Annotated in this window: 50 protein-coding genes and 2 pseudogenes; 26 read left to right on the top strand and 26 right to left on the bottom strand. The window is 72.8% G+C overall.

Features of this window, described 5'->3' with window-relative positions; translation table 11 throughout:
- Positions 1 to 165 (top strand): annotated as a pseudogene (locus D6B71_RS14560) (IS256 family transposase); the annotation flags it as partial.
- 434 nt (positions 166 to 599) lie between these two features.
- Complete coding sequence (locus D6B71_RS14555) at positions 600 to 1,337, top strand: transposase (protein ID WP_164519684.1); 738 nt, start codon at positions 600 to 602, stop codon at positions 1,335 to 1,337.
- A 266-nt stretch (positions 1,338 to 1,603) separates the two neighbouring features.
- Here the strand turns inward: D6B71_RS14555 and D6B71_RS14550 are convergent, their stop codons facing one another.
- The 3 genes from D6B71_RS14550 to D6B71_RS14540 all read right to left on the bottom strand — a co-directional run bounded on the left by D6B71_RS14550 (position 1,604) and on the right by D6B71_RS14540 (position 3,531).
- Positions 1,604 to 1,939, bottom strand: coding sequence for a DUF1416 domain-containing protein (locus D6B71_RS14550; RefSeq protein ID WP_121256291.1), 336 nt, complete (start codon positions 1,937 to 1,939; stop codon positions 1,604 to 1,606).
- A 122-nt stretch (positions 1,940 to 2,061) separates the two neighbouring features.
- The gene (locus D6B71_RS14545; protein ID WP_121256289.1) at positions 2,062 to 2,910 is read right to left on the bottom strand and encodes a sulfurtransferase; all 849 of its coding nucleotides are present in this window, start codon (positions 2,908 to 2,910) and stop codon (positions 2,062 to 2,064) included.
- 129 nt (positions 2,911 to 3,039) lie between these two features.
- Entirely contained in the window at positions 3,040 to 3,531 is a 492-nt protein-coding gene (locus tag D6B71_RS14540; RefSeq protein ID WP_121256287.1) for a DUF4395 domain-containing protein, read from the bottom strand.
- A gap of 452 nt (positions 3,532 to 3,983) precedes the next feature.
- Between D6B71_RS14540 and gmd the strand changes: the two genes are divergently transcribed.
- From gmd to D6B71_RS14520, 4 genes are all read left to right on the top strand, one after another.
- The gene (gmd, locus tag D6B71_RS14535) at positions 3,984 to 4,961 is read left to right on the top strand and encodes a GDP-mannose 4,6-dehydratase (protein WP_121256285.1); all 978 of its coding nucleotides are present in this window, start codon (positions 3,984 to 3,986) and stop codon (positions 4,959 to 4,961) included.
- Complete coding sequence (locus tag D6B71_RS14530; protein WP_164519683.1) at positions 4,958 to 5,935, top strand: GDP-mannose 4,6-dehydratase; 978 nt, start codon at positions 4,958 to 4,960, stop codon at positions 5,933 to 5,935. Before gmd ends, D6B71_RS14530 begins: the two co-directional genes overlap by 4 nt.
- A 136-nt stretch (positions 5,936 to 6,071) precedes the next feature.
- On the top strand, positions 6,072 to 8,606 hold the full coding sequence (locus tag D6B71_RS14525; protein ID WP_121256281.1) for a TolB family protein: 2,535 nt from the start codon (positions 6,072 to 6,074) through the stop codon (positions 8,604 to 8,606).
- A 91-nt stretch (positions 8,607 to 8,697) separates the two neighbouring features.
- Entirely contained in the window at positions 8,698 to 9,807 is a 1,110-nt protein-coding gene (locus tag D6B71_RS14520; protein WP_126688285.1) for a hypothetical protein, read from the top strand.
- Positions 9,808 to 9,841: 34 nt separating this feature from the next.
- On the opposite strand, the gene D6B71_RS14515 is transcribed toward D6B71_RS14520, so the two are convergent.
- The 7 genes from D6B71_RS14515 to D6B71_RS14480 all read right to left on the bottom strand — a co-directional run bounded on the left by D6B71_RS14515 (position 9,842) and on the right by D6B71_RS14480 (position 14,606).
- Positions 9,842 to 10,147: a hypothetical protein gene (locus tag D6B71_RS14515; protein ID WP_121256276.1), complete on the bottom strand. Its 306-nt coding sequence runs from the start codon at positions 10,145 to 10,147 to the stop codon at positions 9,842 to 9,844.
- Positions 10,148 to 10,218: 71 nt separating this feature from the next.
- Positions 10,219 to 10,530 carry a DUF4190 domain-containing protein gene (locus D6B71_RS14510; RefSeq protein WP_121256274.1) on the bottom strand — a complete coding sequence of 104 codons (312 nt, stop codon included), beginning with the start codon at positions 10,528 to 10,530 and terminating at the stop codon, positions 10,219 to 10,221.
- On the bottom strand, positions 10,530 to 10,988 hold the full coding sequence (locus D6B71_RS22845; protein ID WP_164519682.1) for a hypothetical protein: 459 nt from the start codon (positions 10,986 to 10,988) through the stop codon (positions 10,530 to 10,532). The genes D6B71_RS14510 and D6B71_RS22845 overlap by 1 nt, the downstream gene beginning before the upstream one ends.
- Positions 10,989 to 11,134: 146 nt before the next feature.
- The gene (locus tag D6B71_RS14495) at positions 11,135 to 12,910 is read right to left on the bottom strand and encodes an alpha/beta hydrolase (RefSeq protein ID WP_121256268.1); all 1,776 of its coding nucleotides are present in this window, start codon (positions 12,908 to 12,910) and stop codon (positions 11,135 to 11,137) included.
- Positions 12,907 to 13,218, bottom strand: coding sequence for a hypothetical protein (locus tag D6B71_RS14490; RefSeq protein ID WP_121256266.1), 312 nt, complete (start codon positions 13,216 to 13,218; stop codon positions 12,907 to 12,909). The genes D6B71_RS14495 and D6B71_RS14490 overlap by 4 nt, the downstream gene beginning before the upstream one ends.
- On the bottom strand, positions 13,215 to 13,778 hold the full coding sequence (locus D6B71_RS14485; RefSeq protein ID WP_121256264.1) for a hypothetical protein: 564 nt from the start codon (positions 13,776 to 13,778) through the stop codon (positions 13,215 to 13,217). The genes D6B71_RS14490 and D6B71_RS14485 overlap by 4 nt, the downstream gene beginning before the upstream one ends.
- 222 nt (positions 13,779 to 14,000) lie before the next feature.
- On the bottom strand, positions 14,001 to 14,606 hold the full coding sequence (locus D6B71_RS14480) for a hypothetical protein (protein ID WP_126688284.1): 606 nt from the start codon (positions 14,604 to 14,606) through the stop codon (positions 14,001 to 14,003).
- 238 nt (positions 14,607 to 14,844) lie between these two features.
- On the opposite strand from D6B71_RS14480, the gene D6B71_RS14475 reads away from it, so the two are divergent.
- Complete coding sequence (locus D6B71_RS14475; RefSeq protein ID WP_164519681.1) at positions 14,845 to 16,242, top strand: double zinc ribbon domain-containing protein; 1,398 nt, start codon at positions 14,845 to 14,847, stop codon at positions 16,240 to 16,242.
- Positions 16,243 to 16,261: 19 nt separating this feature from the next.
- On the opposite strand, the gene D6B71_RS14470 is transcribed toward D6B71_RS14475, so the two are convergent.
- A complete protein-coding gene (locus tag D6B71_RS14470; RefSeq protein WP_121256258.1) occupies positions 16,262 to 17,404 on the bottom strand; it encodes an alkaline phosphatase family protein in 1,143 nt (380 codons plus the stop codon).
- Positions 17,405 to 17,812: 408 nt separating this feature from the next.
- Positions 17,813 to 18,346 carry a thioredoxin family protein gene (locus D6B71_RS14465; protein ID WP_121256256.1) on the bottom strand — a complete coding sequence of 178 codons (534 nt, stop codon included), beginning with the start codon at positions 18,344 to 18,346 and terminating at the stop codon, positions 17,813 to 17,815.
- A gap of 212 nt (positions 18,347 to 18,558) precedes the next feature.
- Between D6B71_RS14465 and D6B71_RS14460 the strand changes: the two genes are divergently transcribed.
- Positions 18,559 to 19,881 (top strand): FAD-binding oxidoreductase, encoded by a 1,323-nt coding sequence (locus D6B71_RS14460; protein WP_121256254.1) that lies wholly within the window; start codon positions 18,559 to 18,561, stop codon positions 19,879 to 19,881.
- A 173-nt stretch (positions 19,882 to 20,054) separates the two neighbouring features.
- Here the strand turns inward: D6B71_RS14460 and D6B71_RS14455 are convergent, their stop codons facing one another.
- The gene (locus tag D6B71_RS14455; protein ID WP_240641423.1) at positions 20,055 to 20,333 is read right to left on the bottom strand and encodes a MerR family transcriptional regulator; all 279 of its coding nucleotides are present in this window, start codon (positions 20,331 to 20,333) and stop codon (positions 20,055 to 20,057) included.
- A gap of 165 nt (positions 20,334 to 20,498) precedes the next feature.
- On the opposite strand from D6B71_RS14455, the gene D6B71_RS14450 reads away from it, so the two are divergent.
- From D6B71_RS14450 to D6B71_RS14440, 3 genes are all read left to right on the top strand, one after another.
- A complete protein-coding gene (locus D6B71_RS14450) occupies positions 20,499 to 20,930 on the top strand; it encodes an Hsp20/alpha crystallin family protein (protein ID WP_121256252.1) in 432 nt (143 codons plus the stop codon).
- Between the two features lie 136 nt (positions 20,931 to 21,066).
- Positions 21,067 to 21,921 carry a helix-turn-helix domain-containing protein gene (locus D6B71_RS14445; protein WP_121256250.1) on the top strand — a complete coding sequence of 285 codons (855 nt, stop codon included), beginning with the start codon at positions 21,067 to 21,069 and terminating at the stop codon, positions 21,919 to 21,921.
- Positions 21,922 to 22,150: 229 nt separating this feature from the next.
- Positions 22,151 to 24,829 carry a phosphoenolpyruvate carboxylase gene (locus tag D6B71_RS14440; RefSeq protein WP_121256248.1) on the top strand — a complete coding sequence of 893 codons (2,679 nt, stop codon included), beginning with the start codon at positions 22,151 to 22,153 and terminating at the stop codon, positions 24,827 to 24,829.
- 51 nt (positions 24,830 to 24,880) lie between these two features.
- Here D6B71_RS14440 and D6B71_RS14435 read toward each other — a convergent pair whose 3' ends face one another.
- Positions 24,881 to 25,159: a MoaD/ThiS family protein gene (locus tag D6B71_RS14435; RefSeq protein WP_240641422.1), complete on the bottom strand. Its 279-nt coding sequence runs from the start codon at positions 25,157 to 25,159 to the stop codon at positions 24,881 to 24,883.
- A 110-nt stretch (positions 25,160 to 25,269) separates the two neighbouring features.
- Between D6B71_RS14435 and D6B71_RS14430 the strand changes: the two genes are divergently transcribed.
- Together D6B71_RS14430 and D6B71_RS14425 are read left to right on the top strand one after the other, a co-directional pair.
- On the top strand, positions 25,270 to 26,010 hold the full coding sequence (locus D6B71_RS14430; protein WP_121256246.1) for a response regulator transcription factor: 741 nt from the start codon (positions 25,270 to 25,272) through the stop codon (positions 26,008 to 26,010).
- A 127-nt stretch (positions 26,011 to 26,137) separates the two neighbouring features.
- The gene (locus D6B71_RS14425) at positions 26,138 to 27,073 is read left to right on the top strand and encodes a type IV toxin-antitoxin system AbiEi family antitoxin domain-containing protein (protein ID WP_121256244.1); all 936 of its coding nucleotides are present in this window, start codon (positions 26,138 to 26,140) and stop codon (positions 27,071 to 27,073) included.
- A 55-nt stretch (positions 27,074 to 27,128) separates the two neighbouring features.
- On the opposite strand, the gene D6B71_RS14420 is transcribed toward D6B71_RS14425, so the two are convergent.
- Both D6B71_RS14420 and D6B71_RS14415 read right to left on the bottom strand, forming a co-directional pair.
- Complete coding sequence (locus D6B71_RS14420; protein WP_121256242.1) at positions 27,129 to 28,595, bottom strand: ABC transporter permease; 1,467 nt, start codon at positions 28,593 to 28,595, stop codon at positions 27,129 to 27,131.
- Positions 28,550 to 29,206: pseudogene (locus D6B71_RS14415) on the bottom strand (ABC transporter ATP-binding protein); the annotation flags it as partial. The pseudogene D6B71_RS14415 and the gene D6B71_RS14420, both read right to left, overlap by 46 nt.
- Before the next feature lie 68 nt (positions 29,207 to 29,274).
- Here D6B71_RS14415 and D6B71_RS14410 point away from each other — a divergent pair.
- Positions 29,275 to 29,928 carry a TetR/AcrR family transcriptional regulator gene (locus tag D6B71_RS14410; protein WP_121256238.1) on the top strand — a complete coding sequence of 218 codons (654 nt, stop codon included), beginning with the start codon at positions 29,275 to 29,277 and terminating at the stop codon, positions 29,926 to 29,928.
- Between the two features lie 135 nt (positions 29,929 to 30,063).
- A complete protein-coding gene (locus D6B71_RS14405) occupies positions 30,064 to 30,609 on the top strand; it encodes a hypothetical protein (RefSeq protein WP_126688283.1) in 546 nt (181 codons plus the stop codon).
- Positions 30,610 to 30,616: 7 nt separating this feature from the next.
- On the opposite strand, the gene D6B71_RS14400 is transcribed toward D6B71_RS14405, so the two are convergent.
- The 3 genes from D6B71_RS14400 to D6B71_RS14390 all read right to left on the bottom strand — a co-directional run bounded on the left by D6B71_RS14400 (position 30,617) and on the right by D6B71_RS14390 (position 34,514).
- A complete protein-coding gene (locus D6B71_RS14400; protein WP_240641421.1) occupies positions 30,617 to 31,471 on the bottom strand; it encodes a beta-keto acid cleavage family enzyme in 855 nt (284 codons plus the stop codon).
- A gap of 143 nt (positions 31,472 to 31,614) precedes the next feature.
- Positions 31,615 to 32,910 (bottom strand): DUF1501 domain-containing protein, encoded by a 1,296-nt coding sequence (locus D6B71_RS14395; protein WP_121256232.1) that lies wholly within the window; start codon positions 32,908 to 32,910, stop codon positions 31,615 to 31,617.
- Positions 32,911 to 32,939: 29 nt separating this feature from the next.
- Complete coding sequence (locus D6B71_RS14390) at positions 32,940 to 34,514, bottom strand: DUF1800 domain-containing protein (RefSeq protein ID WP_121256230.1); 1,575 nt, start codon at positions 34,512 to 34,514, stop codon at positions 32,940 to 32,942.
- 291 nt (positions 34,515 to 34,805) lie between these two features.
- On the opposite strand from D6B71_RS14390, the gene dtd reads away from it, so the two are divergent.
- From dtd to D6B71_RS22840, 4 genes are all read left to right on the top strand, one after another.
- The gene (gene dtd / locus D6B71_RS14385; protein WP_121256228.1) at positions 34,806 to 35,246 is read left to right on the top strand and encodes a D-aminoacyl-tRNA deacylase; all 441 of its coding nucleotides are present in this window, start codon (positions 34,806 to 34,808) and stop codon (positions 35,244 to 35,246) included.
- A gap of 177 nt (positions 35,247 to 35,423) precedes the next feature.
- The gene (gene mshD, locus D6B71_RS14380) at positions 35,424 to 36,350 is read left to right on the top strand and encodes a mycothiol synthase (RefSeq protein WP_121256226.1); all 927 of its coding nucleotides are present in this window, start codon (positions 35,424 to 35,426) and stop codon (positions 36,348 to 36,350) included.
- Between the two features lie 224 nt (positions 36,351 to 36,574).
- Positions 36,575 to 36,991, top strand: coding sequence for a hypothetical protein (locus D6B71_RS14375; protein ID WP_121256224.1), 417 nt, complete (start codon positions 36,575 to 36,577; stop codon positions 36,989 to 36,991).
- 247 nt (positions 36,992 to 37,238) lie between these two features.
- Entirely contained in the window at positions 37,239 to 41,018 is a 3,780-nt protein-coding gene (locus tag D6B71_RS22840; RefSeq protein ID WP_164519680.1) for a coiled-coil domain-containing protein, read from the top strand.
- A 198-nt stretch (positions 41,019 to 41,216) separates the two neighbouring features.
- On the opposite strand, the gene ygfZ is transcribed toward D6B71_RS22840, so the two are convergent.
- Genes ygfZ through D6B71_RS14355 form a run of 3 tightly spaced genes read right to left on the bottom strand, consistent with a single transcriptional unit; the run spans position 41,217 to position 43,149 of the window.
- Positions 41,217 to 42,206 carry a CAF17-like 4Fe-4S cluster assembly/insertion protein YgfZ gene (gene ygfZ / locus D6B71_RS14365; RefSeq protein ID WP_121256222.1) on the bottom strand — a complete coding sequence of 330 codons (990 nt, stop codon included), beginning with the start codon at positions 42,204 to 42,206 and terminating at the stop codon, positions 41,217 to 41,219.
- Positions 42,181 to 42,639: a Fur family transcriptional regulator gene (locus D6B71_RS14360; RefSeq protein WP_121256220.1), complete on the bottom strand. Its 459-nt coding sequence runs from the start codon at positions 42,637 to 42,639 to the stop codon at positions 42,181 to 42,183. The genes ygfZ and D6B71_RS14360 overlap by 26 nt, the downstream gene beginning before the upstream one ends.
- A gap of 15 nt (positions 42,640 to 42,654) precedes the next feature.
- The gene (locus tag D6B71_RS14355) at positions 42,655 to 43,149 is read right to left on the bottom strand and encodes a heme-binding beta-barrel domain-containing protein (RefSeq protein ID WP_121256218.1); all 495 of its coding nucleotides are present in this window, start codon (positions 43,147 to 43,149) and stop codon (positions 42,655 to 42,657) included.
- 47 nt (positions 43,150 to 43,196) lie between these two features.
- Here D6B71_RS14355 and D6B71_RS14350 point away from each other — a divergent pair, with 47 nt between their 5' ends.
- Complete coding sequence (locus D6B71_RS14350; protein ID WP_121256216.1) at positions 43,197 to 43,556, top strand: DsrE family protein; 360 nt, start codon at positions 43,197 to 43,199, stop codon at positions 43,554 to 43,556.
- 65 nt (positions 43,557 to 43,621) lie between these two features.
- On the opposite strand, the gene D6B71_RS14345 is transcribed toward D6B71_RS14350, so the two are convergent.
- Positions 43,622 to 44,698 (bottom strand): alpha/beta hydrolase, encoded by a 1,077-nt coding sequence (locus D6B71_RS14345; protein ID WP_121256214.1) that lies wholly within the window; start codon positions 44,696 to 44,698, stop codon positions 43,622 to 43,624.
- Positions 44,699 to 44,933: 235 nt separating this feature from the next.
- Between D6B71_RS14345 and D6B71_RS14340 the strand changes: the two genes are divergently transcribed.
- The 6 genes from D6B71_RS14340 (at position 44,934) to D6B71_RS14315 (ending at position 51,565) form a co-directional block, all read left to right on the top strand.
- Positions 44,934 to 47,099 carry an RNA degradosome polyphosphate kinase gene (locus D6B71_RS14340; protein ID WP_121256212.1) on the top strand — a complete coding sequence of 722 codons (2,166 nt, stop codon included), beginning with the start codon at positions 44,934 to 44,936 and terminating at the stop codon, positions 47,097 to 47,099.
- A gap of 100 nt (positions 47,100 to 47,199) precedes the next feature.
- Entirely contained in the window at positions 47,200 to 47,817 is a 618-nt protein-coding gene (locus D6B71_RS14335; protein WP_240641420.1) for a DUF47 domain-containing protein, read from the top strand.
- Positions 47,818 to 47,821: 4 nt separating this feature from the next.
- Positions 47,822 to 48,823, top strand: coding sequence for an inorganic phosphate transporter (locus D6B71_RS14330; RefSeq protein WP_121256210.1), 1,002 nt, complete (start codon positions 47,822 to 47,824; stop codon positions 48,821 to 48,823).
- A 366-nt stretch (positions 48,824 to 49,189) separates the two neighbouring features.
- Complete coding sequence (locus tag D6B71_RS14325) at positions 49,190 to 49,819, top strand: TasA family protein (protein ID WP_164519679.1); 630 nt, start codon at positions 49,190 to 49,192, stop codon at positions 49,817 to 49,819.
- A gap of 104 nt (positions 49,820 to 49,923) precedes the next feature.
- Positions 49,924 to 50,988: a signal peptidase I gene (locus tag D6B71_RS23155; RefSeq protein ID WP_206051774.1), complete on the top strand. Its 1,065-nt coding sequence runs from the start codon at positions 49,924 to 49,926 to the stop codon at positions 50,986 to 50,988.
- Between the two features lie 100 nt (positions 50,989 to 51,088).
- Positions 51,089 to 51,565, top strand: coding sequence for a hypothetical protein (locus tag D6B71_RS14315; RefSeq protein WP_121256206.1), 477 nt, complete (start codon positions 51,089 to 51,091; stop codon positions 51,563 to 51,565).
- A gap of 162 nt (positions 51,566 to 51,727) precedes the next feature.
- On the opposite strand, the gene pstB is transcribed toward D6B71_RS14315, so the two are convergent.
- From pstB to pstC, 3 genes are all read right to left on the bottom strand, one after another.
- Complete coding sequence (gene pstB, locus D6B71_RS14310) at positions 51,728 to 52,498, bottom strand: phosphate ABC transporter ATP-binding protein PstB (RefSeq protein ID WP_206051775.1); 771 nt, start codon at positions 52,496 to 52,498, stop codon at positions 51,728 to 51,730.
- A gap of 137 nt (positions 52,499 to 52,635) precedes the next feature.
- Positions 52,636 to 53,550 carry a phosphate ABC transporter permease PstA gene (gene pstA, locus D6B71_RS14305; protein WP_121256203.1) on the bottom strand — a complete coding sequence of 305 codons (915 nt, stop codon included), beginning with the start codon at positions 53,548 to 53,550 and terminating at the stop codon, positions 52,636 to 52,638.
- The coding region (gene pstC, locus D6B71_RS14300) for a phosphate ABC transporter permease subunit PstC (RefSeq protein ID WP_121256201.1) at positions 53,550 to 54,397 on the bottom strand (848 nt) is incomplete at its 5' end. The genes pstA and pstC, both read right to left, overlap by 1 nt.

Genomic DNA, 54,397 nt, shown 5'->3' with positions numbered 1-54,397 from the left:
CGAGCCAGCATCATCCGGCTCGTCGGCGCCGTCCTGGCCGAGCAGCACGACGAATGGGCAGAAGGGCGCCGCTACCTCGGACTCGACGTCCTGACCAGGGCGCAAGCCGTCGACAACCTCGTCGAGGAGGTGACCGAACCCGAGCTCCAGGCCCTCACGGCCTGAGCGACACGCCCAACCGAAGGATCAACCTCGTACACCACGCCCCGGGACTTGACCTGAGGTCGGCAGGTTGGGACACCGTCGACCTGTCTCCGGCCCAGGTCCACGCTGCCCGGACTCAGATGGGCTATCGCCTGCTGAAGTCGGACTCGGGACGCTGCGGCGATGATCGAGCTGCTGATCCGTGGCGCCGGTCGAACGCGCTGCAGTGATGTCGACGCCATCCCAGGGCTGCAGGCATGGGTCGGGGACCGCAACCGCAAGCAGGCTGCGCGGGTCGCGCTGGGCAACCAACTCCTGGCCAACCTCGACCTTGTCTTCGGGTCGCTGCAGGGCTGCTTGAGCGGCCCACTGGACCGCAAGAGCTTCTGGGTCGTCCTGACGTCCCTGGACGCCGACATCGACTGCATGACCAACCTCAGCGTCCCCCACTGCGGATGCTCGCAGCCGAGAACGGCATCCGGCTTGAGGGCCCGAAGGCTGGAGCAATCATCGACGCTGCCCATCGGTCGTTGCGTCTTCCAGAGCCAGAACGCCAGGCCAGGCTGGCGATCCTGCGCAGCGACGCCACCCGACTCAGCGAGCTGTTCGGCGAACTCGCCGCGACCGATGCCACCGTCGCCGGTCTACTCGCCGCCACCCCTGCCGGGATCCTGACCAGCCTTCCTGGCGTGGGTGCCGTGCGGGCAGCCGACTACGCCGCTGCTTTGGGTGACCCGGATCGATATCCGACCGCCGAGCACGCCTATCGGGCTAGCGGGCTCGTCCCCTCCCACTGCCAGTCCGCGGGCACCAACCGCCGGGGCGGGATCGGCCGTGAGGGATCGGCCGCGCTGCGCCACGCGATCATCGAGATGGGGCGCGGGTTGGCCCAGCACGACCCGCACTTCGGTGCCTACCGGCGCAGCCTGCTGGCCCGAGGCAAGCGCCCCAAGGTCGCCAACATCGCGGTCGGACACCGTGCCCACCGGCTCGCGTTCGCCCTGATCCGCACCCAGAGCACCTACGACCCCGAACGCTTCGCGACAGCTGTCGAGACCCGCGGCGAGAGGAGGACGAGGGCGGACAGGCCCGTCATTGGTCGACGAGCGACATTCGAAAGCGACGTGACCTGCCCGCCATATCCCACGGTGACCCAGCCGGCCGCGCGCCGCAACACCCCGGTCGCCAGCTGACCGTGCTTGGTGGCGGGGGCCTGGACCAACGTCGCACTGACTCTGCAGCCCGACAGTCCGGGACCGCGTTCTGAGTAGGACGCCGGGCCCCTCCCATCACGCGAGCGCGCACGCCGTTGCATCAGCCGCCCGGCGAGCTTGAGTCATCAGTGAGCACCGCCGGGACGCCACCAGCGCCGATCAGCCACGACCCCGCCCGAACCGCCCGACGACGAGCGGTCAGCCGCATCTGCCCGCCCGCCCCCTTGACACGAGCAGACCGTTACTCACCTGAGGTCTGGCAGACGCGGGCGTGGTGCAGCAGTCCCAATGGTGATGGTTAGGTCGGAGACCTCGCCAATTGCGGCGCGGACGGCTCGGTCGACAGGCTCGGCCTTAGGCGCGAGCGTGCGCAGTGTCCACTCGCCGTTCTTGGCGAAGAACCGGAAGTGACCCGACGCCGAGGTCGGGACCTCGGCGGTGAACTCGCCGGTGGCGTCAAGCAGACGAACGTAGGCGTTGCCTACGGGCTCGCCGTCGCGCGTCACCTGACCCTGGATGACGGCCTCCTTGGCGACGTTGACGCCGTCGAGGGAGAGGCCGCCTTCAGTTGCTCCGCACATGCTGGTTCCTTGCTGATCGTGGGATTGGGAGGCAGGGCTCGGGTTCAGGCCCTGCCTTGGGTGCGGGGGTCTCGACTCGCATCGCGCGCTAGCGCGCGCTCGCGGCTCGACCAGCGACGGGGTCAGGCGGTCCCGGGCTCGTCGCCGAGCACCACCGGGACGCCGACCAGCGAGCCGTACTCGGTCCAGGAGCCGTCGTAGTTCTTCACGTTCCCCTTGCCGAGCAGCTCGTGCAGCACGAACCAGGTCAGCGACGAGCGCTCCCCGATGCGGCACAGCGCGATCGTGTCCTTGCCCTCGTCGAAGCCCACCTCGTCGTAGAGGGCCTTGAGCTGCTCGTCGGACTTGAAGGTGCCGTCGTCGTTGCAGTTCTTGCTCCACGGCACGTTGCGCGAGGTCGGGATGTGGCCCGCGCGCTGCGACTGCTCCTGCGGCAGGTGCGCCGGGGCGAGCAGCCGGCCGGCGTACTCGTCGGGGCTGCGGACGTCGATCAGGTTCTGCACGCCGATCGCGCCGATCACCTCGTCACGGAACGCGCGGATCGAGGTGTCCTGCTCCGACGCGGTGTAGGAGGTCTTCTCCCGGGTCGGCAGCTCGGCCACCAGCTCGCGCGAGTCGAGCTCCCACTTCTTGCGGCCGCCGTCCATCAGCTTCACGTCAGCGTGGCCGTAGAGCTTGAAGTACCAGTAGGCGTATGCGGCGAACCAGTTGTTGTTGCCGCCGTAGAGCACCACGGTGTCGTCGTTGGCGACGCCGCGGTCCGAGAGCAGCGCCTCGAACTGCTGCTTGTTGACGAAGTCGCGGCGCACCTGGTCCTGCAGGTCGGTCGTCCAGTCGAGCTTGATCGCGCCCCGGATGTGGCCCTTGTCGTAGGCGGAGGTGTCTTCGTCGACCTCGATCAGCACCACCTTCGGGTCGTCGAGGTGGTCCTCGACCCACTGGGTGCTGACGAGTGCGGTGTCGCGGCTCATGGGGATGTTCCTTCGGTGCTTGGTGGGTGGGGGTTGGGGTTGGTTCTTGGGTTGCTGGGTCTCGGCAAGCTCGACCAGCGGTGGGTGCGGTCGGCGTTCGGCTTACGGGGTCTCGACTCGCATCAGGCGCTAGCGCGCCTTCGCGGCTCGACCAGCGGTGGCGCGCTTGATCAGCAGGTACAGCTCGCAGCCCAGGCAGAAGCGGAAGACCGCGTTCAGCAGGGCAGCGACGAGGGCGAAGCCGGTCGCGATCAGGCCGACCAGGTCGGCGCCGGTCAGGAAGCCGGCCAGGCCGACCACGGCGAAGCCGAGGCCGACGGCCTGGGCGAAGCGCGGCGGGGCCGGGTCCTCCAGCTCGGTCGGCGGCGCCAGGCGGGGCCGTACCAGGGTGCGGAAGAGCAGCGAGTACGGGGTGTTCTGCACGCCCCAGGCCGCTCCCAGGCCGAAGATCACGGCCTGGGCGGCGAGCAGCGCGATCGCCACCGGGTGCGGGGCGGTGGCGAGCACCGCGATCAGGACGAGTGAGGTGAGGGCGGCCGCGAACTGCGGGCCGCGGGGGTCGAGGCCCGGGCGGGCCTCGGTGGAGGTGGGGGTGGGCACGTGTGTGCGGGTGGTGGACATGTCGCTCCTGGGCGCCGGGAGGGGGATGGGCTGTTCCGGGCACGGGCGGCCGTGGCGCAGGTCTGCGCGCACCTCACCGGGTCTCGACTCGCATCGCGCGCTAGCGCGCGCTCGCGGCTCGACCAGCGGGAGAACTCCTCGCGGCTCGACCTACGGCGGGTCTCGGCAAGCTCGACCACCGAGGGCGCCGGCTCGACCTACGTGGACCGCCCGTCAGGGCATTCGACACAGCGACGAGCGCACGCGGCAGTGGTCCACTGCGCGGCGCTTCGTGAGCATGGTCGAGGACATGTCGACAACCGTAGGGCAGCGCGCAGCCACCACGTGAACCGACGTACCGACATATGGACGATCGTCTCGTATATCAAGATGGAGCGTCGGCGGACGTGCGCTGGCGGCACAGGCGGTGCAGTCCATTAGACTCGTCGAACCAAGTACTTACGGGGGTATGCGTGACCAAGCGTGCGTTCATCACGGGCATCACCGGCCAGGACGGTTCCTACCTCGCCGAGCTCCTGCTCGGCAAGGGCTACGAGGTGCACGGCCTGGTGCGCCGGGCCTCCACCCTCAACCGCGGCCGGATCGACCACCTGCACCCGAACAGTGAATTGCATCTGCACTACGGCGACCTCACCGACGGCGTCGGCCTGGTCAACCTGATCCGCGAGATCGAGCCGCACGAGGTCTACAACCTCGGCGCCCAGAGCCACGTCAAGGTCTCCTTCGAGATGCCGGAGTACACCGCCTCCACCGACGCCGTCGGCACCTTGCGGCTGCTCGAGGCGATCCGCGCCGCCGACATCGACTGCCGCTACTACCAGGCGTCCACCTCCGAGATGTTCGGCGCCACGCCCCCGCCGCAGAACGAGGCCAGCCCCTTCTACCCCCGCTCCCCCTACGGCGCCGCCAAGCTCTACTCCCACTGGGTGACGGTCAACTACCGCGAGGCCTACGACCTGTTCGCGGTCTCCGGGATCCTGTTCAACCACGAGTCCCCCCGCCGCGGCGAGAGCTTCGTGACCCGCAAGATCACCCTCGGCGTCGCCGCGATCAAGCTCGGCGTCGCCGACGAGCTGCACCTGGGCAACCTCGAGGCGGTCCGCGACTGGGGCTACGCACCGGAGTACGTCGAGGGCATGTGGCGGATGCTGCAGCACGACGTCCCGCAGGACTACGTGCTCGCCACCGGCAAGGGCTTCAGCGTGCGGCAGTTCTGCGAGGCCGCCTTCGCCCAGGCCGGCCTCGACTGGGAGGACTTCGTCGTCTACGACAAGCAGTTCGAGCGGCCCACCGAGGTCGACGCGCTGATCGGCGACCCCAGCAAGGCCCGCGAGGTGCTCGGCTGGGAGGCCCAGACCGACGCGATGGCGCTGGCCCGGCTCATGGTCGAGGCCGACCTCGAGCAGATGGCCCGGCTGATCGGCACGTGACCTCCGCCGTGCGGACCGCGCTGGTCACCGGCGTCGCCGGGCAGGACGGCGTCCTGCTCGCCCGGCACCTGCGCGGGCTCGGGCGACGGGTGGTCGGCACCGTGCGTCCCGGCGCCGGCGAGTTCGCCGCCATGCGCTGCTACCTCGACGGCGTGGTCGGCGTCGACCTCGACGTGCGCGACACCGACGGGTTCGCCGCGGTGCTCGCCGACGTGCGCCCCGACGAGGTCTACAACCTGGCCGGGTTCTCCTCCGTCGGCGCCTCCTGGGACCAGCCCGACCTGGTGATGGAGGTCAACGGCGCCGCGGTCGAGCGGATGCTCTCGGCGATCGTCGCGCACCAGGCCGCCACCGGCCGGGAAGTGCGGTTCTTCCAGGCGTCGTCGGCGGAGGAGCTCGGCAGCGCCGCCGGGTCGCCGTACGCCCGCAGCAAGGCACGGGCCCGCGCCGCCGTCGTCGACGCGCGCGAGCGGCACGGGCTGTTCGCCTGCGCCGCCACCCTGTTCAACCACGAGAGCCCGCTGCGCGCGCCGCGGTTCGTCACCCGCAAGATCACCCGCGCCGCCGCCGAGATCGCCCTCGGCCGCCGTTCGTCGCTGGCGCTGGGCAACCTCGCGGTCACCCGCGACTGGGGTGCCGCCCGGGAGTACGTCGCCGCGATGGCCGCGATGCTGGCGCTCGACGAGCCGGCCGACCTGACCCTGGCCACCGGCGTGCCGCACACGCTCGAGGACCTGCTGGTCTGTGCGTTCGACGCTGCGGGGCTCGGCGACCCGTGGTCGTACGTCTCCCAGGACCCCGCGCTGGTGCGGCCCGCGGACAGCGACGTGCTCGTCGGCGACCCCGAGCCCGCCGCCGAGGTGCTCGGCTGGCGGGCGACGGTCTCGTTCCAGGAACTGGTCGCCGAGATGGTCGCCGTCGACCTGCGGCGGGTGGAGTCCGGCGTCGAGGAGGACGCGGCGTACCTGGGGTAGTGCGCTGGTCGTCGCCGCCGGGGTCGTGTGCCTGAGAACGCGCTGGGGCGCGTCGTGGAGCACACGACTCACCTCCGCCGATAGTGCGCGCGAACTCCTGCGGACGACCCTGACGGCTGCCGATAATCACCGCGGCGTGCCGAAATCCTCGGGTGAGGGTGTCGTCCCGCGTCCCGGCCCCCGCGTCGTCGTCCGCGCCCCCGACGGTCGCCGCCGCACCCTCGCCGCGACCACCACCCTGCGCCGCGCCGCCAGCGGACGCTGGCAGGTCGACGGCCACGGCATCGACCTCGGCGACCAGGGAGTCCTCTGGCCCCGCACGCCAACGCAGGCCGCGCGCATCCGCACCGGCCGCTCGGCCGTCGTCGCGGTCTCCTACGCGGTGACCGTGCCCGCCACCACCCAGGTCGCCAGCGCCGACGACGTGGCCGACGCGCAGACCCAGCCCGACGGCACCGTCATCGTTGAGACCACCGGCAGCGCCCCCACCACGCCGGGCGCGCCCGACGGCTCGCGCCGCTACGAGGCGGGCGACGTGCTGGTCGCCGGCCCCACGCCGGAACTGCCCTACGGCCTGCTCGGGCGGGTCACCGATGTGACCGCCGCAGACGGAGGCGCCCGGCTCACCGTCGACCCCGAAGGCGCCAGCCTCCTCGATGCGGTCGCCGAGGCCCAGCTCGCCACCGCCCCGCGCACCCTCTCAGCCGACCAGCTGCGCGGCACCACCCCGACCGCCCGCGCGGTCAAGCGCGCGACCGACCGCCGCGACAGCGACGGCTCCGCCGACTCCCTCTTCACCGACCTCGACGCCCTCGGCGAGAACGTCGCCTGCGAGGCCGGCGGCCAGCTCGTCGTCGAAGGCGGCTTCGAGATCGCCGCCGAGATCGGGTTCGAGGCCGGCTGGGACTGGGGCTGGGACGGAGGCGAGCTCGACCACGCTCGCGCCTACGCCACCGCCGACCAGTCCGCCCACCTGATCGCCACCGCCACCGGCGACGCCAGCTGCACCCTCGACGAGACCGAGCTGCTCGCCGACCCGCTCGAGTTCCGCACGTTCACGGTCTGGGCCGGGCCCGTGCCCGTGGTCTTCACACCACAGCTGCAGTTCTACGCCGACGGACTGGTCGAGGCGCACGCGGAGGCCGAGTACGGCTACCGGCAGAGCATGGGCGTCTCCGCGGAGGTCGGCTGGGACCGCGAGAGCGGCGGCTACGGCGACCACGACGTCGACCCGCCCACCCTGGAGCGGATCGGACCGAACTTCGACGGCTCCGCCCACGCCGAGCTCGGCGTCACCGCCGAGGCCACGCTGCTGCTCTACGGCCTGGTCGGCCCCCACCTCGGGCTGCGGGGCGCGCTGCTCGGGGACGCCGCGCTCGATGCCTCCGCCCAGGACGGCCCCGAGGCCGCCGGCGAGTGGTCGCTCGGCCTCGGGCTCGGCGTCACCGGTGGCATCGACGTCGACGCCCTCGAACTCGAGTCCGACGACCTCGACATCTGGGACAACTACGACGACCCGTGGATCATCGCCTCCGGCCGCTGGGCCTTCGGGGACGGCGACCTGCCGGGGTCGCTGACCAACCTCACCGCAGAGCTCGACCGCGACGGCGGCAACTACTGGGCCGAGGTGCCGGAGCTCTCCGCCGACGGCGCCGTCGCCGCCTGGTGGCTCGCCGACCCCGACACCCAGGTGGGCTTCGTCCACGTGCAGGACATCGGTACCGGCGCCACCGAGCGGCTCACCCCGCCGGTGTGGAACCTCGGACCGACATCGCCGATCTCCCAGCCGAAGTTCGCGCTCTCCGCGGACGCCCGCTGGGTGGCCCTCTCGGGTGACAGCGGCGCTCCTGTCTGGCTGTACGACCGGAGCACCGGCCGCTACACCCGCGTCGCGGCGCAGCGCGAGGGGGTGTCGTCGGTCGACGTCACCCGCGACGGGTCCGTGGCGTGGGTCGAGGAGGACGCCTCGCAACGGCTCGGGCTGTACTGGTGGGACGCCGCCACCCGCGAGCGCAGCCGGATCGCGGTGCCGGACGGCGTGCGTCCGATCCGGGCGCAGGTCAGCGACGACGGCACCCGCCTGCTGCTCGAGGCTGTCGACGAAAGCAGCCGCCAGGCCTACCTGCTCGACCGGAACAATGGCGAGTGGACCCTGATCTCCGCCGACCGGCGAGGTTTGCCCGCCGAGGACGGGTTGGCCGAGACCGCGGCGCTCTCCGGGGACGGCGGCACGGCGGTGTTCCTCACCCGGACGCCGCTGCTCGGCGAGGCCGGCACCCACACCCGGCTCTACCGCTGGCACGACGCTCGGCTCACCCTCATCGCCGACGACGCCACCCTGTGGCAGCCGTGGACCGGCTGGCACGGCAACCGGCCGCGCGTGTCCGGCGACGGCCGCTACACGGCGTACGCCGTGGGCAGCGGCGCGGACGGCGCCGACCTGCAGGTCGAGCTCCACGACGCCGACACCGGCGAGCGACGCACGATCAGCCAGGCCTTCACCGACGGTGGAACGCAGAACGGCGAGGTGGGCGACGGTTGGTCGTTCTACCCGGCGCTGGACGGCGACGGCGACACCGTGGTGTTCCTCTCCACCGCCGACAACCTCACCGACGACGACCCGTCCGGCGGCGACGTGCTGCTGTGGCGGCGCAGCGGCGGGGGCAGCTGACTCCCCCGAATGCCTGGTGACGGGCCCGAGCGCGGTGGCACGCTGGTGCCCAGCCCAGTCGCCTGGGCGGACACCACTGCGGGGGGGACACATGAAGCGAACCAGTCATCGAGCAAGTCGCGGTCGCACCATCGCGGCGGCCTGCCTGGCAGTGGCGACCGCGCTGGTGGCTGCGGCCGGGCCCGCCACGTCGGACTCCGCGAGCGCGCCGGGTGAGGGTTTCGCCCGCAAGGTGAAGTTCGGCAAGCTCACCGTCGACAACTCCCTGGGATCGGTCGTGGTCGTGCAGCGGATCCGCGGGATGCGCCACATCGACAAGGGTGCGGTGGATCTCGAGCTCGACACCGGCTATCGCGACTGGGGCAACTTCCTGTACCCCGACTGGAATGACTCGGGCCTCGTGGTGACGGCCTTCCGCGGCTCCCGCGCCCGGCTGGGCAAGTACAGCGGCGTCGAAGCGGAGTACCGCCGCGTCCGGTGCCCGGACCTGGACGTCGCCTGGCAGATGCGCAAGCGGCGGCTGCGGTTCGAGATCCCGCAGACGTGCCTCGGCGACGACACCGGCATGCTCCGGGCCCGCACGGGGTGGTACTTCCAGGACGGCCCCGCCGCCTGGGCCGAGACCCGCCCGGTGCAGCTCGGCCCGCGAGGAGCGGCGTACGACGACGTGGACGGTGACGGTGCCGCTGACCGGATCACCCAACGGTCGGCCGACGGCGGCAGCGCCTACCAGGTGCGGGTCGTCACGACCACCGAGACGCTGACCGCCACCGCGCCGCGCAACGACGACTTCGACTGGCAGGGCGCCGAGGCGCTCTCGGGACTGGACATCAACCGCGACGGACACGCCGAGGTGATCGGCGACCCGGCCGACAACGCCGGTGACGGCGCCGGGTTCCACCTCTTCACGGTCGTCGACGACGAGCTCGTCCTCGTGCGCACCACGGACGGCGAGCCGTTCGTGCTGCTGACCGCAGGTGTCGGCTCGCGGGAGTACTACGGCTTCCGATGCGCGGCGGGCGGGCTGCAGACCTGGGAGTCGATCGGCGGCGGCACCGATGCCGGCGACCGCTATCGGTTGCGACTGACGAACTGGACCTTCGACACCGGCACCGCGGTGCCCACCTCGACCGAGAAGGCCAGGCTGTCGGCGACCACCGTGGTGGGCGGCAACCACTCCCCGGGCAGTTGCATCGTCTGACCGAGTCGTCGGGGACCAGCCCACCCGGCTTGCTCTAGCCGCTCGTCGGCGACTTCGCGAACAGCCCGATCACGCCCGCGACCACCGCCGACGGGATCGCCAGCAGGCCGCTCATGTCCTCGCCCTCCAGGCCCATGATCACCGTCGCGACGATCGCGACCCCGGCCAGCGACATCAGTCCGATCAGCAGCGTCATCCAGATCTTCGTGCGGTGCGCGTCGCCGGTCGGGAAGAGGTCGGGGTTCGCCCGCTGCACCTCCTTGACCGCGGTCTTCTTCTCCGTGGCGGAGAGCTGGTCGATCTGGTCGACCAGGCTCCGGGCCTCGCTCGAGAGCTCCATGGCGTCCCCCTCAATGTGGTGGACCATCCACGCTAGGCACCGCGCGGGGGTCAGGGGAAGAGGCCTCGCGCTCAGCCCCTCATCACCCAGAGCATCGCCAGCCAGCCGGCGAACAGCAGCACCAGAAGGGTCCCGATCACGCCGAGCACGTAGCCGGCCATTGCCAGACCCCGCCCGCCCCACTGACCGTGGGATCGGTCGATCTCGGAGAGCGCGGTCCGCCCCAGCCACAGCGCCACCGGCGCGAAGAACGCCAGGCACGGGGCGGTGCCCAGGACGCCGAAGACCAGCGCCGGCACCGCGCGCGGATGCGCGACCGGGGCGCCCACGCCCGGGTGGCCAGACGGTTGCCGCGAGACCTCCTCGGCCCTCGGTGGCGTCATCAGATGACCGCGTCCTTCTCGCCCAGCAACTGGTCCTGCTCGCGGGTCGTGTGAACGCAGTCGCTGACGACGCCCAACGACAGCTGCCCCCTCGTGTCGACCCGGCGGGAGAGGCCCAGGCTGGCGCGCAGGCCGTCGCGCGTCAGCACGGCGTACGGCTCGGGCCCGGTGCCGGCGTTCTCGACCTCCCAGCCGTCGTCCTCGAGCGCGACGGTCAGCGACTCGATCACCTCGGCCACCGGCCGGTCCGTGGGCTCGGCGGTGCCGCCGGCGGCGTACTCCATGCGGGTCGGGTTGACCCCGCAGGTCGACCACTCCCCGCCGGCCTGGGGCACCCGCACGCCCGCGTCCTCGGCGATCGCCACCACCGAGCGCAACGACTCCTGCACCGCGGAGCGCGCCGCCGCCACCTCGTCGGCGGCCTTCTCGGGGTCGGGCTCGCGGTCACAACCGAACATGGTCACCAGTCCTAGCAGGAGGACGGCCACGAGCACGGGAGACGGCCGGCGCGCGGGTGCGGGGGTCTCGACTCGCTCGCTAGCGCTCGCGGCTCGACCAACGGAGGACGCTCGACCAACGGCGGCGGCTCGACCACCGAAGCGGGTCACGGCTGCCCCGGGTCGCGGGTCTGCGACTGCCCCGGCACGCCAGAGCTCGGGTCGCGGTCCCACTCGGGGTCCTGCGGCACGTCGTACCACGGGTCGTAGCTCTGCGATGCGGTGTTGACCTGGTCGCCGTGCCCGTCGACGATCAGCCCCAGGTTGTAAAGCGACTCGGTGTCGTGCGCCAGGTAGGAGCTGTGCGCGTCGCCGTCGAGGCGGGTGCTGCCGCGATCCTCCCGCTCGGACTCGAAACGGGTCGCGTCGAAGTCCTCCGACGACGGATCGGTGCCCAGCCCCAGCCCGCCCTTGCCGATCCAGCCCTCGTCGCCCAGCACCGCCACGAAGTCGCGACTGTCGCGACCCACGTAGACGTGCTCCTGGCCGACACTGAAGTCGGATGCGTGGTCGGCCGGGCCCGCGCCCGGGCTGCCGATCAGCGCCACGTCGTCGACGTCGAGGTCGTGGTCAGCGGCCGCGTAGGAGGTCGTCGTCGACCCATAGCTGTGACCGATCGCCGTCATGTGGGCCGGGTCGTCGGGCCGGGAGGCGCGCAGCCCGTCGACGGCGTCGGCGAGCCGCTCCCCGCCGTCGGCGGCCCGCCCCTCGGTCATCGTGTCCCAGTCGATCGCGCCCTCGGGGGTGTTGTAGCCCAGCCAGAACATCGTCGCCACGCTCGAGCCGTCGCCGTTGTAGCGGGTCGACTCATAGAGGTTCTGCATCTGATCGGTGTAGCCCGGCACGTCGCTCATCTCGGTGGTGATGCCCGGCGTGAACACCGCCACGTCATCGGCGGTGTCGAGGTCGCCGACCGCGACCGCCACCCGGCCGTCGCCGTCGAACGCGCTCGGGTCGTAGAGCCACAGCTGCCCGCCCGGCCGCTCGCCGGTGATCGGGTCCTCGAACGAGTCGGCGTCGGCCATCGCCTGCTGCGCCGCCCGCGCGTTGTCGAGCACCTTCTGCTCCGCGGGCGTGATCAGCCCGTCGTCGGCCTTGCTTCCCAGGGTCGCCAGGTCGTCGTCGAGCAGCACCCGGTTGGCCTGGTCGCGGGCGTCGGCGGGCAGCCCGTCGGCCGAGCCGACCAGGCCGGGGTACGACGAGACGACCGCCTCGCGCTCGGCCTCGCTGAGGTCCTCCCACCAGGCCCGGGTCTCCTCCGGCGTCGCCCCGCTGCCGGGCGCCCCCGGACGGTCCATCGCCTGCTGTGCGAACTCGGGCACTCCCCCGTCGGCCGACAGCGCCTCGTCGAGCGACGTCGCCGACTCGAACACCTGGCGCAGGAGGTCCTCGTTGGCGCGCACCCGGCGGTGCAGCCCGTCGTGGTCGGTGACCAGCTCGGCGTAGTCGGCGGCCAGCGCGCTCGCCCGCTCCCGCAGCGCCGCGATCTGGGCCTCGGTGGCGTCGGTGGTCGCGTTGATGTCGGCGATCAGCGCGGTGCGGCGGTCGTCGAGCACGTCCTGGCGGTCGCTCAGCTCCTGCCACTCGCGCAGCAGGTCGCGCAGGGTGTCGGCGTACGCCGTGACCGCCCGCGCCACCCGCTCCACCGTGGTCGCCATCGCCCGGTGCTCGCCGGCCGCCTTGCCGCCGGCCGCCTGGTAGGCGTTCTGCCCCTGGCCGGAGAACCCCCGCGGCGCCAGCAGCTGGTCGGCCTCGTCGGCGAACTCCTCGTAGCGGCTCGCCGCGGTGTAGAGCGTCTCGGCCAGCGTGTCGGACCCGCCCGGCTGCCCCTCGGGCCGGCGGATCGTCGGCTGCGAGGCCGGCACCTCGATCGTGACCGTCACCGCGCCGGTCCCAGCCGTGCGTCGATGCCTCCGAAGTGGGTGTCGATGGCGTCGTCGGTGTGCGTCGCGTCGGCGACCAGCGCGTCGAGCGCGGACGAGAAGCCGCGCGCGATCGCGGCGCTCTCGCCGGCGTAGCCCGCCCACGCGGTCAGGAACGCGGACGCCGCGGCCTGCACGCTCGGCGCCAGCGCCCCCACACCCTGGCCGCCCAGGTCGCTCGACGACCGCTCCATCAGCTCGGCCAGGTCGCCCCAGTCGCGCGCGGCGAACGCGAGCGGCTCCGGGACGACGCCGTAGAGGTCGGTCATCGCACCTCGCCCTTCTGGGCCGGGGCGCCGGGGGTGAGGCGGACCGGGCTGGTGCGCAGGCGCAGCACCAGGCGGGCCTCGGCCGGGGCGAGCACCAGCTGCAGCTCGTCGCGGCCCCCGTCGGCCGGGCGGCTGGCGAGCACCCGCGGCATCCCGTCGGGTGGGGCCAGCACGTGCCACCCGTCGTCGCGCAGCGTCGCCGCGGCCGCCTCGATCGCGGCCACCGCGGTCACCGGGTCGGCGCCGTCGATCCGCCAGGTGGTCTCGTAGCGCTCGACGTCGCCCTCGGCCGCGAACCACCGGGCCCGCTGCTCGTCGGGGTCACGCTCGCCGACCAGCCGACGCCACAGCGCCGCCGTCTCGGCGTCGAACCGGGCGGCGGCCTCGTCGCGCTCGAGCGCCGGCAGCTCGGGGGTGGCCGGCCCGCTGAGGTCGGCGGCGGGCGGCGGTGGCAGCAGCGCGATGTCGACGTCCGGATGGCGGCGGCGGACCACCGCCCAGAACGGGTCGGACTCCACCAGCCGGGTCGCGGCCGGTCCGGTGTCGAAGCTGTCTGCCATAACCCACGGCCTACCCACCGCTCCGGCCGCTCACACCACCTGGATCGCGGTTGTGGAGAGGCCGGTCCCCGGTCCTGCTGCTCTGCGCTGCTCAGCCCCGGGTGGCGCCGGCGATCCTGCACCCCGGAGGGACGGACTGCCGGCATCGTGTCGCTCGCGCCACCCAACGCTGATGGTGCCGCGGATCCTTCAGAGGCTGCTGCTCCCGGTGAGGGTCCTCGCTCAACAGCCGTTCAGGTACAGGTGCGCCTTCGCGGACTTCTTCGTGGCCGCCAGGCCGAACCGATAGATGTCCTTGCCGCCCTTCGCGTGGTCGAAGTAGAGCGTGCGCCCCTTCGGACCGACCGCCCAGGCATAGACCACGATGTTGCCGTCGCCGTAAAGATCCACCTCACGGGTCGTCACGCTCAGACCGCCGGCGCGGATGAGCCGCTTCACCTTCTTCGGCGTCATGGTGGAACGCAGGCCGAGCGGATAGGTCAGTGGCTTCCGCGGGCTGATGTTGCCGAACTTGCTGCCGTCTCGGAAGGCGTGACCGTCCAACGTGGCTCGACCGGTGGTGAGCACGTCACCGCAGGTGCCCTCGCCGGCCTCGAAGAGGTCGCCTCCGACCTTCTTCTGCGCCTTCTTCAGCGGCGTCCCGAAGCGGACCCCGCGCCAACCTTTCCACGTGACCTTCGCGGTCGTCTGAGCCGTGACCGGAGCCACCGCGGTAACCGTTCCGTCCCGCTGGACCTGTTCGTCGCCCGCTGCCCCGGGTCCGGCCAGCCCGAGCAACAGCCCGATCGCCATCGCCACCGCGCCCACAGCGCTCCCCCCGACTCGCATGGCCGCAGCCTCGCAGAGGACGGGCCGCCGCGGTGGGGAACGAGCGAGCGAGTCCCTCAGGACGTGGCCATTGCCACCTCCCCCGCAGAGGCTTCGTCACGCTCCTGCCGACGGCGACGGAGAGCATGCCCACCGTCGCGAGGATCTGCCCGGAACCCCAGCCGGGGTTGCCCTCGATCGGTTACGTTGCTGGCGTCTGGTCTGTGTGGCGGGAGTACGACGTGCGAGAAGGCATCCGGTGAGCGCGCGCGATTGCGCGCGGTGCGGGCATCCGGCCGAGGCCGGACTGCGGTTCTGCGTCAACTGCGGCGCCCCGCTGGCCTCACCCCCGCCCCACGTCGGCCCCGACCCCGCCGCTCCCCCGCCGGCCGCAACCGGGTGCCGCGCCTGTGCCGCACCACTGACACCCGGCCTGCGCTTCTGCACCACCTGCGGCGCCGATCAGCGGGCGGCCGCTGACGCCGTCAAGCCGAGCGGCTCCGCGGCCACCTCCGACCCACCGCCACCGGTCGAGCCGCCCGCCCCGTCGGAGCCCACCAAGCAGGCCGACGAGACCTGGGTGGGCCCGGTCGTCGACGCGGGTCCGCACGACACCGTGATCCGGCGCATCGAGGGATACCCGTTCTCCAGCGAGCCCGACCCGCCGACCGGTGCAGCCACCACGCCCCGCGCGGCCGACCCGACCCCCGCTTTCGAGCTGCCGTCCTTCGAGCCGCCCGCACCGCTCGACGTCTCGCCCCCGGCCCCCAGCCAAGCTCCCGACCCGGCCCCGTGGTCACGGCAGGCGCCGGCACCGCCACCGGTCACCCCGAGCGTCTTCCCCGAGGACGCCACCGGGGTGCGGCCGACCACGTCGTGGCCACCGGCCACCGCTCCCCAGCCGGACTACCCGGTCCCGGCCGCCACGCAACCCGCCGAGCCGCCGCGACGGCGAGGACGCCGGGTGGTCTCCGTCGTCGCGGCGGTCGTGCTGCTCGCGGCCGCCGGTGCGGGCGGAGCGGCGGGCTACTCCATGCTCACCGGCGACGACCCGGACACCGACACCACGCAGACCGTCGGCGAGGCGTCCAGCGACGAGCAGACCACCGGCGAGCCCAGCCCCGCCGCGGCCAGCACCGACGCCGACGAGACGCCGGTCGAAACCCCCACCGCCGAGCCTCCCCCCGAGCCCGACCCGCCGACGTTCCAGTGCTGGAACGGCACCCCCTCCAACGGGCCGAAGCAGTGCCCCCCACTGCGCGGGCCCCAGGCCATGTCGTGGCTGTTCTCCTCGTTCCGGCCCGAGCAGTGCGAGCCGGTCCGCCACGTCAGCCGTGAGCGCTGGGCCTGCTACAGCACCATCTCCGACGGCACCCAGATCCGCTACAACTACTCCAGCTGGAACAGCGTCGCCGCCGCCTACCGCCACTACGACAACCTCCCCGGCGCGGTCCGGCAGGACTTCTACACCCCCGCCGGCGAAGTCGGCCGCCACCGCTGGATGCTCTTCAACGGCCACGACTACAAGGCGGCCGTCGTCTACGCCTCGGTCCCCTGGTCGGTCTCCCTCTACGCTCCGTCGTCGGCCGCCCGGGCCCAGGCTCTCGCCGAGCTCGGCATGCGCCCGGCCAGCCACGTCCACGGCGTACGCCGCTGACGCCGGCGGCGCGACGGCCTCAGCGAGGGGCCCTGATGACGATTCGCTGCGCGGCGTCGAACTCGCTGCCGGGGACCGCGGGCAGCCCCAGCGCGGTGAGCGCGACGTTGGCGAGGTCACCGTTGCGCAGCGGCTGGCGGCCCCGGTAGCCGGGACGGCCGTCGCCGGGGTCGGCGAGACGCGGGTTGAGGTCGTAGAGGTCTAAGCCGCGCGGGACTCCGGCACCCCAGACGACGAACGGCACCGTGTAGTCCTCCTCCCGAAGCCGGTCGGCGTGGGTGTTGCCGGAGCCGCCGTGGTCGGCGGTCACGATCAGCAGCGTGCGCCGGGCCACCCGCGCGTCGCTCTCGACCGACGCCACCAGTCGCCCGAGCAGCTCGTCGACGGTGCGCACCGCGTTGAGGTACTCAGCGCCCATCCAGCCGTGTTCGTGGCCGGTCTGGTCGGGCAGCGAGAAGTGCACGAACGTGAACGTGGCCGGGTCGGTCGCGAAGGCCGCGGCCGCTCCATCGGCCATCACGGTGTTGTCCTCGATCACCTCGAAGCGGTCGAGGGCGGCCGGCCAGCTGCGCTGGAACAACTCGAACTTCGACTTCGAGGCGAACAGCGCCGTCTCGCCGTCGTGCGCGTGCACCACGTCGAACACCGACGAGACCGGCTCTCCGGCGAGGTCGGCGATAGTGCCGCCCGGGTCGTAGTTCATGGTCACGCCGTGACCTCCGCGCTCGGCGACCACCCGGCGTCCGGTGAGCATGCCGGTGTGGTTGGGCAAGGTCACCGTGCGCTCGAGCGAGGTGCGCGCGTCGAGGGTGCTCGCCCCCTCGGTCACCAGCCGCCACAACACCGACGCTCCGGCCGTGCCCAGCTCGCTCATCGCCGCCGGGGTCAGCCCGTCGATCGACACCGCCACCACGTGACGCGCCTGCGGGGGCCGCGGCGCAGGTGAGGCCTCCGCCGAGCCGGAGGCGTCCGCCGAACCAGCCGCCTCGGCCGGTCCGGCTGCCTGCGGGGAGGCAGGAGTGTCGTCCGCCTGTCGCCACCCGAACCCGTCGCCGCCGCAACCGCTCAGGAGCACCACCAACGCCACGCCGGCGACCCGGGCGGCGCCGCGGCGCGGCAGAAGTCGGGTTCGCGCCGGCTCGGCGCACTCAGTCACGGCCACGCGTGGCTCCTTCGAACGGTCCGTCACGCAACAGCAGCTCGGCGTAGCAGTGGGAATCGGAGAACTCCCCGAGGAGCCGCCCAGGCGAGCGCCGGCCGGGGCCGCCCCGACGTCTCCCCCCACCAGCCTCACCCGGTGGCGGTGGCACGGTGTCGGCGGAGCCGTTCAACGGGACGCCATTCGAGACGCAGAGACGAGCGCCGGCGCGGCCGACGCCCCCCATCCCCCGCAGAAGTTCATTTCCCCCCAGACCTACCGACTTGGTGCTCGTGGCGGTGCCCGCCTACCACCGCACCGCATTCTGCCGTTCGCGGCCGCGCGATGTCGGGCAACCAGCGAACCGGTGGAGACCGTTTCGACCGGTCGGACGGCCTCGGCCGCGGAGCGGGACCGTTGCGGTCAGCCCGCTCAGCCCCGGGTCGCCGCCGCCAGCGCGGCGAGCACCTGCTCCTTCTTCGGCGCCCCCGCGGCCCGGGTGACCTCGTGGCCGCCGGCGTCGAGCACCAGCGTCGTGGGGGTACGCAGCACGCCGACGTGGCGGACCAGGTCGAGGTGGTGCTCGGCGTCGATCTCGAGGTGCACCACCCCCGGCACCGCCTCGGCGACCTCGCCCAGGGTGCGGCGGGTGACCCGGCAGGGAGCGCAGAACGCCGAGGAGAACTGCACCAGCGTCGCCTTCTCGCCCAGCTGCGCGTCGGGGACGGCCGCCGCGACGTGGGCCCAGGTGGTCTCGGCAGGGGTCTCGGCACGCTCGACCACTGGGGTCTCGGCAACCTCGACCACCGCGGGCTGATCGCCCACCGGCGGCGAGTCGACCGCCGACGCCCGCGCGCCGCGTACCGCATGGGTGCCGCGGAAGCGGCCGTCGGTCAGCGCGCGGTAGCCACCGAAGCCGAGCGCGAGCACGACCGCGGCGAGCAGGATCCAGAGTCCGGGGGTCACGGGTGGGTCAACGGCGGCGGGTGGGTGGTTGTTCCGGGCGTCGGTGCGTGACGGGGAAACTCCCCGGCAGGTGGTGCCGGTGATGTTCCGCGATCGCGCCAAGGGCCCCGCCCGACCGGCTGGACCAGCGGATCGAAAACCCGTTGACCTCAACCTCGGTTGAGTTCCTAGCGTCGTCGGGAGACCCAGATCACCCCCGGAGGACAACCCGCATGACCATCGACCTCGACCCAGCCACCGGCCCCGACTCACAGCTCGTCGAGCGGATCGCGATCCGCCCCGGCCACCCCGACTGCGACACCGCGCGCACCACGGTCTCGGGCACCGCCGCCCCCGCCGTCGTCTTGCGTCCCACCAGCGCCGACGAAGTGGCCGCCGCGCTGCGACACGCCCGCGCGGAGCGGCTGCCGCTCGCCATCCGCAGCGGCGGCCACAACGCGCTCGGCTTCGGCAACATCGACGGCGGCGCGGTGCTCGACCTCACCCCACTCGACAGCGTCGAACTGATCGGCGACGGCCGGGTGCGGATCGGTGCCGGCGCCACCTGGGGCGCGGCCGCGGCGGCGCTCGCCGAGCACGGCCTCGCGATCACCTCCGGCGACACCAGCTCCGTCGGCGTCGGCGGGCTCGTGCAGTCCGGCGGCATCGGATGGATGGTCCGCAAGCACGGCCTCACCATCGACAGCCTGCTCGCCGCACAGGTCGTCACCGCCAGCGGCGAGGTCGTCCGCGCCTCCGCCACCGAGAACGCCGACCTGTTCTGGGCGCTGCGCGGCGGCGCCGGCAACGTCGGCGTGGTCACGTCGTTCGAGCTGCAGGCCCAGCCGGTGCGGACCGTGCACTACGGCACGATCACCTTCGGCCTCGACGACCTCGCCGGACTCGTCACCCGCTGGGGTGCGGTCATGCGCGAGGCCCCCGACGAGCTGACCACCACGCTGGCGCTGATCCCCGAGATGGGCCCGATGCCGGCCGCGGCGATGCTGGGCGTCTGCCTGGTCGGCGACGACACCGCCGCCCTCGAACCTCTCCGCGCGCTCGGCACCGTGGTCGACGACGACGTCAGCGAGCGCCCCTACAGCTCGATCCTCGAGGAGGCGCCGCACCCGCCGCCGCACATCCGGCCGGTCATCGGCAACGCCCTGGTCGAGCGCGTCGACGAGCCGCTCGCCGACGCCATCGCCACGGCGTACGCCGCCGGCGAGCGGATGGTCTTCCTGCGCAGCCTCGGCGGTGCGGTCGGCCGCGTCGACCCCGAGGAGACCGCGTTCGCGCACCGCAGCGCGGAGGCGATCGTCGTCTCCGCGGCGTTCCTGACCGTCGACTCCAGCGAGGCCGAGGTCGCGGCGGTGTGGGCGGTGTGGCGCACGATCGGCGACCACGGCATCGGCGCCTACTCGGGGTTCCTCGGCTCCGCGACCCCCGACGACATCGCCGCGCTCTGGCCACCCCCGACCCTCGACCGGCTGCGGCAGGTCAAGCGGGTCTGGGACCCGGAGAACACCTTCCGGCGGAACTTCAACGTGGCGCCGTGAAGGTTCGCGGCGCCGGCGCGGCGTCGCCGGTCACACCAGCGCCCTTTGCGGGGCGGGAAAGGGCGCTGGTGTGACCGAGGAGCTCACCGGGCCCACCGCCCTGCGCGGCTCACCGGGTCTCGACTCGCATCGTCGCTAGCGCTCCTCGCGGCTCGACCAGCGGTGACGGAGACTCACCGGGCGCGGAGGCGGGCGTTGGCGGCCTCCAGCCGGTCGATCTTCGCCTCGAGCTCGAGCACCTTCGCGATGCCGGCCAGGTTGAGTCCCTCGCCGAGCAGGTCGCGGATCCGCGCCAGCCGGGTCAGGTCGTGCTGGCTGTAGAGCCGGGTGCCGCCGGGGGTGCGGTCGGGCTCGACCAGGCCGCGGCGCTCGTAGACGCGCAGGTTCTGCACCTGCATCGACAGCATCTCGGCCGCCACCGAGATCGCGAACACCCCGCGCGTCGACTCCACTCGACTCACCTCCTGGTCTCAAGCTCGACCCGCGGCCGGCGATCACGGCGTACGACTTGATTTTGCCTCAACTTGGGAATACAACAAATGTGTATCCGTTGATACAGGCGAGGGACTCCCCCAAGGGACCTGGGAGACCCGCGAACACGACCAGAGGAGGAGACCATGCTGTTGCGCACCACCGACCCGTTCCGTGACTTCGACCGGCTGACCCAGCAGGTCTTCGGCACCACCAACCGCCCGGCCGTCATGTCGATGGACGCCTGGCGCGAGGGCGACCGGTTCGTCATCGAGCTCGACCTGCCGGGCGTCTCCCGCGAGAGCATCGACCTCGACGTCGAGCGCAACGTGCTCACCGTCCGCGCCGAGCGCGTCGCCCGCAACGGCGACTGGGAGATGCTCGCCAGCGAGCGGCAGAAGGGCCAGTTCACCCGCCAGCTCGTGCTCGGCGACAACCTCGACCTCGACCACATCGAGGCCTCCTACGCCGACGGCGTGCTGCGCCTGCTCGTGCCAGTCGCCGAGAAGGCCAAGCCGCGCAAGATCGCGGTGCAGGGCATCGAGAGCCCGGCCGAGACCCAGGCCATCGAGGCCTGACGAGAAGCCAAACCCCCCACCTCGCGTCGTTACGCACGGCGCCCAGGGCCGCCCCGCACGGGGCGGCCCTCTTGCGTCTCCGCGTCGGCGACACCCCCTAGGGTGAGCCCGGCATCGCAACTCCCAGGGGGGATACGTGCAGGACAGAACCGAGTACGCCGCGCAGCTGCGCGCGCTGCGCACCGCGGCGGGCCTGCGCCAGGTCGACGTCTGCGAGCGGCTCGGCGGCTCGATCGCCCGCTCCACGCTGGCCAACCTCGAGACCGGACGCGAGAGCCCCTCGACCCGGGTCCGCGGCCTGATCGCCGACGCGTTCCCCGAGTGGCGCGCCGCCCTCGACGCGGCGTACGCCAGCGACCGGGCGAGCACCGCACCCGCTCCCGGCGGCGCTCTCGACGTCGAGCCGGCCGCCGGGTCCCAGCTGCTCGGCGGGCCGTTTGTCGTCGAGTCGCTGATCCTCAGCTACCTGTTCCACGACAGCCGCTCCCCCAGTGAGATCATCGAGGCCCGCCGGGTGCGGGCCCGCCGCAACGGTGCCGACAGCTACGGGCTGAAGATGATGCACACCGAGTCCGCGGCGTTCTCGGCCACCAGCGAGCCGCTGTGGGGCGGCCACCTCGAGACCACCGAGCACGTGCACGGCGCCGGGCGCACCGTCTTCGTGCGCCGGTTCGTCTTCGACCGCCGGCTGCGCCGCGGCCAGAGCCACGACTTCGCGCTACGCACCCGGATCGACACCGACCCCGAGCCGGGCACCGCCGTCGCGTTCGACCTCACGATCCCCGCCGAGCAGGTGACCGTGCAGCTCGGGTTCCGCGGCTCCGAGCGGCCGCGCGGCTGGTCGGCGTTCGGGCCGCTGGTCGACAACGCCCAAGTGCCCGAGCACCCCGGCGACGCGCCGCGCTCGTCACTGCCCGCCTCCGGCCAGGTCTCGGCGTACTTCCGCAACCCCGAGCTCGGCACCGTCTACGGCATCGCCTGGGAGTGGTGAGGGCCGGGCGCCGCCACAGCGACGCCCGGCCCTCACTGTCCAGCACCGGCATCCCCCCGGACCGGTGACTCGACACAGAGCAAACCCCATCGCCGGGCTTGGCGGGGCGAGTCCGGCACTGTTCGTGCGCGCGGGCAAACACGGGACTGGACCGACAAACCCGCCACAGGCCGAGGACGAAGGTCCTCACGACCTCCGCCGGGGCGGCTCGCCGCACTAGCCTCGAAGCATGCCTCCGACCGCAGCCCGCCCGTCCGAGGAGAAGCTGTTCGCCGGCGACCTCGCCCTCCTCTCGCGCATCCAGGACGCCGTGCTCGAGGAGGCCGGCGACGCCGACGTGCTGCGCGCCACCCGCGAGCTGCTCGACGCGATGGCCGGCGACAACCCGGCAGCCGACGACGCCGACCGGCTCGCGGCCGCCACCGCCCACCACCCCGCGCCCGTGCTCGAGAAGATCGCCCGCGCGCTCACCATGCACTTCCACCTGGTCAACCTCGCCGAGGAGCGGCACCGGATGCGTTCGTTCCTCGCCGGCGAGACCGGCAGCGGCGACCCCTGGCCCACCCTGCAGGGCGAGGCGTTCGACCCGCAGGCGCTGAGCCGACTCAGCGTGCACCCCGTCTTCACCGCCCACCCCACCGAGGCCCGCCGCCGCGCCACCACCGCCGCGCTGCGCCGGATCGCCCACCAGCTGAACCGGTACGACGACCCGTTGCGCGGGCCGGCCGAGCGGCAGACCGCGCTGCGCCGGCTGCACGAGGAGCTCGAGGTGCTCTGGCACACCGCCGCGCTGCGCCGCACCCGACCCACCCCGCTCGATGAGGTGCGCACCGCGATGGCGGTCTTCGACGACACGCTGCTGCGGATCGTGCCCCGGCTCTACCGCTCCGCCGAGCTAGCCGCCGGCGGCAACGAGCCCGGCGTCGAGCCACCCACCGTGCCCGCGTTCCTCCAGTTCGGCAGCTGGATCGGCGGCGACCGCGACGGCAACCCCAACGTCACCGCCGACATCACCCGGCAGACCCTCGCCATCCAGGCCGACCGGGCGCTGCGGGCGCTCGGCATCGCGATCGACCGGGTCGGCCGCACCCTCACCCTCGACGCCGGCTCCACCCCCGCCAGCCGGGCGCTGCGCGACGCCCTCGACCGGGCCGCCGTCGTCGACCCAGCCAGCGCCGCCGCGATCGCGGTCAACTCGCCCCACGAGCCGCACCGCCAGCTGCTGCTGCACGCCGCCGCCCGCATCGAGGCCACCCGCCGCGGCGACCTCGGCCTCGCCTACCCCGGACCCGCCGAGCTCGAACGCGACCTGCGCCTCGTGCAGTCGTCACTGGCGGCCGCCGGCGCCCGCCGCGCGGCGTACGGCGAACTGCAGCACCTGATCTGGCAGGTCGAGACCTTCGGGTTCCACCTCGCCGAGCTCGAGGTGCGCCAGCACAGCGCGGTGCACGCGGCCGTGCTCGCCGAGCTGCTCGCCCAGGTCGACGGCGTCGCCGACCCCGAGGCCGCCGCCCGCGACGCCGACCTGCTCGACCGGCTCGCCGTCGACGGCTGGCCCGACACCGTCGAGGCCACCAGCGAGGTCGCCCGCGAGGTGCTCGACACGCTGCGGGTGATCGCCTGGCTGCAGCAGCGCTGGGGACCCCGCAGCTGCGGGCGCTACATCGTCAGCTTCAGCCAGACTGCCGCCGACCTCGTCGCCGTGCGCGCGCTCGCCCGGATCGCCGTCGGCGACGAGCCGATCCGCCTCGACGTGGTGCCGCTCTTCGAGACCGGCGAGGACCTCGACCGCTGCGTCGAGACCCTCGGCGCCTGGTGGCCGCTGCGCTCGACCCAGCGGTGGCTCGACGAGACCGGCCGCGCCGTCGAGGTGATGGTCGGCTACTCCGACAGCTCCAAGGACGTCGGCCCGGTCAGCGCCACCCTGCGGCTCTACGACGCCCAGGCCCGGCTCACCGCCTGGGCCGCCCGCGAACGCGCCCAGCTCACCCTCTTCCACGGCCGCGGCGGATCACTCGGCCGCGGCGGCGGCCCCGTGCACCGGGCGATCTCCGCGCAGCCGCCCGGGTCGGTCGGGCTGCGGTTCAAGGTCACCGAGCAGGGCGAGGTCGTGCTCGCCCGCTACGGCGACGTCGTGATCGGCCAACGCCACCTCGAACGCGTCACCTCCGCGGTGCTGCGCGCCAACACCTCCGACATCGAGGACCGCAACGCCGCCGCCGCCGAGAGGTACGCCGGGCTGCGCGCGCGGCTCGACGAGGCCGCCCACGCGGCGTACCGCGAGCTGGTGGCCACCCCCGGCTTCGCCGACGTCGTCGCGCTCTCCAGCCCGCTCGAGGAGCTCGGCGAGCTGCGTCTCGGCTCCCGGCCGGCCCGTCGCAGCGGCGCCACCTCGGGCCGCGACCTGGCCGACCTGCGGGCGATCCCGTGGGTGTTCGCGTGGTCGCAGACCCGCGCGAACGTGCCCGGCTGGTTCGGGCTCGGCTCCGCGCTTGCCGCCGTCAGCGACCTCGACGAACTGCGCGAGGCCGCCCGCGCGTGGCCGCTGTTCGGCGCGCTGCTGGAGGTCGCCGAGATGTCGCTGGCGAAGTCGGACCGCCGGCTCGCCCGCGAGTTCCTCTCCCTCGGCGGCCGCCCGGACGTCACCGAGCGGGTGCTCGCCGAGATGGACCTCAGCCGGAAGTGGCTGCTCGCAGTGCTCGACCAGGACGAGCTGCTCGAACGCGACCCCGCCCTCCACACCCGGGTCACCATGCGCGCCCCCTCGGTCGACGCGCTGTCGGTGCTGCAGCTGCGGGCGCTGCGCGAGATGCGCGCCGCCGGGACGCCCGAGGAGCAGGCGCCGTGGCGGCGGGTGCTGCTCACCGCCGTGAACGGTGCCGCCGCGGGGCTGCAGAACACGGGGTGAGGCGGGGGTCTCGGCAGGCTCGACCACCGGGCAGGCTCGGCCAGCGTCGGCTCAGCCCCCCGCGAACGGCGGCAGGAACTCCACGGTGGTGCCGGGCTGGACCACTACCGTCTCCGGGTCGGCGCTGCCGGCCGGCTGGTCGCCCAGCAGCGCCGAACAGGTCTGGAGCACCCGCGGCAACCTGCTGTCGGGGTGCCGCTCCCCCGCCTGACGGACCACCTCCGCCAGCGAGATCGGGCCGCTGACCTGCAGCTCTTCACCGGCCACGCCGGCCGCGGCCTTGGCCGCCGCCCAGTAGTGCACGCGGATGATCTGCATCTCGTCGGACATATGAACCTTCCAAAGTGACGGGGGTGTCACGCTATTCTCTCCGGCAAGCACCAGACCGAGGCCCAGCGTTGCGTCCCGGTCCCCGCCCCGTTAACCGGGAGGAGACCACCATGAGCGCCCTGCTCCTCTTGACCAGCGCCCTCCAGCCGTCCGCCGAGGTACTCCCCGGCCTGTCGCTGCTCGGCCACTCGGTCAAGATCCTGCCCGCCGAGGGCAGCGCGCTGCTCGAGGCCCCCGACTCCGACCTGCTGCTGGTCGACGGCCGCCAGGACCTCGCCCACGCCCGCGACCTGTGCCGGCTGATCCGCACCACCGGCACCGACGTGCCCGTGCTGCTCATCGTCACCGAGGGCGGTCTGGCCGTGGTCAGCCACGACTGGGGCATGGACGACGTGGTGCTGCACACCCTCGGTCCCGCCGAGCTCGAGGCCCGCATCCGCCTCGCGATCGGCCGGCTGGCCGCCCAGCGCGAGGCCGCCGACCCCGACGCCCACGTCATCCGGTCCGGCGAGGTCGTCGTCGACGACGCGACGTACACCGCGAAGGTCGGCGGGCGCACCCTCGACCTCACCTTCAAGGAGTTCGAGCTCCTCAAGTTCCTCGCCCAGCACCCCGGCCGGGTCTTCACCCGCCAGCAGCTGCTGCAGGAGGTGTGGGGCTACGACTACTTCGGCGGCACCCGCACCGTCGACGTCCACGTGCGCCGGTTGCGCGCCAAGCTCGGCCCCGAGAACGAGACGCTCATCGGCACGGTGCGCAACGTCGGCTACCGGTTCGTGCTGCCCAGCAAGGAGAAGGAGGCCGAGGCGGACGCCCGCATCGCCTCGCCGCGGAGCACCCAGCAGACCTGAGCCGTCAACGCGTGGACTTTGGCGCACCAGGTGAGCCGAAGTCCACGCCTTGTTGCTCAGCGGCGCCGTCCACAGGGCCCACCGACCGCGGTCGACACCCGCGCGGAGCGCCGTCACGGTGGCGGGCATGCACCTCGCCACCGTCGCCGACCTGCTCGACCTGCAGCGCGGCGTCGTCTCCCGCAGGCAGCTGCACGAGCGCGGCTTCGCCAAGCACGACCTCGACCGGCTCGTCCGGCGCCGTGAGCTGACCCGGGTCCACCCCGGCGTCTTCGTCGACCACACCGGCGACCTCACCACCCTGCAGCGGCAGTGGGCGGCGATCCTGTACGCCGCGCCGGCGGCGCTGCACCTCGGCTCGGCGCTGGATCTCCCCACGCCCGGCGGCCTCGTCCACGTCGCGATCGATGAACGCCGGACCGTGCGTGCGCAGCCCGGAATGCGCGTGCACCGGGTCGCCGACCTCGACCGGATCGTCCACTGGCAGGCCTCCCCACCCCGGGTTCGCGTCGAGGAGGCGGCGCTCGAGATCGCCCACCGCGCCCGCAGCGAGCTCGACGTGGTGGCGGTGCTCGCCGACGTGGTCAACCGGCGGCTGACCACCGCGGATCGGCTGAAGGTCGCCCTCGAGCGGCGCCTCAGGATGGCCCGGCGCCGCTTCGTCGAGCGCCTGCTCGACGACCTCGGCAGCGGGGTGTGCTCGGTGCTGGAGCACGCGTTCCTGGTGCGCGTCGAGCGCGCCCACGGGCTACCGGCGTCGGATCGCCAGGTCGTGCGCACCGGGCGGGGCGGGCGGGAGTACCGCGACGCCGGCTACCCGGCGTACCGGACGGTCGTGGAGCTCGACGGCTGGTTGGGCCACAGCAGCTGGGCGGCCGGGGCCCGTGACGCCGAGCGCGACCTCGCCGACGTCGCCGCCGGGTGGACCGTGGTGCGGCTGCGGTGGCAGCAGGTGCTCGACCGACCGTGCGAGACCGCCGGCAAGCTCGGCCGGGCGCTGGCCGCCCGCGGCTGGCCGGGTGCGCCACGCCCCTGCGGCGCCGGGTGCCGCCTGTCAGCGTGATCGCGTGGACTTTGGCGCACCAGGTACGCCAAAGTCCACGGTCTCCGCGATCGGCTCAGCCCGCCACCAGCTCCCGCCGCCGGAACCGCAGCAGCCCCCCGGCCAGCAGCGCCACCGCGAGCACCGTCAACACCACGAGGGCGGTTGCGTTCGGGTCCTCGATCGGCACCCGGCCGGCGGCGTGCACCGGCGACAGGTCGCGCGACCAGTCCGGCAGCCGCAGCGTGTCGGCGAGCACCCCGACGACCGTCACCCACGCGACCAGCAGCCACGCCAGCCCGGTGACCCGCGGCCAGCAGGCCTGCAGCGCCGCGGCGACCGCGACCACCAGCACCACCGGGGCCACCAGTGCCAGACCGCCACCGAGGGTGTCGCCCAGGCCCCCGGAGTCGCCGGTCGACCAGGCGGCGAAGACGGCCAGCATCAGCGTCGAGCTCGCCAGCACCGCGACCGCTCCGGCGACGACCACCGCCAGCCACGCGAGCCACAGCCGGGCACGGCCCACCCGGGTCGAGAGCACCAGGCCGAGCCGGCCCTGCGCCTCCTCGCCCGCCAGCCGCGCCGCCGCCTGCACACCGAACGCGGTCGCACCGACCGCGCACAGCAGCAGCGCCAGCGACGTCACCAGGTGCTCCGGCCGCTCGACGCCGAGCGCCTCCATCAGTGTCGGGTTGCTCGCCGCGAGGTCCTCCATCTCCCCGGACAGACCGCCGAACGCGGCGTTCCACACCGAGGTGCCGACCAGCCAGCCCACCACCGGCGCACGCACGAACCGCCAGGCCATGCCCACGGGTGTGCCCAGCGCCACCGCGGCCTGCGCCGGGCCGGACCGCGCGGCGACCAGTCCGCCGTAGAGGTCGCGACGCACCGCCATCGCTCCCGCGAGCAGCACGGCGACGCCGGTCAGCGCGGCGTACGCAGCGAACGGCCACCCGGCCACATCGCCGAACGGGCGCACCTCGGCCAGCCAGCCCGAGGGGCTCAGCCAGACCAGGTCCCAGTCGCGGCCGTCGACGACGGCCCGGGCGAGGAAGGTGACCATGACGAAGCCGAGGCCCAGCGCGTAGGCCATCCGCGCCTCGCGGCTCACCTCGGCAGCGAGCAGCCCGACCGCGGCCGCGGAGGCCGAGAAGAGACCGAGCGCCACGGCGTACGCCCAGACGCCGGCGGCGGGCAGCCCCGCGGCCAGCAGGCCCAGGCCGCTGACCAGCACGAACCCGGCCAGGCACAGCGCGACGGTGACCGCCGCCGCGGCCAGCGGGGCCAGGCGGCCGACCGAGCCGGCGGTGACCAGCTCGGTGCGTCCGGCGTCCTCCTCGTGCCGGCTGAACCGCACGGCGAGGTGGATCGCGACGATCGGGAGGCCGATGAGCCCCATGAAGCCGACCTCGTAGCCGACGATGCCGCCGAGCTCGGTCAGGTCGTAGCCACGGCCGTTGAACGCTGCGACCGCAGGCGAGGCGCCGGCGGACTCCGCGTGGAGACGGTGCGGCCGGCGCGGATGATCGTGACCCGGTCGCACAGCGCCTCGACCTCGTCGAGGATGTGGCTGCTCAGCAGCACGGTGCGGCCGGCGCCGTTGGCCTCGCGGATCGCGGTCTGGAACTCCGCCTCCATCAGCGGGTCGAGCCCCGAGGTCGGCTCGTCGAGCACCAGCAGGTCGACGTCGGCGCTGAGTGCAGCGATCAGTGCGACCTTCTGCCGGTTGCCCTTGGAGTAGGTGCGGGCCCGCTTGGTCGGGTCGAGCTGGAAGCGCTCGACGAGGTCGTCGCGGCGGCGGCGGTTCTGGTGGCCGCCGAAGCGCCCGAGCAGGTCGATGCACTCCCCGCCGGTCAGGTGCGGCCACAGCGCGGTGTCGCCGGGCACGTAGGCGAGCCGGTCGTGGATCGCGACGGCGTCGCGGAGCGGATGCCGCCCGAAAACCGTGAGCTCGCCGCCGTCGAGGTGGAGCTGACCGAGGAGGGCCCGGATGGTCGTGGACTTGCCGGCGCCGTTGGGTCCGAGGAACCCGTGCACCTCGCCGGAGTCGACGTGCAGGTCGAGGCCGTCGAGGGCGCGGGTGGCACCGAACCGCTTGACCAGCCCCTGGGCTTCGATAAGAACGTCAGTGTTAGTTGACAGTGACTTGCTCATGACACTGACTCTACGTCGCGGTGGCGTAAAATGAAAGCGACTTTCAGATCACACCCAGGAGTGTGCGCGTGACCGAGACCCTGCCCCCCGATCTGGTGGACCTGCTGGAGGCCGTCGCCGGGCGCCCTGGCGTCGGACTGCGGGAACGCAAGAAGATCGCTACGATGCGGCGGCTGCAGCGGATCGCCGTCGAGCAGTTCGAGGAGCACGGCTTCGACCGGGTCACCGTCGAGCACATCGCCGAGCACGCCGAGGTGTCCCCCAGCACCGTCTACCGCTACTTCGGCACCAAGGAGGGCCTGGTCCTCCGCGACGAGTACGACGACATCGTGATGGAGGTCTTCACGCGGCTGATGGGCGAGCACGACCCGTGGACCGCGTTCACCGTCGCGATGCGCATCGTCGGCGAGTCGCACTTCACCGTCGACGGCGACTCCTCGCTCCGGCGTACCCGCATCTGGTACGAGACGCCGGCGGTGCGCGCCGCCGGCTTCATGCTGCTCGACGAGACCGCCAAGCAGCTCGCGCCGATCATGCACGCCCACGACCGCTTCGGCCGCTCGCTCGAGGACTATCGCGTCGTCAGCGCCTCACTGGTGGCGGCGCTGTTCGCCTGCCTCGAGCAGTGGTACGAGCGCGGCGGCGACAGCGACCTGGTCGAGACGGTCGTGCACGCCGTCGAGCTGATCCGGCCGGCCTGGGCCACGCCGCCGCCGAACTGACCGACGAACTGACCGACCAGTGAGGCGGACCGCGATCGTCAACCCGCCGCCACGCTTGCAGGATCCTGTCACCCGGCGACAGCATCGCGCCGCGGCGTTGACCCACGGTCGGGGCGTCCCGTAGAACTGCGGCCCATGGGGGGTCTTCTCGGGCGTGGCGTCGTGTCGCTCGCCATCGTGCTCGCCCTCACGGGCTGCCAGGAGTCTTCCGGCGATGAGCCCGGCCCCGAGCCGACAGCCGAGGCTGCCGGCCCGTGCCTGGTCACCGCCGAGCAGCTGACCGAGATCACCGGCGTCGCCCAGGAGCTGCTCGAGCCGGACGTCTCGGAGGTCCGCACCCACTGCCAGACGATGCTGGACGAGCGCGACGTGAGCATCGAGTGGGGGCTGCACCAGCCTGCTCTCGACCCGCCGCCCACCCAGGCCGAGCTGCGCAGCTACCTGGTGGAGGACGACTCGACCGTCGCCGAGATCGATCTGGGAGCGGGCGTCCGCGGCTGGGCGGCCCGAGGCACGCCGGTCGGGCTGCCCATCGGCCAGGTCGTCGCGGTCCTCGACGACCGGGTGCTGCAGGTCGAGGTGACCGGCACCGCGATGGGCGGGGAGGACGTGCCGGTCGACGAGGTCGGGCACGACGCCGAGGAGATCGCGAAGACCGTCGTGGCGGCCTACGGCAGATAGGCCCGGCTCAGGGCGTCGGCCGCACCCCGAGCAGCTGCCGCGCCTCGGCGGGGGTCATCGGCCGACGCTGGGCCAGCTCCCCCATCGCCACCGCGCGCTCGACCAGCTGCCGGTTGCTCTCCACCGGTACGCCGCGCCGCAGGGTCAGCACGTCCTCCATGCCGACGCGCAGGTTGCCGCCCTTCGCGAGCGCGGCCAGCCCGACCGCGAGCGTGGAGCGGCCAATGCCGGTGGCCGACCAGGAGGTGGTCTCGGGTGGGAGCGCGGCCACCCCGGCGACCAGCGCGTCGGCGGTGCCGGGCATGCCGCCGGGCACGCCCATCACGAAGTCGCAGTGCACGCGCCCGCCGTAGGGCAGCCCGAACGTGTCGATCAGCCGGCGCAGCGCCGCCACGTGGCCGAGGTCGAACAGCTCGAACTCCGGCACCACCTGGCGCTCCTGGCTGAGCTGGTAAAGCTCGGTGATGAACGGCCAGGGGTTGGCGAAGACGTCGTCACCGAAGTTGGTGGTGCCCATGGTGAGGCTGCACGAGTCGGGGGCGGCGTCGAGCACCTTCAGCCGCGCCTCGAGCGGGTCGTGCACCGACCCGCCAGTGGAGAGCTGCACGACCAGGCCGGTGCTCTCGCGCAGCGCTTCGACGGTGGCGCGCAGCCGCCCCTGGTCGAGGGTCGGCCGGTGCTCGGCGTCGCGGATGTGGACGTGGATCATCGCCGCGCCCGCGGCCTCGCACTCCTGGGCGGTGGCGACCAGCTCCTCCAGGGTGGTGGGCAGCTGCGGGCAGTCGGTCTTCGCGGTCTCGGCGCCGGTGGGCGCGACCGTGATCAGCAGGGCCTCGGCGGGAGGCAGGGTGGCTTCTGGCACGCCTCGCATCCTGGCAGATCCCGGGGGCCGCCCGCGGGTGGTCGGGCTGGTCGTGCCGCGGCGGTGCGCGGGTGGGACCGGGTCGTGTGCCCCACGACGCGCTATGGCGCGTGCTCAGGCACACGACCCCCGCCACGCGGGCCTCAGTCGCGACTCATCACGCCGACCGACTCGGGCGCGAACCCGGGGAACACCGTGGCCGAGGAGGCGTCGGTGCGGGTGGTGACGATCTCGGAGAGCACCGAGCGGTAGTCGGTGGTGACCTTCACGTCGGCGTCCAGGCCCTTGTCGAGCCCCGGCCAGCGGCCGTAGTAGCGCCCGCCCTTGACCCCGGCCCCGGCCACGAACATCACGTTGCCCCAGCCGTGGTCGGTGCCCCTGTTGCCGTTCTCGACCACCCGGCGTCCGAACTCGCTGATCGTCACCAGCGTGACCTTGTCGGCCACCGGGCCGAGGTCGCCGAAGAACGCCGCGATCGAGCCGGCAAGATCCTTGGCGTTGTTGACCAGCCAGCCGGAGGTGGCCGTGCCCTGCCCGGAGTGCATGTCCCAGTTGCCGGAGTCGACGGTGACCACCGAGACGCCGACGTCGCCGCGCAGCGTCCGCGCCACCGACGACATCGCCCGGCCCAGGCTGGTGTTCGGGTAGGACGAGGTGTTGTCGGTCGCCGCCTTCGCCGGGCCGAGGTCGACCGCGGCGTCCATCGCGGCCCGGAACCCGTCGCCGATCTCGCCGCCCGCGCGCTGCCACTGGATGCGCAGCGACCGCATCCGCGGGTCGTTGGGGTCGTTCAGGTTCGACACGCCGGTCAGCCCGGCCGAGGCGATGCTCGACATCGCCATCACCGGCTCGGCGCCCAGCAGCGAGGTCGGGATGGAGCCGCCCATCGACACCGCCTCGAGCGTGTTGCGCTCCGGTCCGGCGCCGACCAGGCGGTTGAGCCAGCCGGAGCGGGTGCGCGAGCCCGGTGCGGCGTCCTCGACGGCCTCCATCGCGGCGAAGTGCGACCGGTTCGCCACCGGCAGCCCGGTCGCGTTCACCGCGGCCAGCCGGCCCGACGTCCACAGCGGCACCAGCGACTCCATCGCCGGATGCAGCCCGAAGTAGTCGTCGCGCGCCAGCAGCGCCTCGGCCGGCACCGCGATCGTCGGCCGCGCCTCGTAGTACGCCGGGTCGCCGTGCGGGACGACCAGCGACAGGCCGTCGGCGGCGCCGCGCAGCGACACCACCACGATCACCGAGGACGCCGGGGTGGTCACCCGCGGCGTACCGCCCTCGACCGCCGCGGCGCCGGACATCGTCACGATCGTCGAGCCGAAGACGGTGGTGGCGCCGCCCGCGGCGAGGCCGCGCAGCAGGCCGCGGCGCGAGGTCATCGCGTGCCGGTGGTCGGCGCAGCATCCTGACGGGCTGCCGGAGGAGTCAGTGAGGTTGTGCATCAGGTGGTCCTTGGTCCGAGAGGGCCGGGTCAGCGGCGGTAGAACTGCGGGGAGTCGAGGATCGTGCCGAGCAGCCGCGAGCAGGTGCTCGCGGAGAACGTCTCGCGCACCACCTCGGCGTCCGGCTCGAGCTTGGTGACCGCGCAGCACGCCTCCAGCAGCGTGGCCGTCGATGGCCGGTGCAGCATCCGCCGGCTCAGGTGGTCGACCAGGTCGCGCAGGGGCATCGTCGGCTCGGGCACCCAGTCGGCCGGCGCGGGGCGGACCATGCCGACCTTCGGCCACCAGCCGTGGGCCATGTTCCAGTGCAGCGACATCGACGCCATCGCCCGCGTCGGCGAGGCCCACGACGCGTTGTCGAGCGGCTGCCCGTCGGGCCGCGGCCACGACAGCACGCTCAACCCCAACGCACTGACCTGGTTGGTCACCACGTTGGCCGCCGCGTCGGGGGCCGTCGACTGCTCCACCTCGATGCCGAGCGCCAGATAGGTCGCGACCACGTCGTCGTCGCCGTCGCGCAGCTTCGCGTCGACCGAGGCGCGGAACTCCTTCGAGGCCACCAGCGCCTTCAGCACCGGCTTGATGCGGGTGTCGTTGGCCAGATAGACCTTCGCGAGCCTGTCGACCAGCGCCGCCGGCGGCTGGTCGCTGACGAACACCCGGGCCAGCTTCGTGGCGATGTGTCGCGCGGTCGCCGGGTGGTGGGCCAGGTAGTCGAGGAACTTCTTCGTGACCGGCACGCCGTAGGACGCGGAGTTCGGGTGCGAGAAGCCGAGCACCTTCACCGGCCCGGTCGCGTGCAGGTCGGTGCGGTAGTAGCGCTCCCACGACTTCCACATGTCGACCCACCAGCCGGTGAGCAGCCGGGCGGTCGCCTGCACGTCGTCCTCGGTGTAGCGGCCGACGCCGACCGTGTGCAGCTCGAGCAGCTCGCGGCCGAGGTTCTCGTTGGGCCGGTCCTTGGTCGAGGTCGCGGCGTTGAGATAGAGCAGCATCGCCGGGTGCAGCACCGTCGCCGGCAGCAGGTCGGCGAACCGGCCCAGCGCGTGCTTGCGGATCACCTCGCCGTAGTCGACGCGCCACAGCGCCACGTTGTCGGCGTTCAGCGGCACGTGGAAGTGGTGCTCCCAGAACTCCGTCATCGTCTCGAGCACCGGGCGCGGCGACACCATCCGCCGCAGCAGCGTGCGGCGGCGGTAGTCCTCCATCACCAGCCAGGTGCTGCGGGTGCCGTTGCGGCTGTTCTCGTAGATCGTGAGCGGGTCCCAGTGCAGGGCCTCCCACCAGTCGACCAGCCCGTCGGCGCTGCCGTCGTACGCCGTGGCGAGCTGGCGGGCGAACCACTGGCGGCCGCCGCCGGCGCGGCGTACCTCCGCGGCGAGGCGGGGGGTGATGCCGTAGCCGAACCGGTTCACCAGGTGCCGGTCCTGGCGGCCCAGCAGCCTGGTCTTGCGGTAGCTGCCGGGCGTGAACGCGGCGGCCTGCGCGGGCGCGGCGGTGGCGAGCGCGGCACCGCCGGTGGCGGCCGCGGCCGCGGCACCGGCGGTGCGCAGCGCCTGGCGGCGGGAGCGAGCGGGCGCGGGAGCGCCGGGGACGACAGACATCAGGGGAGACCCTCCGAGACCCGAGACAGAACACACGGCCGGGCCGCTGCCCTCCCCCGGGTCGAGACCGCCGGTCGCTTGCGGAAGTGTAGGCAGGCGTTCCGGCGCCGCTCCGATTTGTTGCGGGTCCGGTAGCGGCCTCAACTTCTGGCGCCTTCGGCCGACCGGGTGGGGTCGTCCTGCGGGCGCGGCCGGTCCGGGTCGTGTGCCCCCGGACGCGCGGTGGCGCGTCGTGAAGCACACGACCCCCGTGCCTCCGGGCGGGCCGCCCGGCTGGGAGAGGATGGACGGGTGCGAGCGGTGATCCAGCGAGTGACGTCGGCGTCGGTCACGGTCGCGGGGCAGGTGGTCGGCGAGCTGCCCCGCCCCGGCCTGCTGGTCTACCTCGGGGTCACCCACGACGACGGACCGCCCGAGGTGGCCTGGACGGCCCGCAAGATCTGGGAGCTGCGCCTCCTCGACGACGAGCGATCGGCCTCCGAGGTCGACGCGCCGGTGCTGGTGGTCAGCCAGTTCACCCTCTACGGCAACGCCCGCAAGGGCCGGCGCCCCACCTGGCAGGCAGCGGCCCCCGGCCCGGTCAGCGAGCCGCTCTACGAGGCGGTCTGCGCCGAGCTCGAACGGCTCGGAGCCACCGTCGCGCGCGGGGTCTTCGGTGCCGACATGGCCATCGCGTCGGTCAACGACGGCCCGATCACGCTGATCCTGGAGACGCCCGCGCGCGAGCTGTAACGCGGTGTCCGGGTAGCTACCGCGGCCTCGCAACACCGCGAGACCTACCTGGACACCGCGTTACAGCTGCGGTGCCGCCCGGACCGAGGCGGGTCCTCGCTCCTCACGTCCGCGTCGTCGGCCGCGCCGAAAGACGACGCAGACGTGAGGAGCGGGCACGTCGGTACGGTCGGGGGCATGGACGTCACCGAGGTGGAGCCCGCCGAGTGGGGCGCGGCGAACGGGCCGGCGACGGTGGTGGAGGCGGTACGCCGCGCCTGCGTCGCCGCCGACGGGCACGACCCGCTCGACGAGGCCGCCGCGCTGCACCTCAAGCACCGCGGCCTCGCCGGCGCCCGGCTCTGGCTCGTCGGTGACGCCGGCTTCGCGCTGCGCCACGGGGCCGCCGGTGCGCCCGCGGTCGACCTCGCCGTGACCCCGCGGGCCCGGGGCCGGGGCCTCGGCCGGGCGCTCGCCGCGGCCGCCCTCGCCGGCGAGGGTCCGCTCAGCGCGTGGTCCCACGGCGACCATCCCGCGGCCGCGCGCCTCGCCGCGGCGTACCGGATGGAGCGGGCGCGGGAGCTGTGGGTGATGCGCCGCGACGCCGCGACGCCACTGGCCGAGGTGGCCGCCGACCCGGCACTCGAGGTGCGGGCGTTCCGGGCGGGCGACGCGGCCGACACCGCCGAGCTGCTGCGCGTCAACGCCGCCGCGTTCGCCACCCACCCCGAGCAGGGGGCCATGGACGCCGCCAACCTCGCCGAACGGATGGCCGAGGAGTGGTTCGACCCCGCCGGGCTGCTCGTGGCGATGGAGCGTCGAGCCGGAAGTGACCGCGCCGACGGCGGCGGGGCCGGGGGCCGCGAGCGGATGCTCGGGTTCCACTGGACCAAGCAGCACTCCCCCGAGCTCGGAGAGGTCTATGTGGTCGGCATCGACCCCGCGGCCCAGGGACGCGGCCTCGGCCGGGTGCTCACCGCAGCAGGACTAGCCCACCTGGCGCGGGCCGGAGTGCGCGAGGTGCTGCTTTATGTGGAGGCCGACAACGCCCCGGCTGTGCGCCTCTATTCGGGGCTCGGATTCACCCATGCCCCGGCGGACACGCATGCGCAGTACCGCCGGTGAGCACGCGCCCGACCTCACCCGAGTGGGTGAGAATGCGGCCCGATCTGGAAGAAATCGCCAGGACCTGAAGTGTTTCACAGGCGTGAATTCCCGGTGATCTGCTCATTCGTGGTGTTAGGCGGGCCCCGGGTTGGGTATTGTCAGCACAACGTGGTGGGTGTTGTGCCTGCCTTGTCCAAGACCAACGGCCGCAAGCCACAGCGATTGCGACTCGGGAGATACCTATGAAGAAGATCCTGGCAGGCACCTTCGCCACCCTGATGATGGGCTCCGGCATGGTGGCCCTCACCTCCGCGCCGGCCACCGCCGGCCCCTACACCGGCACGGTCGAGACGAGCACCTCGATCGATGCCCCCGCCAAGGTCCGCAAGGGCGCCAAGGCGCGGATCTGCGTCACGGTGACCGCCGTCGACAGCGACACCCGGCCCAAGGGCCGGATCACCGTGCGCGCGATGCACGGCACCAAGGGCCTCCAGTCGCTGAAGACCAAGGACTACCGCGGCTCCACGACCTGCCTGCGCACCCACCGACTGAAGAAGATCGGCAAGTACACCGTCCGGGTGCACTTCGACCGCAAGGCCGGCAGCATCTGGAAGGACAGCAACCAGCGGGTGGACATGAAGGTCACCCGCCGCCGCTGATCCTCAGCGAGGTACCGACCTCCGCGATCGGCCCCCTCCACGTTCCGTGGGCGGGGCCGATCCGCATTTCGGGGTCTTTCATGCGTCTGCCCGAGGGCGGGTCGCAGTCAGGGTCGTGCGCCCGAGGACGCGCCAGTGCGCGTCGTGGGGCAGACGACCCCGGTGCGCGAAGATCACACCGCGGCCGAGGCGGTGAATCACCGACACCTCGACCCCCACTGGTCCCACACCGACTAGGTTCTGGTCCATGACCGGCGACGAAGACTCCCCGCCAGCCGAGGTGCCCGCCGAGCCACAGCGCGGCGAGGCCCCTGGCGAGACGCACCGGCGGTTCTTCCGCCGTCAGCGTTCCGGGGCCGAGGTCACCGGTGCGCACCCCGTCGTACCCCGCGCCTCCGAGGTCGACATCCGGCCGGGCGCCGGAATCGACCGCAGCCGGCTGCCCGGGCCGCAGGACGAGGGCTCGGTCTCCCGGGCCGCCGAGCAGCTGCGCGCGGTGGCCGACGACGCCGCCGAGCAGTCGCTGAGCGTCGCCGGCTCGCCACGGGCCGCCGAGGCGCTGCACGCCGCCACCGAGGCCGCAGCCGCCGCGGCCGCCGCCGAGCGGGCCGTGGCCGAGGAGGCCGCCCGCGACATGGCCCAGGCCGCCGAGGAGGCCCACCAGCGCCGTCGCGCCGCCGAGCACGCCGCGACCCAAGCAGAGCAGGGCCGCCGGCTCGCCGAGCAGTTGGCCCGCGAGCTGGCCGAGTCCGCCGACCAGGCCCAGGCCGCCCGCGTCGACGCCGAGCGACGCGCCCAGGAGGCCGCCGAACAGCTCGAGCGAGCCCGCAGCGAGCAGCACGAGTCGCTGTCCCGGCTGGCCGAGCAGCAGGAGGCCGTGCTCGCGCGGCTCACCGGTGAGCGCGACGCGGCCGAGCGCGCCGCCACCGCCCAGGCCGACGCCCGCGCTGCCGCCGAGGAAGCGGCCGCCACCCAGGCCGCTGCCGCCGAAGCCGCCGCCACCGCCCGGCTCGAGGCCGAACAGGCTGCCCGAGCGCACGCCGAAGCCGCAGCGGCGGCCCACGCCGAGGCCGAGCAGGCGGCCCGGGAACAGCAGGAGGCGTTGGCCGCGGCCCGCGCCGAGGCGCAGACCCGCACCGAGGAGGCGGCCCGCGCCGCCGAGCGGCGTACCGAGGCCGAGGAGCGCGCCCTCGCCCTCGCCGAGGACGTCGAACGCGCCCGCCGCGAGCTCGCCTCCGCCCAGACCGCCGCGGCCGCACTGGCCGAGGAGACCGAGCGCTCGGCCGCCGCCCGGCTCGGCGCCGAGGAGGCCGCCCGCTCCCACGCCCAGGCCCGCGCCGCCGCCGACACCGCCGCCGAGGCCGCCGCCGTCGCGCTAGCCCAGGCCCGCGACGAGGCGACTCGACAGGCCGAGGCCGCGCAGGAGGCCGAGGCCGCCCGACAGGCCGCCGAGCGGTCCGCGACCGAGGCCGCCTCCACCGCCGAGGCCGCCCAGGCGCAGGCAGCAGCCGCCGCGGAGCGCGCAACCGAGCTGTCCGAGGCCGCGGTACGCCGCGCGCAGGAGGCCGCCGCGACCGCCGAAGCGCGCGTGCGCGAGAGCGCCGAGACGGTCGAGTCGCGCATCGCGGTCACGGCCGGCGAGCTCGAGCAACGGCTGCGTGAGACCGCCGACGACGCCGAGCGCCGGGCCCGCGCACTCGCCGCCGACACCGAGCAGCGGCTCACCGAGCTGAGCGCCACCGCTGCGGCCGCCGCAGCCGCCGAGGCCGCGGCACACACGGAGGCCGAAGCCCGTGCGACCGAAGCGGCCGTCGCCGCCGAAGCCCGGACAGCGGCCGAGCAGGCCGCCGAGTCCGCCGCCCAGGCCCGCGCGGTCGCCGAGCGCGCCACCGAGGAGGCCGGCTGGGCGCTGGCCGCCGCCCAGGAGGAGGGCACCCAGCAGGCCAGCGACGCCGCGGCCGCCCACGCCGCGCGGCTCGCCGCCGAGCAGGCCGCCGCCTCCGCGGCGGAGCAGGCCACCGCCGCGCTCGCGCAGGCCCGGGAGGCCGAGGAGCGCGCTCGCGAGGTCGCCGAGACCGCCGCCCGCCGCGCCCGCGAGGCCGGCGAGGCCGCGGAGGCCAGGATCGCCGAGCTCACCGCGGTCGCCGCGGCCGCCGTCCAGGCCGAGGCCGAAGCCCACGCCGAGGCCACCGACCGGGCCGCGGAGACCGCCGCCGCCGTCGCGGCCCGCAACGCCGCCGAAGCGGCCGCCCAGGAGGCCGCCGAGGCCCGTGCCGCCGCCGAGGCCGCCGCCACCGAGCAGGCCACCGCCCGCGCGAGCGCCGACGAGGCCGCCGCCGAGCAGGCCCGGCTCGCCGGCGAGGCCCACGCCGTCCGCGCCGAGGCCGAGCAGGCAGCGCGGGACGCCGCCGACGCCGCGACCGCAGCCCACGCGCAGGCCGAGGCCGCCGAGCAGCGCGCCGCCGACCTCGCCGACCGGCTCGAGCACACCCGGCAGGAGCTCGCCTCAGCGCAGGCCGCGGCCGCCTCGCTCGCCGAGGAGACCGAACGCTCCGCCGCCGCCCGGCTCGGCGCCGAGGAGGCCGCGCGCTCCCACGCCCAAGCCCGCGCCGCCGCCGACCGGGCCGCCCACGAGGCCGCCGAGGCACGCACCGCCGCCGAGGAGGCCGCCACTCGCCAGGCGGACGCCGCCCGGGAGGCCGCCGCCGCCCGGTCCGCGGCCGAGCAGGCCGCCACCGCCGCCCTCGAGCAGGCCCGCAGCGCCGCCGAGCAGGCCGCGGCCGCCGAGCAGCGCGCGCGCGAGTCGGCCGAGGCCGCGCAGTTGCGGGCGCGCGAGAGCGCCGAGCTCGCCGAACGTCGCCTGGCCGAGCTCACCGAAGCCGCCGAGGCGGCCGGTGCGGCCGAGGTGGCCGCCCATCAGGCCGCCGAGGCCAGGGCGGCCGAGACCGAGGCGGCCATCGCCGCGCGCAACGTCGCCGAGCACGCCGCGCGGGAGGCGGCCGAGGGCCGCCACGCCGCCGAGGACGCCGCGGGGCAGGCGAACGCCGAGCGGCTCACCGCCGAACATGAGGCGCGCACCCAGGCCGAGGCCGCCGCCCGCGCCGCCGCGGAGCGTCAGCAGGTCGAGGAGCGCACCGCCAACGCCCTCGGCGAGGCCGCCGACACGATGGAGGCACTGCGCCAGGCTCTGGCCGAGGCTGCCGAGCAGCGCGCCGCCGCCGAACAGGCCGCCGCCGAACAGGCCCGGCTGCGCGAGGCCGCCGAGCAGGCAGCCGCCGACCACGCCGCCCAGCGCGCCGGCCTCGAGGCCGAGGCCCGACGCCACGCGGAGGCCGCCGCCCAGGCCGAGCGGGGACGGCGTACCGCCGACGAGCGCGCGCTGCTGCTCACCCAGAGCCTCGAGACCGCCCGGGCACTGCTGCTCCAGGAGGCAACCCGGCGCCAGCACTGGTGGCAGCGCTCGGCCCCGGTGGTCTGGCCCGACGGGCCGCAGGAGGTCTCGGCGAGCTCGACCCCCGGGGCGGGCTCGACCTCCGGGGCGGGTGACGGTGAGGTGACCTCCGGCGGCACGACGGTCGTCGCCCGTCCGGCGGGCGCTCCGAGCGGCGTCGAGACGTTCTCGCGACACGGCGGGCTCGGTGTGCTGCCGGTGCTGCTCGGCCTGGGCGCGCTCGCCGCCGCCGGCTATGCGGCGTACGCCGCCACGCAGGACCAGCTGCTGGCCGCCCCCGGCGTCCTCGCCTCGCTGCTGACCGTGGTGCTGGTGCTGCTGGCCTTCCGCACCCGTACCTCGACGGTGACCGTGTCGATCGAGGACGGCCTGGTGCGGGTGGTCGGCGCCGAGAGCCAGCACCAGTTCGACCTCACCAACCCGGCGCAGCGGGTGGAGATGCACGGCACGCCCGGCCGTCGCGGCTGGCGGGTGCTGTTCCTGCGCCGTGGCCTGCCGCCCTGCACGATCGACGCCCGGATGGTCGACGCCGAGGCGTTCGTCGCCGCGCTGCGGAGGTACCGCCCCGAGCTGTGACTCCGCCGTCGCGCCGACTCGACGCGCTCCCGCTCTGCCGAAGCGCCGAGTCGGCCCCAGCCTGACGGGGGGGGTGCGAACGCCCTGGCCCGCTGCCGGCAACGGCACGACTTCACACGCGTTGTTGACGCTTCTCACGCGCTGGAGCGCCTGAGAAGTGCGGGAATCGCCGGATATCCGGCGATCCTCCGCCCGCCCTCAGCCCAGCCGGGGGCGCACGTGCAGACCGACCTCGGGGTCGACCACGACCTCCTGGGCGGCCGGCATGCCGTCGACCTCGAGGGTGGCGTCGAGCGCGACGTTGCGCTTGACCATCGCCAGCGCGATCGGGCCCAGCTCGTGGTGGCGGGCCGAGGAGCCGACGAAGCCGATCGCCCTGCTGCCCTCGCCCGCGCCGGCGAGCCGCAGCTCGGCTCCCCGCGCCGGCAGCCGGTTCTCGCTGCCGTCGAGGTGCAGCAGCGTCAGCCGGCGCGGCGGCCGACCCAGCGTGTGCACCCGGGCCACCGTCTCCTGACCGCGGTAGCAGCCCTTGTCGAGGTGAACCGCGCTGCCGATCCAGCCCACCTCGTTGGGGATCGTGCGCTCGTCGGTGTCGATGCCCAGCCGTGGCTCACCGCGGGCGATCCGCAACGCCTCGAACGCCCACAGCCCGCACGCCGGCCCCGCCGCCTCGGCGTACGCCGTCAACCGCTCCCGCGGGACCAGCTCGTAGCCGTCGTAGAAGGTCTCGGCAAGCTCGACCACCGAGGAGGCGCGCGGCCGCCAGGTGACCGCCAGCTCGGAGGTGACGTCGGCGATCTCGACCCGGGTCATGAACTTCATCCGTTCGAGGAACCCGATGAGCGCCGCCGCCTGACCCGGCTCGGTGTGGGCGACGAACGCCTCCCCGTCGTCGTAGCCGTAGAACGCGTGCTCGACGTGGCCGTTGGGGCTGAGCACCAGCGCACCGGTCCACTGCTTGGCGGCCAGCTCGAGGAAGTGCTGGCTGGTCAGGTTGTGCAACCAGGTGAGCCGGTCGGGGCCGCTGATGCGCAGCACGTCGCGGTGGGAGAGGTCGACGAACCCCTCGCCCGACTCGAGGGTGCGCTGCTCGAGGTTGAACGAGCCGTAGTGGGCGGCGACGTCGGCGTCCGGCGCGTCGCCGGCCACCGCGCCCGGCAGGTCAAGCAGGGGACTCGGGTTGGGCATGGGGGTCCTCCGGGGGGTCGGAGCGGTCGCAGCTCTCGCAGTGGCCGAACACCGTCAGGTGCCCGACGTCGACCACGAAGCCGTGCTCGGCGCGCAGCCGCGCGGTGAACTCCGCGGCCACGTCCTGGTCAACCGAGATCACACACCGGCAATTCCGGCAGGTCAGGTGGAAGTGCTGCGGACCGCTGGTCGAGTGGTAGGTCGGCGCCTTGCCGGTCAGGTGGATGTGACGCACCAGGCCGAGCTGCTCGAGCACGTCGAGGTTGCGGTAGACCGTCGACTGGTTCACCGCGCTGACCTGCTGCTGCACCTCGGCCAGCACGTCCTCGGCGGTGCCGTGGCCGAGCCGCTCGACCGCGTCGAGGATCAGCTGCCGCTGCGGGGTGAGCCGGAAGCCCTTGCCCCTCAGGCGCGCACGCAGGTCGTCGGCCACCGCAGACTCACCGACTCACTGCCGCTTCAGGCGCGCCCACAGGTGCGGCTGGAGCTCCTGGCCGACGGCGGCCATGTCGTAGGCGTAGAGCAGGTCGCCCTCGACGTTGCCGTAGAGCCGGTGCCCGCCGGTCACCTCCTTGGCGCTGTCGGTGAACGACACCCCGGCGGTGCGCAGCTCGAGCTTGCCGTCTGCGGCCTGGCCGTACCAGACCTCGGCGATGCCGCTGCCGTGCGACAGCACCATCTCCATCCGGCCCTCCGGCCGGCACCGCAGGAAGCCGGTCTCCTGCGCGGCCTCCCGCACCTTCTCGCCGTTCTCGTCGATGATCCACGAGCGCGCGAAGTAGTGCAGGAAGGGGCGGCCGTCCTGCTGGAAGATCAGCTCCTGGCCGTACTGGAAGGCGTCGATAGTCGGGTAGTCGCCGTGACCGTTGCCGCGCCAGGTGCCGAGCATCCAGGCCACCGGGCCACAGTCGGGGTGCAGGTTGGGCGGGAGTTCGAAAGCCACCCCGCCACTGTAGGGCGTCCCTCGCGGCGCGCCCTAGGGTGAGGCCCATGCGCCCCCTCTCGCTCAAGGTCACCGTCGGCGCCGAGGACGCCGAGCGCTGCAACCAGGGCTTCACGGTCGCCGCCGCCGCGGCCGCCGCCGGCGCCGAAGTCAGCCTGTGGCTGACCGGCGAGGCCGCCTGGTTCGGCGTACCGGGTCGGGCGGAGGCCTTCGACCTGCCGCTGGCCACGCCGCTCGCCGACCTGCGCGACCTGGTGCTCGCGACCGGCCGGGTCACCGTGTGCACGCAGTGCGCGGCCCGCCGCGGCATCACCGAGGACGACGTGCTGCCGGGCGTGCGGATCGCCGGTGCCGCCGTGTGGGCCGAGGAGGTCCTCGCCGAGGGCGTGCAGGCACTCGTCTACTGACTTCGGTCACACCAGCGCCCTTCTCTGCGCGGAAAAGGGCGCTGGTGTGACCGAGGAGCCCGGGATCAGCCGAGCGCCGCCCTCAGCTTCGCGGCGATCACCGCGCACGCCGCGCGCGAGGTGCGGCCGGCGCCGACGATGTTGAAGAACCCGTGGATCTGGTCGGCGAAGCGCTGCAGCTCGACCTCGACCCCCGCGTCGGCCAGCCGGCGAGCGAACGCCTCGCCCTCGTCGCGCAGCGGGTCGAAGCCGGCCGTGCAGAGGTACGCCGGGGCGAGGCCGGGCGGGATGTCGGCGAGCAGCGGCGAGACGCGTGGGTCGGTGTGGGTGGCGGCGTCCGGGGTGTAGGAGGACGACGCGAGGCCGATGAACTCGGTGGTGAGGAAGAACCCGGCACCGAACGCCTGCCGGCTCGCGGCCTGCCCGCGGGCATCGGTCATCGGATAGATCAGCAGCTGGAACGCCAGCGGCAGCCCGTCGCGCGCGGCCGCGATCGCGACGCCGGCGGCCAGGTTGCCGCCCGCCGAGTCGCCGCCGACCGCCAGCCGGGCCGGGTCGGCGTCGAGGTCGGCCGCGTTCGCCACCACCCAGCGATAGGCCGCCACACAGTCGTCGTACGCCGCGGGGAACGGCTCCTCGGGCGCCAACCGGTAGTCGACCGCCAGCACCCGCACCCCGGAGCGCTCCGCGAGGAAACGGCACGGTGCGTCGTGGGAGTCGAGGTCGCCGTAGATGAAGCCACCGCCGTGGAAGAACACCAGCAGCGGTGCGGGGGCGCCCGGGCGGTGCGAGGTCGGCGTGTAGAGCCGGCCGAGCAGGTGGCCGACCTTGACGTCCTGCGCGGACCCGATCGGCTGCCGGCCGCCGGCCAGCGCGCTCTGCTCGAGGATCGCCAGGCGTCCGTCGGGGATGTCGAGGGTCTCGGCGCCGGCCTTGCGGGCCACCTTCTGCAGCCGCAGCATCAGCTGGGTGTCGACCGCGAGCGTCTGTCCCTCGCGGACCACCGGCCGCCCGGCCAGGCGCCGCTGCACGCCCTCGGGCAGGTTCATCGCGCCGCGGAAGACGGCTGCCTCGGCGCGGGCCAGCCGAGGCGCGAGGCGCTCCTTCAGGGGTGGGCGCGAGGCCCGGGTCGCACGGCTCATGGGCGCAGAACCTACCCGCGCGTACGCCGGCGCGGGAGGGTGTCCGTCGGGCGGGCGGCGGGTGGGTGGCACGGTTCCGCGCGATCGCGCCGGGTTGCCCGCGGTCGCAGCCCTACGGGGTGCACTGCCGCGCAGTTGCGCGGAGAACGACACCCCGAGACCACTCCCCGAGAGCTCCCCACCGCCGGTCGGCGCAGACACCCCACGTTCACCAGTCGGTGCCACACTGACCCCCATGACGACCGAGAGCGTGCCCCTGAACGCGGCGAACGGCGAGGGCGTGCCCGAGGACGGCTTCGACGTCGACCCGGCGTACCAGCCCGACCACGTCGCGATCGGGTCGGTCGAGGCGTTCGACGACCGGTTCCTGGACCGTGAGCTGTCCTGGCTGCGGTTCAACCAGCGGGTGCTCGAGCTCGCCGAGGACCCCGAGCTGCCGCTGCTCGAGCGAGTCCGCTTCCTGGCGATCTTCACCAGCAACCTCGACGAGTTCTTCATGGTCCGGGTCGCCGGGCTCAAGCGCAGGATCGCCGCCGGTGTGGCCGTGCGGGCGGCGTCCGGCCTGCTGCCGCGCGAGGTGCTCGAGCAGATCTGGCGCACCACCGGCGAGCTCAGCGAGCGGCACTCCCGGCTGTTCCGCGACCAGATCGTGCCCGAGCTGCGCGAGGAGGGCATCGAGTTGGTCCGCTGGGCCGAGCTCGACAAGGACGAGCAGAAGCAGTGCAAGCGGATGTTCAAGGACCGGGTGTTCCCGGTGCTCACCCCGCTCGCGGTCGACCCCGCGCACCCGTTCCCCTACATCTCGGGGCTCTCGCTCAACATCGCGGTCGTGGTGCGCAACCCCAAGACGGGCAAGGAGCACTTCGCCCGGGTCAAGGTGCCGCCGATCTTCAACCGGTTCGTCCCACTGGGCAACGACCGGTTCCTGCCGCTCGAGGACGTCATCCGCGAGCACCTCAACAAGCTGTTCCCGGGCATGGAGGTGCTCGAGGTGCACACGTTCCGGGTCACCCGCAACGAGGACCTCGAGGTGGAGGAGGACGACGCCGAGAACCTCCTCGCCGCCCTGGAGAAGGAGCTGCTGCGCCGCCGGTTCGGCCCGCCGGTGCGACTCGAGGTCGAGGACACCATCACCCCCCGCGTGCTCGACCTGCTGGTCAGCGAGCTCGACATCGCCCGCGAGGAGGTGATCACGCTCCCCGGCCCGCTCGACCTGCGCAGCCTGCACGACATCGCCGACATCGCCCGCGAGGACCTGAAGTTCCCCGCGTTCGTGCCGACCACCCACAGCTCACTGGCCGAGGTCGAGTCGGCCGCACCGGTCGACGTGTTCAAGGCGGTACGCCGCCGCGACGTGCTGCTGCACCACCCCTACGACTCGTTCGCCACCAGCGTGCAGCGCTTCCTCGAGCAGGCCGCCGCCGACCCCTACGTGCTGGCGATCAAGCAGACGCTCTACCGCACCTCCGGCGACTCCCCGATCATCGACGCGCTCATCGACGCCGCCGACGCCGGCAAGCAGGTGCTGGTGATCGTCGAGATCAAGGCCCGCTTCGACGAGGAGGCCAACATCAAGTGGGCCCGCAAGCTCGAGCAGGCCGGCTGCCACGTCGTCTACGGCCTGGTCGGGCTGAAGACCCACTGCAAGCTGTCGCTGGTGGTCCGCGACGAAGGGCCCAGCGGGGGCGGCATCCGCCGCTACGCCCACATCGGCACCGGCAACTACAACCCGAAGACCTCGCGGATGTACGAGGACCTCGGGATCCTCACCACCAACGAGGTGATCTGCGAGGACGTCGCCCACCTGTTCAACAACCTCTCCGGCTGGTCGCGCAACGCCGAGTACGACGAGTTGCTGGTCGCGCCGGACTCCGTGCGCACCGGCCTGCTCGAGCGGATCCACCGTGAGATCCGACACGCGCGCGCCGGCCGCCCGGCCCGGATCTGCTTCAAGGCCAACTCGGTCGTCGACGAGGCGGTCATCGACGCGCTCTACCTCGCCTCCCAGGAGGGCGTCCGGGTGCAGCTGTGGGTGCGCGGCATCTGCGCCTTGCGGCCCGGCGTACCAGGGCTGTCTGAGAACATCGAGGTGCACTCGATCCTGGGCCGGTTCCTCGAACACAGTCGCGTCTACTGGTTCGACAACGACGGCGATCCCGAGGTGTGGATCGGCTCTGCGGACCTGATGCACCGCAACCTGGACCGTCGGGTCGAGGTGCTGATCCGGGTGCCCGACGCGTCCGGGGTGGCGGCGATCGAGGAGCTGCTGGAGATGGCCTTCGACGACGAGACGATGGTGTGGCGGCTGGACCAGTCCGGCACCTGGACCCGCAACCGCGGCTCCGTCGACCTGCAGCAGTCGCTGATCGAGGCCCAGCGGCGGCGCCGGATGGCCGGCTGAGCGAATCCGCCGGAGACCGGAGGAAGCCCTGGCTTGCGGGTTTCACGAACCGACCCCCTAGCATGATTGCCGTTCGCCTCCGCCTCACCAGGAGTTCTCCGTGGGTTTGCGATTCCGCCCGGTCGACACGTCTTTCTACGACCTCTTCACCGAGTCGGCGCAGCACCTCGTCAAGGGCGCTGCGATCCTTGCCGAGATGCTCGGCGACGGTGCCGACCACGAGGACGTCGCCCGGCGTATGCGTGAGGCCGAGCACGCCTGTGACGAGACCACGCACGCGCTGATCCGCAAGGTCAACAGCACGTTCGTGACGCCGTTCGACCGCGAGGACATCTACGCGCTCGGCTCCGGCCTCGACGACGTGATGGACATGATGGACGAGGCGGTCGACCTGATGCTCGTCTACGAGGTGAAGGTGCTCCCGCCGGAGCTGTCCACGCAGGTGGAGGTGATCCAGCGCTGCGCCGAGCTGACCGCCGAGGCGATGCCGAAGCTGCAGTCGATGCAGTCGCTCGAGGAGTACTGGATCGAGATCAACCGGCTCGAGAACACCGGCGACAAGAACCACCGCCGCACCCTCGCGAAGCTGTTCTCGGGCGAGTACAAGACCATCGAGGTGCTCAAGCTCAAGGACATCGTCGAGTCGCTCGAGGACGCCGTGGACGCCTTCGAGAAGGTGGCGAACACGGTGGAGCAGATCGCGGTCAAGGAGTCCTGACCCCGTGGAGCTCGCGATCGTCATCGCGGTCGTCGTCGTCGCCCTCGTCTTCGACTACACCAACGGATTCCACGACGCCGCCAACGCGATCGCCACCTCGGTGTCGACGCGGGCGCTGACCCCGCGTATCGCGCTGGGCATGGCGGCGATCATGAACTTCATCGGCGCCTTCCTGGGCCAGGAGGTCGCCAACACCGTCGGCGGGGTGATCAACCCCGGCGACGGCTCACACGGTCTGGTGGTCGTGATGGCCGGCCTGTTCGGCGCGATCACCTGGAACATGATCACCTGGTACTACGGCCTGCCGTCGTCGTCCTCGCACGCGCTGATCGGCGGCCTGGTCGGTGCCGCCATCGCCTCGGGCTCGACGGTGAAGTGGCACGTGATCGTCGACAAGATCGTGATCCCGATGATCGGCTCGCCGATCTTCGGCTTCATCGCCGCGTTCCTGGTGATGCTCGCGATCATGTGGATCTTCCGGCGCCGCAACCCGCACCGCACCCAGCGCGGGTTCCGAATCGCGCAGACCATCTCGGCCGCCGCGATGGCGCTCGGCCACGGCCTGCAGGACGCCCAGAAGACGATGGGCGTGATCTTCCTGGCGCTGGTCACCGGCGGTTTCGCCGCTGCCGACGACGACCTGCCGATCTGGGTCATCCTGGCCGCGGCCGCCGCGATCTCGGCCGGCACCTGGGCCGGCGGCTGGCGGATCATGCGCACCCTCGGGCGCCGGATCATCCACCTCGACCCGGCCCGCGGCTTCGCCTCCGAGACCGTCGCGGCCGGCGTGCTCTACACCACCGCGTTCGCGTTCGAGGCGCCGATCTCGACCACCCACACGATCACCTCCGCGGTGATGGGCGCCGGCGCCACCAAGCGCTTCTCGGCGGTGCGGTGGGGTGTGGCCCGCTCGATCGTCGCCGCCTGGGTGCTGACCTTCCCGATGGCCGGCCTCGTCGCCGCCGGCGTCTACTGGGCCTGCAAGTACATCTTCCAGCTGCCCTGATCCCCCGCTGAGTCGGGCCGTTCACCTGGCATCTGCCCGTCCGTCCGGGGCGTCATCCGTCCTGGTCGTCAGGGCGACCGCCTCGTACGACGCGGCAGGCGAGGTCATCCGTCCTGGTCGCCCCGGCGGCCAGGTCGTACGACGCACCCCGCGGGCGGCGGGCATCTGACGGTGCGACGGGCCTTTCGGACGCCTTGTCTCCGGTGGCGTTCAAGGTCCTTGAGATTCGCTTGAGGAACGGGCTCAGGACTTGCGGGAACCATGCGCGACAAGCGATTCGAGCCTTGAACTCCGGGGACCAGAGTTGTGGTCATCAGGGAAGCACCGGAACGGGTCCGGGCCCCGCCCCCACCAAAGGAACTCATGATGATCGCCAAGTCCTCCGCCACCAAGATCCTCGCCTCGATGGCCCTGGTCGCCGGCGCCGCCGGTGTCGCCGGGCTCGGGACGTTCGGTGGCTTCACCGACAGCACCACGGTCGCCGAGAACGCGGTCTCGAGCGGCACGATCGACATCGAGAAGGGCGCCACCGCGAGCTTCGCGGTCGCCGACCTGCTGCCCGGCGAGACCATCAAGAAGCCGATCACCCTGACCCGCACCGCCACCAGCGAGCCGTTCGGCGCGGTGCGGTTGACCACCACGATCACCTCCGGGACGCCGGAAGCCGTCACGCTCGAGCCGGGCGTCACCCGCGCCGCCAACCTCGACGCCGCCGGTGGGCTGGAGATGACTATCCAGAGCTGCAGCACCGAGTGGTCGGCCAACTACGTCTGCAGCGGGACCACCAAGACGGTGTCCCTGCCGACCAACGACGTCGCGCAGAGCAACGTCGACATCCTTGCCGCCACCAACCTCAACGACAACGCCTCGCGCACCGCGAACCTGCTCGTCAGCCTCAAGCTCCCCGACACGGCCGGCAACGAGTTCCAGGGGCTGAAGGACACCATCGGCTTCACCTTCAACGCCACCCAGGTCACCACCACCGCCACCCGCTGACCGGCGACGGGCCCGCTCCCCACGGGGGCGGGGCGGGCCCGCTCCCCCGATCGCCCCCACTGATCCACAGCGAACCCCTCTCACCAGCCCGGAAGGAGCCGACGATGAGCCTCCACCTCCTCGAGCGCCCGGCTCCCCAACACCGGGCCACCGCCCCCCAGGCCTCCCCCGCGCCCGAGCGCGCGGGCCTGCGACGTGCCGGCCGCGTGCTGCGCACCGCGGGCCGCTGGACGCTCAACCTGGCGCTGGTCGCCGGCATCGTGGCCTTCCTCGGCCTGGCCGTCGGCCCCCACATCTTCGGCTACCGCACCATCACCATGCTCACGCAGAGCATGACCCCGATGATCGAGCCCGGCGACGTCGTCGTCACCTTCCCCAAGCCCGTCGACGAAGTCGCGGTCGGCGACGTGATCACCTACCACATCCCCGTCGAGGACCAGCGGGTCGAGACCCACCGAGTCACCGAGGTCATCGAGCGCAGGAACGGCGACATCGCCGTCAAGACCAAGGGCGACGCCAACGACGCCGAGGACTACTGGACCGCCACCCTCGAGGGCGACACCGTCTGGGAGACCCGCTACGTGGTCCCGAACGTCGGCCACGCGATCCGCGCCCTGCGCCACCCCTGGGTCCAGGACTACGCCTGGTACGCCGCACTCGGCGGCGTCCTGCTGATCGGTCTGCGCAGCATCTGGGGCAGGTCCGACGAGGACGAGCCCACCCCCGCAGCTCCCACTTCCACCGCCGACGAGTCCCCGGAGACCGCCGTGATCACCTCCCCGCTCCTCGAGGACGCCTTCGACGTCACCGCGCTGCGCAAGCTCGCGGCAGACCTGGCCGACGACGACTTCGTCGCCAGCTTCGCCGGCCGCTACCAGCAACTGCTGCCCACCCGGGTCGACCGGATCGCCACGGCGCTGACCACGGCCGACCTCGACGCCGCCCTGGACGCCTCGCTCAGCCTCAAGGTCGCCTCCACGACCGTCGGCACCACCGAGCTGCACGACCTCGCCGAGGTCATCGAGCTGAACGTCCGCCGCCAGGACCTCGCCGCCGCCCGCGACCTCGCCGGCTCGCTCGCCGCCGCCGCGGCCCGCGCCGACGCCGCGCTCACGGCGTACCTCCGCGACGAGCGCAACCTCGTGGGCGAGACCGAGCGCAGCGCCTGACCGGCGCCCGCCCGGCGGCTTGCGCCGATCTTGAGGATCGCTCGAGCCGCACCTGAAGTTGCCGGGTCAGACTGGAGTCACCACCCGGAGAGAAGGAACCATGAAGCTGGCAAACAACGCACGCAGGGCGATCTCGGTCGCCCTCGCCGCTGCCTGCTTCGTGGTCGTCCCGAGCATCGCCGGCGCATCGTTCACCGACCGGTCGAGCGTCACGGTCTCCGTCGGGACCGCGACCGTACCGGCACCCGTCGACGTCACCGGGAACTATCGGTGCCGTTGGGAATGGCTGGTCATCGACGGCGTCACCGTCAACATCGACACGGTTCAGCACGCGATGTCCGGCAAGGCCGGGGTCACCTACCAGTACGCCCTGCGTCGCGCTGACGGCTCTCGGGTGATCACCGAATCGGGTACCCCCGCCAAGCCGGCCGCCAGACTCGACGACACCAAGTTCATCGACGCCAGCACCAGTCGCTGGACGCTCAATGTGACGGCGAGCCTGTTCAACTGGACCGGAGCACCGCACCAGGAGTCGATCGTGTGCGAGACCGGAAGCACCAAGCGCGTCGACTTCTGAGGTGCCCTGGCCGTGTTCGGTCAGACCAGCGCCCTTCTGCGCGCTCGGCGTATCCCCGCGCTGCGCTCATCCACAAGACGGCTGGCACGTCGCCAGCCGACGGTCACACCAGCGCCCTTATGGACCCGCCCGAAGGGCGCTGGTGTGACCGAGGGCGAGACCTCAGCCGAAGCGGCCCGAGATGTAGTCCTCGGTCCGCTTGTCAGAGGGGTTGGCGAAGATGCGGGTGGTCTGGTCGAACTCGACCAGCAGCCCGGTGCGGTTGCCGGTGGTCTCGTCGGGGCGGGCGGTGAAGAACGCCGTGCGGTCCGAGACCCGCGCCGCCTGCTGCATGTTGTGGGTGACGATGATGATCGTGTAGTCCGAGCGCAGTTCCATCATCAGGTCCTCGATGCGCGAGGTGGCGATCGGGTCCAGCGCCGAGCAGGGCTCGTCCATCAAGATCACGTCGGGCCGGGTGGCGATCGTGCGGGCGATGCACAGCCTTTGCTGCTGCCCGCCCGAGAGGCCGTACGCCGACTGCTTGAGCTTGTCCTTCACCTCGTCCCAGAGTGCGGCGCCGCGCAGCGCCTCCTCGACGAGGTCGTCCATGCTGTCGACCTTCATGCCGGTGACTCGGGGGCCGTAGGCGATGTTGTCGTAGATCGACTTCGGGAACGGGTTCGGCTTCTGGAAGACCATCCCGATGTGCGTGCGGACCGCGATCGGGTCGACGCCGCGGGCATAGATGTTCTGGCCGTGGTAGGTCACCTCGCCCTCGACGCGAGCCCCGGTGACCAGGTCGTTCATCCGGTTCAGGCAACGCAGCACCGTGGACTTGCCGCAGCCCGAAGGCCCGATCAGCGCAGTGATCTCGTTGCGGCCGAAGGAGAGGTTCACGTCGTGCACGGCGTGGAAGTCGCCGTAGAACACGTTGAGGCCGTGCGCCTCCATGACCGGGTCCGGAGGCAGCGCGGGCAGCTCTCGTTCGGCGTCCTGGTGCACGGTCGCGAGCGTATCCACGTGCCGGCCGTCGTGGGTGGACGGCGCCGTGGAGGCGGTGGCGGGCTTGATGGACATGTGGCGTCCCCTTACCAGGATCGCTGGAACTTGTTGCGGATGAAGATGGCCAGGGCGTTCATGCCCAGGATCATCGCGAGCAGCACGATGATCGCGGCCGACGCCGCGATCTGGTACTCCTCGTGCGACTCGGACGAGAGCTGGAAGATCTGGATCGGCAGCGCCACGACCTTGTCGAGCAGGCCGGCCGGATCCTCACGCACAACCGCGAGCCCGAGGATGATCAGCGGTGCGGCCTCCCCGATCGCACGGGAGAGTCCGAGGATGGTGCCGGTGGCGATGCCCGGCACGGCCGACGGCAGGGTGTTGCGCCAGGTGGTCTGCCACACGGTCGCGCCCAACGCCAGCGAACCCTGCCGGATCTCTTCGGGCACCGCGCGAATCGCCTCGCGGGTCGTGATGATGACCACCGGGAGGATCAACAGCGCCAACGCGATCGCGCCGCCGAGCACGATGCCCTTGTAGGTGAACCCGAGCAGTCCCATGATCGCCACGGCGAGCATGCCGTAGATGATCGAGGGTACGGCGGCCAGGTTCTGCAGGTTCACCTCGACCAGCCGGTTGTACCAGGTGCGGGAGTCCGCGAACTCCTCCAGATGGACCGCTGCCCCGATGCCCAGTGGGATCGCCAGGATCGCCGTGGTCACCATCAGCCAGACCGACCCGAGGATGCCGGCCCGGAAGCCGGTCTCGTCCCTGTTGATCCGCGACTCGTAGTTGGTGAAGAGCTCGCCGTCGAGGCGGGGTGCACCGGCGATCGCGGTGTCCAGGATCAGCGCGAGCAGCACGACGACACCGAAGAACAGGGAGAACCAGAGGGCGGCCAGGAACAGGATCGACTTGGGGTTCTTGTCGCGGCTGCGTCCCTTGAGGTTCGCCTGCACGCTCGACTGTGCGGCCGAGGCGGCGGTGGATGCGACGCTCATCAGTAGGCCTGCCTGTACCGTCGGACGATCGAGATCGAGATCGCGTTGATGATGAAGGTGATCACGAAGAGCAGCAGCCCCACCGCGAACAGCATGTTGTAGTCGGCCGACCCCACCGGGTTCTCACCCTTCGCGGTGATCGCGATGAAGCCGGTCATCGTCATGTGCGGCTCACCGGGGTCGAGCGACATGTTCTTCACCGCGCCGCCGGCCATCGTCACGATCATCGTCTCGCCGACGGCGCGGGAGAGCCCGAGCACGATGGCGGCCGCGATCCCCGAGAGGGCTGCGGGGAAGACGACCCGCAGGGTGGTCTGCATCCGGTTGGCCCCCATCGCCAGCGAGCCCTGGCGCAGCGCTTGCGGCACCGCGGACATCGCGTCCTCCGACAGCGAGGCGACGGTCGGGATGATCATCACGCCCAGCACCAGGCCCGCCGACCAGGCGTTCGTGAAGTTCACCTCCAACCCGAGCCAGCCCTGCAGGACCACCGGGGTGACGAAGAAGACCGCGAAGAACCCGTAGACCACGGACGGGACGCCGGCCAGAAGCTCCACCGTCGGCTTGAGCCACTTGCGTGCCCGGGGGCTGGCGTACTCCGAGAGGTACATGGCCGCGCCCAGACCCAGCGGCACCGCCAGCGCCAGCGCGATGACGGTGGTCAGGGCGGTGCCGACGAGCAGCGGCAGTACGGCCGGCTTCACCCCTCTGCCGATCTCGTCGGTGGTGGAGAAGAAGTCGCCGAGGGGCACCTCGCGGAAGAAGTGGTAGGCGGGCTCGATGACCGCCGCGATGATGCCGAAGGTGATGGCGACCGAGGTCATCGCCGACACCAAGAGGAGTGTCT

The organism is Nocardioides ferulae, assembly GCF_003660455.1.
Lineage (GTDB): Bacteria > Actinomycetota > Actinomycetes > Propionibacteriales > Nocardioidaceae > Nocardioides > Nocardioides ferulae.
Note: the sequence above shows the minus strand (reverse complement) of the source record. Positions and strands in the feature narration are given on the sequence as shown.

Coding starts and splice junctions, on each gene's coding strand:
- D6B71_RS14555 (WP_164519684.1), top strand. CDS start 600: ATGCTCGCAGCCGAGAACGGCATCCGGCTTGAGGGCCCGAAGGCTGGA.
- D6B71_RS14550 (WP_121256291.1), bottom strand. CDS start 1,939: ATGTGCGGAGCAACTGAAGGCGGCCTCTCCCTCGACGGCGTCAACGTC.
- D6B71_RS14545 (WP_121256289.1), bottom strand. CDS start 2,910: ATGAGCCGCGACACCGCACTCGTCAGCACCCAGTGGGTCGAGGACCAC.
- D6B71_RS14540 (WP_121256287.1), bottom strand. CDS start 3,531: ATGTCCACCACCCGCACACACGTGCCCACCCCCACCTCCACCGAGGCC.
- D6B71_RS14520 (WP_126688285.1), top strand. CDS start 8,698: ATGAAGCGAACCAGTCATCGAGCAAGTCGCGGTCGCACCATCGCGGCG.
- D6B71_RS14515 (WP_121256276.1), bottom strand. CDS start 10,147: ATGGAGCTCTCGAGCGAGGCCCGGAGCCTGGTCGACCAGATCGACCAG.
- D6B71_RS14510 (WP_121256274.1), bottom strand. CDS start 10,530: ATGACGCCACCGAGGGCCGAGGAGGTCTCGCGGCAACCGTCTGGCCAC.
- D6B71_RS22845 (WP_164519682.1), bottom strand. CDS start 10,988: ATGTTCGGTTGTGACCGCGAGCCCGACCCCGAGAAGGCCGCCGACGAG.
- D6B71_RS14490 (WP_121256266.1), bottom strand. CDS start 13,218: ATGACCGACCTCTACGGCGTCGTCCCGGAGCCGCTCGCGTTCGCCGCG.
- D6B71_RS14485 (WP_121256264.1), bottom strand. CDS start 13,778: ATGGCAGACAGCTTCGACACCGGACCGGCCGCGACCCGGCTGGTGGAG.
- D6B71_RS14480 (WP_126688284.1), bottom strand. CDS start 14,606: ATGCGAGTCGGGGGGAGCGCTGTGGGCGCGGTGGCGATGGCGATCGGG.
- D6B71_RS14460 (WP_121256254.1), top strand. CDS start 18,559: ATGACCATCGACCTCGACCCAGCCACCGGCCCCGACTCACAGCTCGTC.
- D6B71_RS14450 (WP_121256252.1), top strand. CDS start 20,499: ATGCTGTTGCGCACCACCGACCCGTTCCGTGACTTCGACCGGCTGACC.
- D6B71_RS14440 (WP_121256248.1), top strand. CDS start 22,151: ATGCCTCCGACCGCAGCCCGCCCGTCCGAGGAGAAGCTGTTCGCCGGC.
- D6B71_RS14435 (WP_240641422.1), bottom strand. CDS start 25,159: ATGTCCGACGAGATGCAGATCATCCGCGTGCACTACTGGGCGGCGGCC.
- D6B71_RS14430 (WP_121256246.1), top strand. CDS start 25,270: ATGAGCGCCCTGCTCCTCTTGACCAGCGCCCTCCAGCCGTCCGCCGAG.
- D6B71_RS14425 (WP_121256244.1), top strand. CDS start 26,138: ATGCACCTCGCCACCGTCGCCGACCTGCTCGACCTGCAGCGCGGCGTC.
- D6B71_RS14405 (WP_126688283.1), top strand. CDS start 30,064: ATGGGGGGTCTTCTCGGGCGTGGCGTCGTGTCGCTCGCCATCGTGCTC.
- D6B71_RS14395 (WP_121256232.1), bottom strand. CDS start 32,910: ATGCACAACCTCACTGACTCCTCCGGCAGCCCGTCAGGATGCTGCGCC.
- D6B71_RS14390 (WP_121256230.1), bottom strand. CDS start 34,514: ATGTCTGTCGTCCCCGGCGCTCCCGCGCCCGCTCGCTCCCGCCGCCAG.
- mshD (WP_121256226.1), top strand. CDS start 35,424: ATGGACGTCACCGAGGTGGAGCCCGCCGAGTGGGGCGCGGCGAACGGG.
- D6B71_RS14375 (WP_121256224.1), top strand. CDS start 36,575: ATGAAGAAGATCCTGGCAGGCACCTTCGCCACCCTGATGATGGGCTCC.
- D6B71_RS22840 (WP_164519680.1), top strand. CDS start 37,239: ATGACCGGCGACGAAGACTCCCCGCCAGCCGAGGTGCCCGCCGAGCCA.
- ygfZ (WP_121256222.1), bottom strand. CDS start 42,206: ATGCCCAACCCGAGTCCCCTGCTTGACCTGCCGGGCGCGGTGGCCGGC.
- D6B71_RS14350 (WP_121256216.1), top strand. CDS start 43,197: ATGCGCCCCCTCTCGCTCAAGGTCACCGTCGGCGCCGAGGACGCCGAG.
- D6B71_RS14345 (WP_121256214.1), bottom strand. CDS start 44,698: ATGAGCCGTGCGACCCGGGCCTCGCGCCCACCCCTGAAGGAGCGCCTC.
- D6B71_RS14340 (WP_121256212.1), top strand. CDS start 44,934: ATGACGACCGAGAGCGTGCCCCTGAACGCGGCGAACGGCGAGGGCGTG.
- D6B71_RS14325 (WP_164519679.1), top strand. CDS start 49,190: ATGATCGCCAAGTCCTCCGCCACCAAGATCCTCGCCTCGATGGCCCTG.
- D6B71_RS23155 (WP_206051774.1), top strand. CDS start 49,924: ATGAGCCTCCACCTCCTCGAGCGCCCGGCTCCCCAACACCGGGCCACC.
- D6B71_RS14315 (WP_121256206.1), top strand. CDS start 51,089: ATGAAGCTGGCAAACAACGCACGCAGGGCGATCTCGGTCGCCCTCGCC.
- pstB (WP_206051775.1), bottom strand. CDS start 52,498: ATGGAGGCGCACGGCCTCAACGTGTTCTACGGCGACTTCCACGCCGTG.
- pstA (WP_121256203.1), bottom strand. CDS start 53,550: ATGAGCGTCGCATCCACCGCCGCCTCGGCCGCACAGTCGAGCGTGCAG.